This is a genomic window from Sabulicella flocculans (assembly GCF_045449635.1).
GTDB lineage: Bacteria > Pseudomonadota > Alphaproteobacteria > Acetobacterales > Acetobacteraceae > Roseococcus.
The window spans coordinates 55,811-107,463 of the sequence record NZ_JBJJBR010000006.1 but is presented as its reverse complement, the minus strand read 5'-3'; the positions used below and the strand labels follow the sequence as shown (position 1 = coordinate 107,463).

59 protein-coding genes and 1 tRNA gene (2 of these 60 running past the window's edge) are annotated in these 51,653 nt (G+C 74.7%); 32 read left to right on the top strand and 28 right to left on the bottom strand.

Features of this window, described 5'->3' with window-relative positions:
- The 3 genes in view from ppdK to ACI6QG_RS08905 are tightly spaced (each overlapping or abutting the next) and all read left to right on the top strand, a layout consistent with a single transcriptional unit that may run on beyond the window.
- Positions 1 to 1,743 carry the 3' portion of a pyruvate, phosphate dikinase gene (ppdK, locus tag ACI6QG_RS08915; protein WP_407024238.1) on the top strand. Its footprint begins 930 nt before the window's first position, so 1,743 of the gene's 2,673 nt are visible here — the last part of the coding sequence; its start codon lies off the left edge, out of view; its stop codon occupies positions 1,741 to 1,743.
- Positions 1,743 to 2,201: a GNAT family N-acetyltransferase gene (locus ACI6QG_RS08910; RefSeq protein WP_407024237.1), complete on the top strand. Its 459-nt coding sequence runs from the start codon at positions 1,743 to 1,745 to the stop codon at positions 2,199 to 2,201. The genes ppdK and ACI6QG_RS08910 overlap by 1 nt, the downstream gene beginning before the upstream one ends.
- Complete coding sequence (locus ACI6QG_RS08905) at positions 2,201 to 2,344, top strand: hypothetical protein (protein ID WP_407024236.1); 144 nt, start codon at positions 2,201 to 2,203, stop codon at positions 2,342 to 2,344. The genes ACI6QG_RS08910 and ACI6QG_RS08905 overlap by 1 nt, the downstream gene beginning before the upstream one ends.
- On the opposite strand, the gene ACI6QG_RS08900 is transcribed toward ACI6QG_RS08905, so the two are convergent.
- Positions 2,341 to 3,063, bottom strand: coding sequence for a hypothetical protein (locus tag ACI6QG_RS08900; RefSeq protein WP_407024235.1), 723 nt, complete (start codon positions 3,061 to 3,063; stop codon positions 2,341 to 2,343). The two genes, ACI6QG_RS08905 and ACI6QG_RS08900, sit on opposite strands and share 4 nt — an antisense overlap.
- 81 nt (positions 3,064 to 3,144) lie before the next feature.
- Between ACI6QG_RS08900 and ACI6QG_RS08895 the strand changes: the two genes are divergently transcribed.
- Complete coding sequence (locus ACI6QG_RS08895; protein ID WP_407024234.1) at positions 3,145 to 3,429, top strand: hypothetical protein; 285 nt, start codon at positions 3,145 to 3,147, stop codon at positions 3,427 to 3,429.
- 30 nt (positions 3,430 to 3,459) lie between these two features.
- A complete protein-coding gene (locus tag ACI6QG_RS08890; RefSeq protein ID WP_407024233.1) occupies positions 3,460 to 4,317 on the top strand; it encodes an SDR family oxidoreductase in 858 nt (285 codons plus the stop codon).
- On the opposite strand, the gene ACI6QG_RS08885 is transcribed toward ACI6QG_RS08890, so the two are convergent.
- The 5 genes from ACI6QG_RS08885 to ACI6QG_RS08865 form a co-directional block, all read right to left on the bottom strand.
- Positions 4,307 to 4,507, bottom strand: coding sequence for a heavy metal transporter (locus ACI6QG_RS08885; protein ID WP_407024232.1), 201 nt, complete (start codon positions 4,505 to 4,507; stop codon positions 4,307 to 4,309). The genes ACI6QG_RS08890 and ACI6QG_RS08885 overlap by 11 nt on opposite strands.
- Before the next feature lie 59 nt (positions 4,508 to 4,566).
- Positions 4,567 to 4,785, bottom strand: coding sequence for a hypothetical protein (locus tag ACI6QG_RS08880; RefSeq protein WP_407024231.1), 219 nt, complete (start codon positions 4,783 to 4,785; stop codon positions 4,567 to 4,569).
- A gap of 52 nt (positions 4,786 to 4,837) precedes the next feature.
- Complete coding sequence (locus ACI6QG_RS08875) at positions 4,838 to 5,044, bottom strand: cold-shock protein (RefSeq protein ID WP_407024230.1); 207 nt, start codon at positions 5,042 to 5,044, stop codon at positions 4,838 to 4,840.
- Between the two features lie 180 nt (positions 5,045 to 5,224).
- Positions 5,225 to 6,127: a PfkB family carbohydrate kinase gene (locus ACI6QG_RS08870; RefSeq protein ID WP_407024229.1), complete on the bottom strand. Its 903-nt coding sequence runs from the start codon at positions 6,125 to 6,127 to the stop codon at positions 5,225 to 5,227.
- 23 nt (positions 6,128 to 6,150) lie between these two features.
- The gene (locus ACI6QG_RS08865) at positions 6,151 to 6,930 is read right to left on the bottom strand and encodes an SDR family NAD(P)-dependent oxidoreductase (protein ID WP_407024228.1); all 780 of its coding nucleotides are present in this window, start codon (positions 6,928 to 6,930) and stop codon (positions 6,151 to 6,153) included.
- Between the two features lie 91 nt (positions 6,931 to 7,021).
- On the opposite strand from ACI6QG_RS08865, the gene ACI6QG_RS08860 reads away from it, so the two are divergent.
- A complete protein-coding gene (locus ACI6QG_RS08860) occupies positions 7,022 to 8,191 on the top strand; it encodes a zinc-dependent alcohol dehydrogenase (protein WP_407024227.1) in 1,170 nt (389 codons plus the stop codon).
- Between the two features lie 70 nt (positions 8,192 to 8,261).
- Here the strand turns inward: ACI6QG_RS08860 and ACI6QG_RS08855 are convergent, their stop codons facing one another.
- A complete protein-coding gene (locus ACI6QG_RS08855; protein WP_407024226.1) occupies positions 8,262 to 9,638 on the bottom strand; it encodes a hypothetical protein in 1,377 nt (458 codons plus the stop codon).
- 149 nt (positions 9,639 to 9,787) lie between these two features.
- On the opposite strand from ACI6QG_RS08855, the gene ACI6QG_RS08850 reads away from it, so the two are divergent.
- The 8 genes from ACI6QG_RS08850 (at position 9,788) to ACI6QG_RS08815 (ending at position 17,035) form a co-directional block, all read left to right on the top strand.
- The gene (locus tag ACI6QG_RS08850; RefSeq protein ID WP_407024225.1) at positions 9,788 to 11,392 is read left to right on the top strand and encodes a DEAD/DEAH box helicase; all 1,605 of its coding nucleotides are present in this window, start codon (positions 9,788 to 9,790) and stop codon (positions 11,390 to 11,392) included.
- A 61-nt stretch (positions 11,393 to 11,453) separates the two neighbouring features.
- Positions 11,454 to 12,503 carry a CMD domain-containing protein gene (locus ACI6QG_RS08845; RefSeq protein WP_407024224.1) on the top strand — a complete coding sequence of 350 codons (1,050 nt, stop codon included), beginning with the start codon at positions 11,454 to 11,456 and terminating at the stop codon, positions 12,501 to 12,503.
- A gap of 203 nt (positions 12,504 to 12,706) precedes the next feature.
- Positions 12,707 to 12,919 carry a hypothetical protein gene (locus ACI6QG_RS08840; RefSeq protein WP_407024223.1) on the top strand — a complete coding sequence of 71 codons (213 nt, stop codon included), beginning with the start codon at positions 12,707 to 12,709 and terminating at the stop codon, positions 12,917 to 12,919.
- A gap of 41 nt (positions 12,920 to 12,960) precedes the next feature.
- Positions 12,961 to 13,542 (top strand): anthranilate synthase component II, encoded by a 582-nt coding sequence (locus ACI6QG_RS08835; RefSeq protein ID WP_407024222.1) that lies wholly within the window; start codon positions 12,961 to 12,963, stop codon positions 13,540 to 13,542.
- The gene (gene trpD, locus ACI6QG_RS08830; protein ID WP_407024221.1) at positions 13,539 to 14,570 is read left to right on the top strand and encodes an anthranilate phosphoribosyltransferase; all 1,032 of its coding nucleotides are present in this window, start codon (positions 13,539 to 13,541) and stop codon (positions 14,568 to 14,570) included. Before ACI6QG_RS08835 ends, trpD begins: the two co-directional genes overlap by 4 nt.
- A complete protein-coding gene (gene trpC / locus ACI6QG_RS08825; RefSeq protein WP_491630725.1) occupies positions 14,563 to 15,366 on the top strand; it encodes an indole-3-glycerol phosphate synthase TrpC in 804 nt (267 codons plus the stop codon). The genes trpD and trpC overlap by 8 nt, the downstream gene beginning before the upstream one ends.
- Positions 15,363 to 15,836 carry a cyclic pyranopterin monophosphate synthase MoaC gene (gene moaC, locus ACI6QG_RS08820; RefSeq protein WP_407024220.1) on the top strand — a complete coding sequence of 158 codons (474 nt, stop codon included), beginning with the start codon at positions 15,363 to 15,365 and terminating at the stop codon, positions 15,834 to 15,836. The genes trpC and moaC overlap by 4 nt, the downstream gene beginning before the upstream one ends.
- Positions 15,833 to 17,035, top strand: coding sequence for a molybdopterin molybdotransferase MoeA (locus ACI6QG_RS08815; protein ID WP_407024219.1), 1,203 nt, complete (start codon positions 15,833 to 15,835; stop codon positions 17,033 to 17,035). Before moaC ends, ACI6QG_RS08815 begins: the two co-directional genes overlap by 4 nt.
- A gap of 766 nt (positions 17,036 to 17,801) precedes the next feature.
- Here the strand turns inward: ACI6QG_RS08815 and ACI6QG_RS08810 are convergent.
- From ACI6QG_RS08810 to ACI6QG_RS08800, 3 genes are all read right to left on the bottom strand, one after another.
- The gene (locus tag ACI6QG_RS08810; RefSeq protein WP_407024218.1) at positions 17,802 to 18,347 is read right to left on the bottom strand and encodes a DUF3576 domain-containing protein; all 546 of its coding nucleotides are present in this window, start codon (positions 18,345 to 18,347) and stop codon (positions 17,802 to 17,804) included.
- Between the two features lie 94 nt (positions 18,348 to 18,441).
- Complete coding sequence (locus tag ACI6QG_RS08805) at positions 18,442 to 19,890, bottom strand: porin (RefSeq protein ID WP_407024217.1); 1,449 nt, start codon at positions 19,888 to 19,890, stop codon at positions 18,442 to 18,444.
- A 238-nt stretch (positions 19,891 to 20,128) separates the two neighbouring features.
- Positions 20,129 to 20,704 carry a thiamine phosphate synthase gene (locus tag ACI6QG_RS08800; protein ID WP_407024216.1) on the bottom strand — a complete coding sequence of 192 codons (576 nt, stop codon included), beginning with the start codon at positions 20,702 to 20,704 and terminating at the stop codon, positions 20,129 to 20,131.
- On the opposite strand from ACI6QG_RS08800, the gene ACI6QG_RS08795 reads away from it, so the two are divergent.
- Positions 20,691 to 21,356, top strand: coding sequence for a YggS family pyridoxal phosphate-dependent enzyme (locus ACI6QG_RS08795; RefSeq protein ID WP_407024215.1), 666 nt, complete (start codon positions 20,691 to 20,693; stop codon positions 21,354 to 21,356). The genes ACI6QG_RS08800 and ACI6QG_RS08795 overlap by 14 nt on opposite strands.
- Before the next feature lie 790 nt (positions 21,357 to 22,146).
- Here ACI6QG_RS08795 and ACI6QG_RS08790 read toward each other — a convergent pair.
- Complete coding sequence (locus ACI6QG_RS08790; protein ID WP_407024214.1) at positions 22,147 to 23,244, bottom strand: phenylacetate--CoA ligase family protein; 1,098 nt, start codon at positions 23,242 to 23,244, stop codon at positions 22,147 to 22,149.
- A gap of 174 nt (positions 23,245 to 23,418) precedes the next feature.
- Between ACI6QG_RS08790 and ACI6QG_RS08785 the strand changes: the two genes are divergently transcribed.
- Positions 23,419 to 24,384 (top strand): N-carbamoyl-D-amino-acid hydrolase, encoded by a 966-nt coding sequence (locus tag ACI6QG_RS08785; RefSeq protein ID WP_407024213.1) that lies wholly within the window; start codon positions 23,419 to 23,421, stop codon positions 24,382 to 24,384.
- On the opposite strand, the gene ACI6QG_RS08780 is transcribed toward ACI6QG_RS08785, so the two are convergent.
- From ACI6QG_RS08780 to epmA, 3 genes are read right to left on the bottom strand one after another with little or no spacing between them, the layout of a single operon-like run.
- Positions 24,367 to 24,708 carry a hypothetical protein gene (locus tag ACI6QG_RS08780; RefSeq protein WP_407024212.1) on the bottom strand — a complete coding sequence of 114 codons (342 nt, stop codon included), beginning with the start codon at positions 24,706 to 24,708 and terminating at the stop codon, positions 24,367 to 24,369. The genes ACI6QG_RS08785 and ACI6QG_RS08780 overlap by 18 nt on opposite strands.
- A complete protein-coding gene (locus tag ACI6QG_RS08775) occupies positions 24,708 to 25,001 on the bottom strand; it encodes a hypothetical protein (protein ID WP_407024211.1) in 294 nt (97 codons plus the stop codon). Before ACI6QG_RS08775 ends, ACI6QG_RS08780 begins: the two co-directional genes overlap by 1 nt.
- 25 nt (positions 25,002 to 25,026) lie before the next feature.
- The gene (epmA, locus tag ACI6QG_RS08770) at positions 25,027 to 26,010 is read right to left on the bottom strand and encodes an EF-P lysine aminoacylase EpmA (RefSeq protein WP_407024210.1); all 984 of its coding nucleotides are present in this window, start codon (positions 26,008 to 26,010) and stop codon (positions 25,027 to 25,029) included.
- 38 nt (positions 26,011 to 26,048) lie between these two features.
- On the opposite strand from epmA, the gene ACI6QG_RS08765 reads away from it, so the two are divergent.
- The 3 genes from ACI6QG_RS08765 (at position 26,049) to ACI6QG_RS08755 (ending at position 27,590) form a co-directional block, all read left to right on the top strand.
- On the top strand, positions 26,049 to 27,023 hold the full coding sequence (locus ACI6QG_RS08765) for a lysine-2,3-aminomutase-like protein (protein WP_407024209.1): 975 nt from the start codon (positions 26,049 to 26,051) through the stop codon (positions 27,021 to 27,023).
- Between the two features lie 13 nt (positions 27,024 to 27,036).
- A tRNA-Lys gene (locus tag ACI6QG_RS08760) sits at positions 27,037 to 27,112 on the top strand.
- Positions 27,113 to 27,131: 19 nt separating this feature from the next.
- Entirely contained in the window at positions 27,132 to 27,590 is a 459-nt protein-coding gene (locus tag ACI6QG_RS08755; protein WP_407024208.1) for a YaiI/YqxD family protein, read from the top strand.
- A 194-nt stretch (positions 27,591 to 27,784) separates the two neighbouring features.
- Here the strand turns inward: ACI6QG_RS08755 and ACI6QG_RS08750 are convergent, their stop codons facing one another.
- Genes ACI6QG_RS08750 through ACI6QG_RS08735 form a run of 4 tightly spaced genes read right to left on the bottom strand, consistent with a single transcriptional unit; the run spans position 27,785 to position 31,189 of the window.
- Complete coding sequence (locus ACI6QG_RS08750) at positions 27,785 to 28,591, bottom strand: MetQ/NlpA family ABC transporter substrate-binding protein (RefSeq protein WP_407024207.1); 807 nt, start codon at positions 28,589 to 28,591, stop codon at positions 27,785 to 27,787.
- 17 nt (positions 28,592 to 28,608) lie between these two features.
- A complete protein-coding gene (locus tag ACI6QG_RS08745; RefSeq protein WP_407024206.1) occupies positions 28,609 to 29,427 on the bottom strand; it encodes a MetQ/NlpA family ABC transporter substrate-binding protein in 819 nt (272 codons plus the stop codon).
- Positions 29,428 to 29,441: 14 nt separating this feature from the next.
- Positions 29,442 to 30,095: a methionine ABC transporter permease gene (locus ACI6QG_RS08740; RefSeq protein WP_491630726.1), complete on the bottom strand. Its 654-nt coding sequence runs from the start codon at positions 30,093 to 30,095 to the stop codon at positions 29,442 to 29,444.
- A 5-nt stretch (positions 30,096 to 30,100) separates the two neighbouring features.
- On the bottom strand, positions 30,101 to 31,189 hold the full coding sequence (locus ACI6QG_RS08735) for a methionine ABC transporter ATP-binding protein (RefSeq protein ID WP_491630724.1): 1,089 nt from the start codon (positions 31,187 to 31,189) through the stop codon (positions 30,101 to 30,103).
- Between the two features lie 115 nt (positions 31,190 to 31,304).
- Here ACI6QG_RS08735 and ACI6QG_RS08730 point away from each other — a divergent pair, with 115 nt between their 5' ends.
- Positions 31,305 to 31,457 carry a hypothetical protein gene (locus ACI6QG_RS08730; protein ID WP_407024204.1) on the top strand — a complete coding sequence of 51 codons (153 nt, stop codon included), beginning with the start codon at positions 31,305 to 31,307 and terminating at the stop codon, positions 31,455 to 31,457.
- Positions 31,458 to 31,490: 33 nt separating this feature from the next.
- Here the strand turns inward: ACI6QG_RS08730 and ACI6QG_RS08725 are convergent, their stop codons facing one another.
- The 3 genes from ACI6QG_RS08725 to ACI6QG_RS08715 form a co-directional block, all read right to left on the bottom strand.
- Positions 31,491 to 32,978: a hypothetical protein gene (locus ACI6QG_RS08725; protein WP_407024203.1), complete on the bottom strand. Its 1,488-nt coding sequence runs from the start codon at positions 32,976 to 32,978 to the stop codon at positions 31,491 to 31,493.
- Position 32,979: 1 nt separating this feature from the next.
- Positions 32,980 to 34,047 carry a LamG-like jellyroll fold domain-containing protein gene (locus tag ACI6QG_RS08720; protein WP_407024202.1) on the bottom strand — a complete coding sequence of 356 codons (1,068 nt, stop codon included), beginning with the start codon at positions 34,045 to 34,047 and terminating at the stop codon, positions 32,980 to 32,982.
- Positions 34,048 to 34,129: 82 nt separating this feature from the next.
- Positions 34,130 to 34,369: a DUF3297 family protein gene (locus ACI6QG_RS08715; RefSeq protein ID WP_407024201.1), complete on the bottom strand. Its 240-nt coding sequence runs from the start codon at positions 34,367 to 34,369 to the stop codon at positions 34,130 to 34,132.
- A gap of 129 nt (positions 34,370 to 34,498) precedes the next feature.
- Here ACI6QG_RS08715 and rpmE point away from each other — a divergent pair, with 129 nt between their 5' ends.
- On the top strand, positions 34,499 to 34,726 hold the full coding sequence (rpmE, locus tag ACI6QG_RS08710) for a 50S ribosomal protein L31 (protein ID WP_407024200.1): 228 nt from the start codon (positions 34,499 to 34,501) through the stop codon (positions 34,724 to 34,726).
- A gap of 161 nt (positions 34,727 to 34,887) precedes the next feature.
- Complete coding sequence (locus tag ACI6QG_RS08705) at positions 34,888 to 35,346, top strand: Hsp20 family protein (protein WP_407024199.1); 459 nt, start codon at positions 34,888 to 34,890, stop codon at positions 35,344 to 35,346.
- Between the two features lie 522 nt (positions 35,347 to 35,868).
- On the opposite strand, the gene ACI6QG_RS08700 is transcribed toward ACI6QG_RS08705, so the two are convergent.
- Positions 35,869 to 36,063, bottom strand: coding sequence for a DUF1192 family protein (locus ACI6QG_RS08700; protein WP_407024198.1), 195 nt, complete (start codon positions 36,061 to 36,063; stop codon positions 35,869 to 35,871).
- A gap of 114 nt (positions 36,064 to 36,177) precedes the next feature.
- Here ACI6QG_RS08700 and ACI6QG_RS08695 point away from each other — a divergent pair, with 114 nt between their 5' ends.
- Entirely contained in the window at positions 36,178 to 36,753 is a 576-nt protein-coding gene (locus ACI6QG_RS08695) for a DUF1013 domain-containing protein (RefSeq protein ID WP_407024197.1), read from the top strand.
- Here ACI6QG_RS08695 and ACI6QG_RS08690 read toward each other — a convergent pair.
- The gene (locus ACI6QG_RS08690; protein WP_407024196.1) at positions 36,750 to 36,926 is read right to left on the bottom strand and encodes a YdcH family protein; all 177 of its coding nucleotides are present in this window, start codon (positions 36,924 to 36,926) and stop codon (positions 36,750 to 36,752) included. The two genes, ACI6QG_RS08695 and ACI6QG_RS08690, sit on opposite strands and share 4 nt — an antisense overlap.
- 181 nt (positions 36,927 to 37,107) lie before the next feature.
- On the opposite strand from ACI6QG_RS08690, the gene ACI6QG_RS08685 reads away from it, so the two are divergent.
- From ACI6QG_RS08685 to ACI6QG_RS08670, 4 genes are all read left to right on the top strand, one after another.
- Positions 37,108 to 37,308: a YdcH family protein gene (locus tag ACI6QG_RS08685; protein WP_407024195.1), complete on the top strand. Its 201-nt coding sequence runs from the start codon at positions 37,108 to 37,110 to the stop codon at positions 37,306 to 37,308.
- A gap of 26 nt (positions 37,309 to 37,334) precedes the next feature.
- Positions 37,335 to 37,790 carry a 5-(carboxyamino)imidazole ribonucleotide mutase gene (purE, locus tag ACI6QG_RS08680; protein WP_407024279.1) on the top strand — a complete coding sequence of 152 codons (456 nt, stop codon included), beginning with the start codon at positions 37,335 to 37,337 and terminating at the stop codon, positions 37,788 to 37,790.
- Positions 37,777 to 38,859 carry a 5-(carboxyamino)imidazole ribonucleotide synthase gene (locus tag ACI6QG_RS08675; RefSeq protein ID WP_407024194.1) on the top strand — a complete coding sequence of 361 codons (1,083 nt, stop codon included), beginning with the start codon at positions 37,777 to 37,779 and terminating at the stop codon, positions 38,857 to 38,859. The genes purE and ACI6QG_RS08675 overlap by 14 nt, the downstream gene beginning before the upstream one ends.
- A 188-nt stretch (positions 38,860 to 39,047) precedes the next feature.
- Positions 39,048 to 40,169 (top strand): OmpA family protein, encoded by a 1,122-nt coding sequence (locus tag ACI6QG_RS08670; protein ID WP_407024193.1) that lies wholly within the window; start codon positions 39,048 to 39,050, stop codon positions 40,167 to 40,169.
- 144 nt (positions 40,170 to 40,313) lie between these two features.
- Here the strand turns inward: ACI6QG_RS08670 and ACI6QG_RS08665 are convergent, their stop codons facing one another.
- The 3 genes from ACI6QG_RS08665 to def form a co-directional block, all read right to left on the bottom strand.
- The gene (locus tag ACI6QG_RS08665; protein ID WP_407024192.1) at positions 40,314 to 40,814 is read right to left on the bottom strand and encodes a hypothetical protein; all 501 of its coding nucleotides are present in this window, start codon (positions 40,812 to 40,814) and stop codon (positions 40,314 to 40,316) included.
- 110 nt (positions 40,815 to 40,924) lie between these two features.
- Positions 40,925 to 41,488 (bottom strand): COQ9 family protein, encoded by a 564-nt coding sequence (locus ACI6QG_RS08660; RefSeq protein WP_407024191.1) that lies wholly within the window; start codon positions 41,486 to 41,488, stop codon positions 40,925 to 40,927.
- The gene (gene def, locus ACI6QG_RS08655) at positions 41,485 to 41,985 is read right to left on the bottom strand and encodes a peptide deformylase (protein ID WP_407024190.1); all 501 of its coding nucleotides are present in this window, start codon (positions 41,983 to 41,985) and stop codon (positions 41,485 to 41,487) included. Before def ends, ACI6QG_RS08660 begins: the two co-directional genes overlap by 4 nt.
- Positions 41,986 to 42,110: 125 nt before the next feature.
- On the opposite strand from def, the gene rpsU reads away from it, so the two are divergent.
- Positions 42,111 to 42,314, top strand: coding sequence for a 30S ribosomal protein S21 (gene rpsU / locus ACI6QG_RS08650; RefSeq protein WP_027286066.1), 204 nt, complete (start codon positions 42,111 to 42,113; stop codon positions 42,312 to 42,314).
- A 73-nt stretch (positions 42,315 to 42,387) separates the two neighbouring features.
- Complete coding sequence (locus ACI6QG_RS08645) at positions 42,388 to 43,275, top strand: hypothetical protein (protein WP_407024189.1); 888 nt, start codon at positions 42,388 to 42,390, stop codon at positions 43,273 to 43,275.
- Here the strand turns inward: ACI6QG_RS08645 and ACI6QG_RS08640 are convergent.
- Positions 43,261 to 45,237, bottom strand: a complete 1,977-nt coding sequence (locus ACI6QG_RS08640) for a protein-disulfide reductase DsbD family protein (protein WP_407024188.1) — start codon at positions 45,235 to 45,237, stop codon at positions 43,261 to 43,263. The two genes, ACI6QG_RS08645 and ACI6QG_RS08640, sit on opposite strands and share 15 nt — an antisense overlap.
- Positions 45,238 to 45,368: 131 nt before the next feature.
- On the opposite strand from ACI6QG_RS08640, the gene ACI6QG_RS08635 reads away from it, so the two are divergent.
- Entirely contained in the window at positions 45,369 to 46,541 is a 1,173-nt protein-coding gene (locus ACI6QG_RS08635; RefSeq protein WP_407024187.1) for an OmpA family protein, read from the top strand.
- A 219-nt stretch (positions 46,542 to 46,760) separates the two neighbouring features.
- Here the strand turns inward: ACI6QG_RS08635 and ACI6QG_RS08630 are convergent, their stop codons facing one another.
- The gene (locus ACI6QG_RS08630; protein ID WP_407024186.1) at positions 46,761 to 48,458 is read right to left on the bottom strand and encodes an AMP-dependent synthetase/ligase; all 1,698 of its coding nucleotides are present in this window, start codon (positions 48,456 to 48,458) and stop codon (positions 46,761 to 46,763) included.
- A gap of 57 nt (positions 48,459 to 48,515) precedes the next feature.
- On the opposite strand from ACI6QG_RS08630, the gene ACI6QG_RS08625 reads away from it, so the two are divergent.
- Both ACI6QG_RS08625 and ACI6QG_RS08620 read left to right on the top strand, forming a co-directional pair.
- Positions 48,516 to 50,345 (top strand): M3 family oligoendopeptidase, encoded by a 1,830-nt coding sequence (locus ACI6QG_RS08625; protein ID WP_407024185.1) that lies wholly within the window; start codon positions 48,516 to 48,518, stop codon positions 50,343 to 50,345.
- Positions 50,342 to 51,653, top strand: partial view of an ABC1 kinase family protein gene (locus ACI6QG_RS08620; protein ID WP_407024184.1) — the 5' portion only. It continues 38 nt past the right edge of the window; only the first 1,312 of its 1,350 coding nucleotides appear in the window; its start codon is at positions 50,342 to 50,344; its stop codon lies beyond the right edge, outside the window. Before ACI6QG_RS08625 ends, ACI6QG_RS08620 begins: the two co-directional genes overlap by 4 nt.

Genomic DNA, 51,653 nt, shown 5'->3' with positions numbered 1-51,653 from the left:
CCCGCCGCCTACGCCGAGCTGGTGCGCGTCCGCGCGGTGCTGGAGAAGCACTACAAGGACATGCAGGACATCGAGTTCACCGTGCAGCAGGACAAGCTCTACATGCTGCAGACGCGCAACGGCAAGCGCACCGCCGCCGCCAGCCTGAAGATCGCGGTGGACATGTGCCGCGAGGGGCTGATCGACGAGACGGAGGCGGTGAAGCGCGTGCACCCGCAGTCGCTCGACCAGCTGCTGCACCCCACGCTGGACCCCAAGGCCGCGCGCAAGACGCTGGCCAAGGGGCTGCCGGCCTCGCCCGGCGCGGCCTGCGGCGTGGTGGTGTTCAGCGCCGACGAGGCCGAGGCCCGCGCCGGCAAGGGCGAGAGCGTCATCCTGGTGCGCATCGAGACCAGCCCGGAGGACATCCACGGCATGCACGCCGCCCGCGGCATCCTCACCACCCGCGGCGGCATGACGTCGCACGCCGCGGTGGTGGCGCGCGGCATGGGCCGGCCCTGCGTGGCCGGCGCGGGCTCCATCACCGTGGATTACGCCGCCCAGGCGCTGATGGCCGGCGGCCACATCATCCGCGCCGGCGAGACCATCACGCTGGACGGCGCCACCGGCGAGGTCTTCATCGGCCCGGTGGCGATGATCGAGCCGCAGCTGTCGGGCGACTTCGCCACGCTGATGGAATGGGCCGACGGCAAGCGCCGCATGAAGGTGCGCGCCAACGCCGAGACGCCGCTGGACGCCGAGACCGCGCGCAAGTTCGGCGCCGAGGGCATCGGCCTGTGCCGCACCGAGCACATGTTCTTCGACCCCGCGCGCATCGGCGCCGTGCGCCAGATGATCATGAGCGAGACGGAGGAGGGCCGCCGCGCCGCCCTGGCCCGCCTGCTGCCCTTCCAGCGCGACGACTTCACGGCGCTGTTCCGCATCATGGCCGGGCTGCCGGTGACCATTCGCCTGCTGGACCCGCCGCTGCACGAGTTCCTGCCGCATTCGGAGGCCGAGATCGCCGAGGTCGCGGCGTCGCTCGGCGTGGACGCCGCGCAGATGAAGCGCCGCGCCGAGGACCTGAGCGAAGCCAACCCCATGCTGGGCCATCGCGGCTGCCGCCTGGGCATCACCTTTCCCGAGATCTACGAGATGCAGGCCCGCGCCATCTTCGAGGCCGCGGTGGCGGTGGCGAAGGAGACCGGCGCCGCCCCGGTGCCGGAGATCATGATCCCGCTGGTGATGGTGAAGAAGGAGCTCGACCTCACCCGCGCCCAGGTGGAGAAGGCCGCCGCCGAGGTCTTCGCCGCCACCGGCACCACGCTGGACTACCTGGTCGGCACCATGATCGAGTTGCCGCGCGCCGCCATCACCGCCGACCGCATCGCCGAGGCCGCCGACTTCTTCTCCTTCGGCACCAACGACCTGACGCAGACCACCTTCGGCCTGTCGCGCGACGACGCCGGCAAGTTCCTGCCGCACTACGTCGAGAAGAACATCCTGCCCAAGGACCCCTTCGTCTCGCTCGACCCCGAGGGGGTGGGCGCGCTGGTGGAGATCGCGGCGCAGAAGGGCCGCGGCGTGAAGCCCGGCCTGAAGCTGGGCATCTGCGGCGAGCACGGCGGCGACCCCTCCTCCATCCAGTTCTGCGAGGGGGTCGGGCTCGACTACGTGTCCTGCTCGCCCTACCGCGTGCCGGTGGCGCGGCTGGCGGCGGCGCAGGCGGCGCTGGCCGGCAGCACGATGGACCGCAACGCCTGATGCGGCTGCGCCCGCTGCGCCCCGCCGAGATGGCGGCGCTGCGGGCGCTGCACGACGCGTCGTTCGATGCCCTCGGCGCGGCCTACGGCGCCGCGGTGAAGGCCGCGCACGCCGCGCTGGTGGCCGAGCCGGCCTATGCGGAGGAGGTGGCGCGCTGCGACCCCTGGGTGGCGGAGGGGCCGGATGGCCGGCTGCTCGCCTCCGCCGGCTGGTGCGAGCAGGAGGGGCGCTGCCGCATCCGCAAGGTCTTCGTCCACCCGGATGCCGCGCGCCAGGGCTTCGCCACCCGGCTGGTGCGCGCGGCGGAGGAACGCTCCGGCCTCGCGCGCTTCACCCTGCGCGCCTACCTGGATGCCGTGCCGCTGTACGGGAAGCTGGGCTACCGCGCGGTGGCCCCGGCGCGCATGGCCCTGCCCGGCGGCCTGTCCATGCCGGTGCTGATGATGGAGCGCCCCTGATGCCGCGTGCCCTGGCCCTGCTGCTGCTGCTCGCCGCCTGCGCCCGCCCGGCGCCGGAGCCGCCGCCGCAAGCCTGGGCCGGCGAGGCGCCGCGCGTCAGCCTGGGCGGGGCGATGTCCGCCACCTGGGGCGTCGTGCGCTAGCTCTGGTTCAGCAGCAGGAAGGGGGCCACCGGCACGCGCGGCGGCGCGCGCAGGCTGGCGTAGTCCACCTGGGCGAAGTCGCGCAGGCGGCGCTCCACCGCCTCGAAGGCGCGGCGCTGGGCGGGGCGCAGCGGGGCGTCGGGCGTCTCGGTGCGGTGCTGCAGCCAGCGCGCCAGCAGCCCGGCGCCGCGCCGGTGCGCGGCGGCCACCAGCCCGCCCTCCGTCAGCGGCACCTCCTGCCCGTCCAGCCCGCGCAGCGTGCCGCCCTGCCGGGCCAGGGCGCCGTTGCGGTCCAGCTGCGTCTCCACCCGGCGCAGGAAGGCGGTGAAGGCGGCCTCCTGTGCCAAGGGGCTGCGGAGGAACTCCTCGTCGCTGCGCACGCCCGCGCGCGCGGTCCAGGCGCCGGAGGCGTCCTTCCAGCCCAAATCCACCAGGGTGGAGGGCAGGAACTGGTAGCGCCCCAGCGCGCCGGAGCGCGGGTTCACCTGGCCGTAGCCGTGGTTGGGGTGCTCGGCGCTGCGCTCGGCGGCGGCGATGCGGGCGCGGAAGGCGGGGTTGGGCGCCGCTTCCCACGGCGCGGCCAGGCTGCCGGGCCGCGCGGCGGCGGGCGCGCGCTCCGCCCCGGCCAGGGCGAGCTGGAAGCCGCCCCCGGCGCGGCGCGGCGGGGGCGGGGCGGCGGGGGCTTCGGCGCGGCGCACGGCGTCCATGCGGCGCAGCATCGCGCCAACAGGTGAACGGCGGATTGACGCCCGCCCCGGCCTTCCGCCATGCAGCGGGGCGAACCGCCCGGAACCCCCAGGATGCGCCTGCCCCTGCTCGCCGCCCTTGCCCTGCTTCCCGCCTGCGGCGACCCGCCGCCCCCCGTTTCCACCGCCTCCACCGGCCGGGCGCCGGCGCCGGCGAACTACGAGCGCGCGCCCACCTCCCGCCTGCCGGATTCGACGCAGCGGCTGCAGTATTTCGGCCAGGGCGCCTTCGGGGTGGAGAACCCGACCAGCCCGCGCCAGCCCGCCGGCACCCTGCCCGGCCGCGGCGGCACCGGCCGCGCCGGCATGACCTACCAGGACGTGCAATCGGTGCGCTGAACGAAGCCGCGGCTGCGGCGTTGGGCGCGCATGACCCAGCCCCCGCAGCACCAGGACCGCCAGCCCGGCCTGGAATCCGAGATGACGCCCGCCCCGCGCTCGCGCATGGAAGGGTGGAAGGCCGCCGGCAAGCTCCAGGGCCAGCGCGCCCTGGTGACCGGCGGCGACAGCGGCATCGGCCGTGCCGTGGCCATCGGCTTCGCCAAGGAGGGCGCGGATGTCTGCATCCTCCACACCGCCGAGGAGGAGGAGGACGCGCGCGAGACGCTGCGCCTGATCGCCGCCGAGGGGCGGCGCGGCCTGGCCATCAGCGGCGACATCGGCGACCCGGCCTTCTGCGCCCGCGCGGTGGAGGAGGCGACCGCCCATCTGGAGGGCCCGCTGGACATCCTGGTCAACAACGCCGCCGAGCAGCACGAGACGGAGGATTTCGCGCAGATCCCGACGGAGCAGGTGGAGCGCACCTTCCGCACCAACATCCTGGGGATGTTCTGGCTGATCCGCGCCGCGCTGCCGCGCATGCCCGACGGGGCGCGCATCATCAACACCACCTCCATCACCGCCTATCGCGGCTCGGCGGAGCTGCCGGACTACGCGGCCACCAAGGGCGCCATCGTGGCGCTGACGCGCTCGCTGTCGCAGTCCTTGTGGAAGGCGCGCGGGATCCGGGTGAACGCGGTGGCGCCGGGGCCGATCTGGACCCCGCTGATCCCCGCCTCCTTCGACGAGGAGCGCACGGCCAGGCACGGCGACAGCAGCGAGATGGGCCGCGCCGGCCAGCCGGACGAGGTGGCGCCTTGCTACATCTTCCTGGCCAGCGAGCAGGACAGCTCCTACGTCAACGGCCAGGTGCTGCACCCCAACGGGGGCACCGTCATCAACGGCTGAGGGCCTCGGCCTCCCAGCCATCGGCGCGCAGGGCGGCCAGGATGGCGGCGGCGTCCGCCGCCTCCAGCCGCACCTCGCGCTTCTCCAGGTCGAATTGCGGGGCGGCGCCGGGCGCGGCCTTGGCCAGGGTGGCGGCGACGCCCTTGGCGCAGCCGCCGCATTCCATGTTGGGGATGCGGATGGTCATCATGCGGCGCATGCTGCGGCCTTCCCCGGGGGGAAGGTCAAGCGCGCCGGGGGGTGGCGCCGCTAGCGCGGGCGGCCCAGCGGGTCGGCGCGCATCTGGCTCTCGCGGGCCACGCGCTCGTGGCCGTCGGCCAGGTGGCGCAGGCGGTACTCGCGGTCCATCTGGTCGTTGGGCAGGGTGCGCAGCACGGTGAACAGGCCGCGGGGCAGGTTGCCGTCCATCTTGCCCGGGACCAGCTCGACATGCTCCCCGGCGCGGAAACGGTGCAGCGGCGTCGCCATCGGTGGTCCTCCTGAACGGAAGAAGGCGGGCCGGGGCCCGCCTTCCGTTGCATCACGCCTTGCGGATGTTGCCGGCGGAGGACTTGCCGTCCCGCCCGCCGAGCACCTCGAACTCCAGGCGCTCGCCCTCGCGCAGGTCGCGCAGGCCGGCCTTCTGGACCTCGGAGATGTGCACGAAGACGTCCTTGGAGCCGTCCTCGGGCTGGATGAAGCCGAAGCCCTTGGTGGCGTTGAACCACTTCACGGTGCCGGTGGTCATGGTGTCTGTTCCCTTTCGGAACGGAGGGTGCCGCCGCGCGAAGGGCCGCGTGGCGCATCAGCGTCGAAGGGAAGGCGGTCGCGAGGCTCGGTGCCCCCTCCGGGGAGGGGACGCAGGCTGGGCCGAACCAAACGAGGTTGACCCCCCCAATATCAGGCTTCGTGACGGGGAATACAACCTCTATCGCAGCATGGCCGCCACCGCCTCCCGGCGGGGGGTCGCGCCGTCGCGCGCGCGCAGCGCCCCGGCGGCGGCGGCGAAGCGCAGCGCGTCGGGCACCGGCTGCCCCTCGGCCAGGGCCAGGGCGTAGGCGCCGTGGAACACGTCGCCCGCGCCGGTGGTGTTGGCGGCCTCCACCGGGAAGGCGGGCACCTCCCCCGCGCGCTCCATGCCCGCGGCCAGCCACAGCACGCCGCGCTCGCCGCGCGTCACCGCCGCCACCTCGGTGCGGCCGGCGGCCAGGGCGCGGCGCAGCGCCTCGGCGGCGCGCTGGCCCGGGGCGAAATTGGCCAGCCCGCCCTCGCTGAACACGGCGTGACGGGCGCGCGGCACCAGCTCCAGCAGGATGCGCGCCTCGCCCTTCTCGGCGTCCAGCACGGTGGGCAGGTGGCGGGCGGCCTCCAGCGCCGCCGCCGCGCCCTCGGGCCAGCGCGGGTCGCAGTGGAAGCCGGCGGCGCCGCGCAGCCGCTCCAGCGGCAGCCAGCCGGGGTCGGCGGGCAGCGCCTCGCCGCGCCAGCCGAAGGTCACGCGCTCCCCCCGCTTGTCCACCACCACGGCCGAGACCGGGGTGCGCGCGCCGGGGAAGCCGCGCAGCCCGGCGCAGTCCACCCCTTCGGCCTCCAGCTCGGCGCGGGCGGCGGCGCCGTTGGCGTCCTCGCCCAGGCGGCCCCACAGGGCGGCGCGCCCGCCCAGCCGCGCCACCGCGATGGCGGCGTTGGCCGCCATGCCGCCCACCATGGCGCGGTAGGCGGTGGCGCGCTCCTTGGCCGGCGGCGACGGGATCTCGCCCACGCGGAACAGGTGGTCCAGCACGGCGGACCCCAGGCCGATGACCAGGGGGTGGGTGACTTCCGCCGCCGCCATGCCTGCTCCCCCTCCGCCGCGCGTCAGGAGGCGGAGCCGGGCTCCGCCGTCTTCCGGTGCTGCTCCGCCAGCATGGCGGCGGGGGTGACGTTGGCAATGGTGGTCTGCACCTTGTTCTTGATGCCGTGCACCACCTGGCCGTCGCCGGCCCGCATCGCCTCCCAGCCGGTGCGCGCCACCTCGGCCGGGTCGTCCTTGGCGGCGGCACCCACGGCGGTGTCCTCCATGCCGGCGCGGCGGAAGAATTCCGTCTCGGTCGGGCCGGGCATCAGGCAGGTGACGGTGATGCCCGTCTCCTTCAGCTCGTTGCCCAGGGCGGCGCAGAAGCTGTCGATGAAGGCCTTGGTGCCGTTGTAGGCCGCCTGGAAGGAGCCGGGGATGTAGCCGGCCACCGAGCCGGTGACGAGGATGCGCCCGCCGCCCTGCGCCCGCATGGCCCGTCCCACCTGCTGCACCAGCAGCAGGGTGCCGGTCACGTTGGTGTCCACCACGCGGCGCACCTCCGCCCAGTCCTGGTCCAGGAAGCCGTGGCCCAGGCCGCGGCCGGCATTGGCGCACAGCACCTCCACCCGCGCCGCGCCGATGGCGTCCAGCAGCGCGCCCACACCTTCCTCCGTCGCCAGGTCGGCCTGCACGGCGCGCACCCGCGCGCCCATGCCGCGCAGCTGGCGCGCCGCCTCCTCGATGGCCGGCTCGTCGGCGCAGATCACCAGCTCGTGCCCCTCCTGCGCCGCGATGCGCGCCAGCTCCTTGCCGATGCCGGTGCTGGCGCCGGTCACGACCACGAGGCCTTTGCCGTCCATGGGATTCTCCTGCCTTCGCATGTTCCCGCCGGCAACGCGGGGCAGGTGGCGGCGTTGCCCCGGGGTTGCGGAACACAGCGGAGGCGCGGCGATGCGGGCGATCACCTGGCACGGCAAGGGCGACATGCGGTGCGACACCGTGCCCGACCCGCGGATCGAGCAGGACACGGACTGCATCATCCGCGTCACCGCCTGCGCCATCTGCGGCAGCGACCTGCACCTGCTGGACGGCGTCATCCCCACCATGAAGTCCGGCGACGTGGTGGGCCACGAGGCGATGGGCGAGGTGATGGAGGTCGGCCGCGGCTGCAAGCGCCTGAAGCCCGGCGACCGCGTGGTGGTGCCCTTCACCATCGCCTGCGGGCAGTGCTTCTTCTGCCAGAAGGGCTTCTTCTCGGGCTGCGAGCGCACCAACCCCAACTTCGCCATGGCGAAGGAGCTGTGGGGCAACAGCCCGGCCGCCCTGTTCGGCTATTCGCACCTGCTGGGCGGCATCCCCGGCGGGCAGGCGGAATACCTGCGGGTGCCGCACGCCGATGTCGGCCCCATCAAGGTGCCGGACGGGCTGAGCGACGAGCAGGTGCTGTTCCTGAGCGACATCTTCCCCACCGGCTTCATGGCCGCCGAGTTCTGCGACATCAAGGGCGGCGAGACCATCGCCATCTGGGGATGCGGCCCGGTGGGGCAGTTCGCCATCCGCTCCGCCTTCCTGCTGGGCGCCGGGCGCGTCATCGCCATCGACGAGGTGCCCGAGCGGCTGGAGATGGCGCGCAAGGCCGGCGCCGAGGTGCTGAACTTCCGCGAGGTGGACGTCTACGAAGCCATCATGGAGGCCACCAAGGGCCGCGGCGCGGATGCCTGCATCGACGCCGTGGGCACCGAGCCCTCGCCCACCTCCTCGGCCATGGCGATGCTGGACCGCGCCAAGGTGGCGCTGTTCGCCGGCACCGACCAGCCGCACGTGCTGCGCCAGGCCATCCATTGCTGCCGCAACTTCGGCACCGTCTCCATCGTCGGCGTCTATGGCGGCTTCCTGGACAAGGTGCCCTTCGGCTCGGCCATCAACCGCGGCATCACCTTCCGCATGGCGCAGACGCCGGTGCAGCGCTACCTGCCGCGGCTGCTGGCGCTGATCGAGGGCGGGCAGATCGACCCCTCCTTCGTCATCACCCACCGCGCGACGCTGGAGGAGGCGCCGGGCCTCTACAAGACCTTCCGCGACAAGCAGGATGGCTGCATCAAGGTGGTGCTGAAGCCCTGAGGGGGCCGCCGAACGCTTGGTGCCATCACGATATCGGGGAACGTCTTGCGTCGCCCCGTCTGGCGACCATTCAGCCGGGAGCGATGCAAGCCGGAAACACCCGCTGGTGATAGCGACCGACGAAAGATAGGTAGGGGCCGCGGTACTGAAATCGCGCCAAGATGAGCCGAACCGCGAGTTCTCGGAACACCATCGCGTGGCTCCATGTCCCCGCGCGGCCGGAGGCCGCTTGCACCGTGTTGACGCCGCGATGGGTAATCTGATTGCGCGCGGTGATGGCGTCCCGCAGCGCGTGGGGCGGCAGATGGTCAGCCGAGGTGCCCCATTTGCGGAGCAAGCACTCCAGTTTTTCTCGCAGACCTTTCTCGTTGCGGGGAAGCAGGCGGCCCAGCACTTCTGGTTGATAGTGAGGCAACTCGTTTTTCAGCACTTCCTGAATGGCAGACTTCGCTTTTTGATAGATATCTTTGGAGAGAAGACCTCCGTCGCCAGAACTTAGTCCTCGGGCGATGAGATTCTCAATTGCGGTTACCGCACAGAACAGACGTACCTCGGCAAAGTGGGACGGCGCGACCAACCAGGAAAGCGCATCCTGGAGACAGGAAAGCGTTCCGATTTCTTCCGTCTCCCGCAAAATGACGGCATGCAGGAAAGCTTGCAAGCTCCAGTCCGGAATGACCTGCAACGCGGTCTCTTCGCCTCGTGTCGGCAATTCTGTAGTCCTGCGCACGGTGATAATGTTTGTTCCGTTCCGCCGATACTCGCCAATGACGCGTGGCGCCAGTTGAGTGCCGCATGCAAAGGACAGCGCCAGCAATAGTTCTTCCCCTGCCACCTTGGCGCGTTCACACCATTCAGCGTCGGTTTCCTCGATGGCGACCTCGCCGTTGGCTTGAGATATGACGAGCATACCAGACACGTCGTGCCATGAGGCTTCATCGGCGAACTGCCGCCGACAAGAGATTATCAGCGACCCAATCCCGGCAATGCGTGCTTTCAGCGGAGCGCCTGAGCATTCGAGGCCGCGGAGCCAGAACCGCACGGACCGTAACGGTGTCCGCTCGGGCCGATGCTGAGGAGGCGCCAGCGTCAGTTCGGCGTGCGCGCACGAGCCTCCGAACGCCACCGTCAAGCCATCCGGACCCGCTGAGTGGGAGAGGTCCCGGACTTCAAAGTGACTGGACCTGAGACGGGTGCCGTCTTCCGCATGCGCGTCGAGTTGAAGCCACTCAAGGTGCTCGCCGCGCTGCGTCTCGCGCAGCCGCATGTAGAGGCCATCATCCGCGTGCGGGCCCTCGAAACGCATCACGAGGACACCTTGCCGATTGACCGAGGCCGAAAAGACGACCTCCGCGATGACGGCGGCGGCATCGCGAATGATGCCAGTGAAGCGCCGCTCCTCAAACATTGGCGCTGACGGCGGCAGCGGCTTTGCGGCCTCGTTCATGACGACACCATCAGTGATTTCTGGCGCGAGGCAAGCAACCCCTCTCAAAGTCTGCTGTCGCCGCGCGCCATCACTGCCGTCCGTCATGGCAGTCCAGCGCCCACGCCGCTGGCGCCACCGGGCACAACCCGCGTAAACCCCGCCCCACCATGTCCTTCCCCCCGCTTCCCGCCTCCCTCGCCAGCGCCCTGGCCGCGCGCGGCTACGCCGAGCCGACGCCCGTGCAGCAGGCCGTGCTGGAGGAAGGGCTGGCCGGGCAGGACCTGCTTGTTTCCGCCCAGACCGGCTCGGGCAAGACCGTCGCCTACGGCCTGGCCCTGGCCGCCGACCTGATGGGCGAGGCGCCGCGCCTGCCGCCCGCCGGCGCCCCGCTGGCCCTGGTGGTGGCCCCCACGCGTGAGCTGGCGCTGCAGGTGAAGGCGGAGCTGGCCTGGCTCTACGCCGCCGCCGGGGGCGTGGTCGGCGCCGCCGTGGGCGGCATGGACCCCATCGCCGAGCGCCGGGTGCTGCAGCGCGGCACCCACATCGTCGTCGGCACGCCGGGCCGCATGAGGGACCACATCGAGCGCGGCAACCTCGACGCCTCGGCGCTCAAGGCCGTGGTGCTGGACGAGGCGGACGAGATGCTCGACCTCGGCTTCCGCGAGGAGCTGGAGGCCATCCTCGACGCCGCGCCCGAGGCGCGCCGCACCCTGCTGTTCAGCGCCACCGTGCCGAAGGAGATCGCCGCCCTCGCCCGGCAGTACCAGCGCGAGGCGAAGCGCATCGCCGTGGGCAGCGAGGCGCGCCGACACAACGACATCGAGTACCGCGGCTCCCTCGTCGCGCCGCACGAGGTGGAGCGCGCGGTGGTGAACATCCTGCGGCTGGAGGACCCGCGGCTGGCCATGGTGTTCTGCGCCACCCGCGCCGCGGTGAACCGCCTGCACGCCAACCTGACGGAGCGCGGCTTCGCCACCGTGGCGCTGTCGGGCGAGCTGTCCCAGGCCGAGCGCACCCGCGCCCTGCAATCCCTGCGCGACGGCCGCGCGCGGGTCTGCGTGGCGACCGACGTGGCGGCGCGCGGCATCGACCTGCCGGACCTCGCGCTGGTCATCCACGCCGAGCTGCCGCGCGATTCCGAGACGCTGCTGCACCGTTCGGGCCGCACCGGGCGCGCCGGGCGCAAGGGCGTGTCCTGGCTGGTGGTGCCGCACAACCGCCGCCGCACCGCCGAGCGCCTGTTCGGGGGCGCCAAGCTGGACGTCGCCGTGGTGCCCGCCCCGGGCGCCGATGCGGTGCGCGCCAGGGACGCCGAGCGGCTGCGCGAATCCGCCGCCGCCCTGCTGGCCGAGGAGCCGGAGGAGGCCGATGCCGCCATCGGCGCCACCCTGGTGGCCGGCCACGCGCCCGAGGCGCTGGCCGCCGCGCTGGTGAAGCTGCTGCGCGCCCCCCTGCCCGCCCCCGAGGAGCTGGCCGAGGCCCCCGAGCGCCAAGCGCCGCCCCCGCGCGAGCGCCGCGACCCGGCGGCGGCGGCGGCCGGCAACTGGTTCCGCGCCGATGTGGGCCGCGAGGACGGGGCCGACCCCAAGTGGCTGCTGCCCTTCCTGTGCCGCCGCGGCCACGTGACGCGCGAGGCCATCGGGCGCATCCGCATCCTGGGCCGCGAGACCCAGTTCGAGGTGGACCCCCGCGTGGCCGCGCGCTTCGCCGCCGCCATCCGCCGCCCGGTGGGCGGGCAGGACGGCCGCGTGCGCATCGAGGCGCTGCGCTGAGCTTGCGCCCCCCGCCCGCCGGGGCGAAGGTGCCGCGGTTGAGGGCAGGGGAAGGGCGCGCATGCGCGACGTGATCGACGACATCGCCGGCATCGGGGCGGGCAGCGACCTGGATGCGCTGCGCGCCCTGCGCCCGGACGTGCGCGCCGCCACCGCGGGCAGCGAGGACGCCATCTTCGCCGGCCCCTCCGGCCTTTCGCCCGGCGAGCGCCACGCCGTGGCCGCCCACGTCGCCCGCCTGCACGACGACCCGCGGCTGCAGGCCCGCCACGCCGCCCTGGCCGACACCACCAGCCCGCGCCTGCCCGTGCTGTACCCCTTCGCCGAGCTGCTGACGCTGCACACCGACCAGGCCAGCCCCGCCGCCATCCGCGCCCTGACCGAAGCCGGGCTGGCGCCGCGCGACATCGTGATGCTGGCGCAGCTGGTCGCCTACGTCGCCTACGTCAGCCGCATGGGCGTGGCGCTCGACCTGCTGGCCGGCCGGGACGGCGCGGGCGGGACGGCGGTGCCGCTGCACCCGCGCTCCCCCGGCACGGCGGATTTCGGCTTCACCGCCGACAGCCTGGACTGGGAGGCCTGGGCGCCCATCCTGGACATCGCCCAGGCCACGCCCGAGCAGCTCGCCATCCTCGACGCCTCGCACGCCTCGGCCCGCATCTCGCCCTACTACCTGCTGCTGGTGCAGGAGCCCGCGGTGCTGCGCGAGCGCTCGAAGCTGTTCAACACCATCATGTACGGCCCGCGCGGCGCCTCGCGCGCCGAGCGCGAGTTCGCCTCCGTCATCGAGAGCCGCATCAACGGCTGCCCCTACTGCGCCAGCGTGCACGCGCAGCGCTGGGCGCAGCTGAAGGGCGACCCGGCGCTGATGGCGCGCATCCTGGCCGAGGGCGTGGAGGTGGAGATGCCGCCGCGGCTGCGCGCCATCGCCGACTTCGCCGCGCGCCTGTCCGCCACGCCGCCGGCCGCGGCGGCGAGCGACGTGGCCCACCTGCGTGCCCAGGGGATGAACGACGCCGAGATCCTGGACATCGCCGCCGCGGTGGCGATGTTCGCCTGGGCCAACCGGCTGATGCAGACGCTGGGCGAACCCAGGCGCAAGCCGGCCTGAGGGCTGGTTCTCCGTGCCCGCACCGCCGTGGCCGATCGTCGCGGCTGCGCCGGGCGGCGGCCATCCGGCCGCCTGGGCTTCGCGCCCCGGAAGGGACGCGGCGCTGGGTTCTGCGGGGCACGCCTGATGGCCGGCCTCGCCCGCGGCGCTGGCCTCCCGCGCCAGGCGGCGCAACGGGGCATCGGGACGGGCGTTGCCGGGCCATGCGTCCGCTCCTCCTGCTCGCCCCGCTGCTGCTGGCCGGCTGCGCCACCGGCCTGTCCTACCAGGGGCAGCCGATCGAGCCCTCGATCACCGGCGAGGCGCGGCGGCTGAACGACGGCGCCTATTCCGCCGGGGCGCGGCTGGGGCAGCGGCTGGGGCTTTCCCCGCCCGCCGACACGCCCGCGGCGGGGGTCTGGCAGGAGCGGCGGTAGCTTGACCCCGGCGGCGCCGCCCGTCAGGTTCGGCCGCTGCCATGCTCCTGCTCATCGACAACTACGACAGCTTCACCTGGAACCTCGTGCATTTCCTGGGCGACCTGGGGGCGGAGGTGGAGGTGGTGCGCAACGACGCGCTCTCGCCCGCCGAGGCGCTGGCGCGGCGCCCCTCGGGCATCGTGCTCTCGCCCGGCCCCTGCACGCCCAACGAGGCCGGCATCTGCCTGGACCTGATCGCCGCCGCCGCCGAGGCGCGGATGCCGCTGCTGGGGGTCTGCCTGGGCCACCAGGCCATCGGCCAGGCCTTCGGCGGCGAGGTGGTGCGCGCCCCCGCCCCGGTGCACGGCAAGGTGTGGGAGGTGACGCACGGCGATGGCGGCGTCTTCGCCGGCCTGCCCTCGCCGTTCCGGGCCACGCGCTACCACTCGCTGGTGGTGCGGCGCGACACCCTGCCCAACTCCCTCCGGGTCACGGCCGAGACGGCGGACGGCCTCGTCATGGGCCTGTCCCACGCCGAACTGCCCATCCATGGCGTGCAGTTCCACCCGGAAAGCATCGCCTCCGAGCACGGGCACCGCATCCTGGGCAATTTCCTCGCCTGCACGAAGCAGCCGGCATGAGCGCCGGCCTGAAGCCCGTCCTCGCCCGCCTCGCCGAGGGCGAGACGCTGGCGGAAACCGAGGCCGAGGCCGCCTTCGCCGTCATCATGGCCGGCGAGGCGACGCCGGCGCAGATCGCCGGCCTGCTGATGGCCATGCGCGTGCGCGGCGAGACGGTGGCGGAGATGACCGGCGCGGTGCGCGCCATGCGCGCGCGCATGACCGCGGTGGAAGCGCCGCCGGGCGCGGTGGACATCGTCGGCACCGGCGGCGACGCCTCAGGCAGCCTCAACATCTCCACCGCCGCGGCGCTGGTGGTGGCGGGCTGCGGCGTGCCGGTGGCCAAGCACGGCAACCGCGCCCTGTCCTCGAAATCCGGCGCCGCCGACGCGCTGGCGGCGCTGGGCGTCAACCTGGACCTGCCGCTGGAGCGCATCCCCGAGGTGCTGCGCGAGGCCGGCATCTGCTTCCTGCTGGCGCCGCGCCACCACGCCGCCCTGCGCCATGCCGGCGGCGCGCGCGTCGAGCTGGGCACGCGCACCATCTTCAACCTGCTGGGCCCGATGGCGAGCCCCGCCCGCGTCACCCGCCAGATGACCGGCGCCTTCCACCCGCGCTGGCTGCGCCCGATGGCCGAGGCGCTGGGCCGCCTGGGCACCGAGCGCGCCTGGCTGGTGCACGGCCAGGGCCTGGACGAGCTGGCGCTGTCCGGCCCCTCGCACGTGGTGGAGCTGGACGGCGGCCGCCTGCGCGAGTTCACCGTGACGCCGGAGGAAGCCGGCCTCGCCCCCGCCCCGCCCGAGGCCATCAAGGGCGGCGACCCGCAGGAGAACGCCGCCGCCCTGCTCGCCCTGCTGGACGGCGCCCCCGGCCCCTACCGCGAGGTGGTGCGGCTCAACGCCGCCGCCGCCCTGATCGTCGCCGGCCGCGCCGCCAGCCTGCGCGAAGGGGCGGCGATGGCGGCGGAATCGCTCGACACCGGCCGCGCCCGCGCCGCCCTGGACGCGCTGCGCCGCCTTTCCCAGCCCCAGGACGCCCCCGATGCCTGACATCCCCCTGCCGGACGCGCTCCAGGCCATCATCGGCGCCAAGTACGTCGAGGTGGAGGAGGGCCTGCGCGAGACCCCCCTGGCCGAGATGGAGCGCCTGGCCCTGGCCGCGCCCAGGCCGCGCGACTTCCAGGGCGCGCTCTGCGCCACCGTCGCCGCCGGGCGCACCGGGCTGATCGCCGAGATGAAGCGCCGCTCGCCCTCGGGCGGCGAGATCCGCCCGGGCTTCGACCCGGCGGAACTGGCCCGCACCTACGAGGAAGCGGGCGCCACCTGCCTGTCCGTGCTGACGGATGCGCGCTGGTTCGGCGGCAGCCCCGACGACCTGCGCGCCGCCCGCGCCGCCTGCGCCCTGCCGGCGCTGCGCAAGGACTTCCTGGTGCATCCGTGGCAGGTGTTCCAGTCCCGCGCCATGGGCGCCGACTGCATCCTGCTGATCATGGCCGCGCTGGGCGACGAGCAGGCGGTGGAGCTGGAGGAGGTGGCCCGCGCCCTGGACATGGCCGTGCTGGCCGAGGTCCATGACGAGCGGGAGATGGAGCGCGCCCTGGGCCTGCAGACCCGCCTGATCGGCGTGAACAACCGCAACCTCAAGACGCTGGCCACCGACCTCGCCACCTCCGAGCGGCTGGTGCCGATGATCCCCGCCGACCGCATCCCGGTGGCGGAATCGGGCATCCGCACCGCCGCCGACGTCCGCCGCATGGCCGCCGCCGGCGCCTTCTGCATCCTGGTGGGCGAGCACCTGCTGCGCCAGCCCGCCCTGGGCGACGCCACTCGGGCGCTGCTGGCGTGACCTCCCTCACCCACTTCGACGAGGCCGGCCGGGCGGTGATGGTGGACGTGGGCCCCAAGGCCGTCACCCAGCGCCGCGCCGTGGCCGAGGCGCGGGTGGTCATGCTGCCCGCCACCCTGGCGCTCATCCGCTCCGGCACCGCCAGCAAGGGCGACGTGCTGGGGGTGGCGCGGCTGGCCGGCATCATGGCCGCCAAGCGCACCGCCGACCTGATCCCCCTGTGCCACCCGCTGGCGCTCGACAGCGTGACGCTGGAACTGGCGCCGGAGGGGGCGGACACCGTGCGCATCCAGGCCACCGTCGCCTGCACCGGCCGCACGGGGGTGGAGATGGAGGCGCTGACCGCCGCCTCCGTCGCCGCGCTGACGGTCTACGACATGTGCAAGGCGGCCGACCGCGGCATGCGGGTGGAGGGGCTGCGGCTGCTGGCCAAGGAAGGCGGCAAGTCCGGCGCCTGGGCCGCCCCGTGATCACCGTCGCCGAGGCGCGGGAGCGCATCCTCCGCGCCCTGGCGCCCGTGGGGGCCGAGACGGTGTCGGTGGCCGAGGCCGCCGGGCGGGTGCTCGCCGCCCCGGTTGCCGCGCGCCTCACCCAGCCGCCGGCCGACGTCTCCGCCATGGATGGCTACGCCCTGCGCGCCGCCGAGGCCCCGCTGGGCGCCGTGCTGCCGCTGGCGGGCGAATCCGCCGCCGGGCGCCCCTTCGGCGGCGTCCTGCCGGCGGGCGCCTGCCTGCGCATCTCCACCGGCGCCGTGGTGCCGGCGGGCGCCGACGCCATCCTGCTGCAGGAGGACGCCGGCCGCGCCGGCGACGCCGTGACGGTGAACGAGGCGCCCCGACCCGGCCGCTGGATCCGCCGCCGCGGCCTGGACTTCGCCGAGGGCGAGGCGCTGCTGCCCCCCGGCCGGCGGCTGACCCCGCGCGAGGCCGGGCTGGCCGCCGCCGCCGGCCACCCCTGGCTGTCGGTGCATCGCCGTCCGCGCGTCGCCATCCTGGCCACCGGCGACGAGGTGGCGCTGCCCGGCGACCCGCTGGCGGCGGGGGGCATCGTGTCCTCCAACGCCTTCGTGCTGGCGGCCCTGGTGCGCGCGGCGGGGGGCGAGGCCACCCTGCTGCCCGTCGCGCCCGACGAGCCGGACGCCCTGCTGGCGGTGGCGCGCGGGGCGCGCGGGGCCGACCTGCTGCTGACCAGCGGCGGCGCCAGCGTGGGCGACCACGACCAGACCGTGCCCGCCCTGGCGCGCGCCGGCTTCCGGCTGGACTTCTGGAAGATCGCCATGCGGCCGGGCAAGCCGCTGGTGTTCGGCGACTGGGACGGTCTGCCGGTGCTGGGGCTGCCGGGCAACCCTGTGTCCGCCTTCGTCTGCGCCGTGGTGTTCGCGCTGCCGGCGCTGGCCCGGCTGGGCGGGCTGGCCGAGGCCGCGCCGCCGCTGGTGACGGCGCGGCTGGCCGCCCCGCTTCCGGCCAACGACCACCGCGCCGACCACCTGCGCGCCACCCTGCACCGCGACGGCGCCGCCTGGCGCGTCACCCCCGCGCCGATGCAGGACAGCTCCATGCTGCGCATCCTGGCCGCCAGCGACGCCCTGATCCTGCGCGCCCCCCACGCCCCCGCCCTGCCCCCCGGCGCCGAGGTGGACTGCCTGGACCTTCAGGCCCTGCGGGCCTGAAGTTTTTTGTGCCCTCACCGCCGCCGCCCATGGCGGCGGCTACGCCGGGCGCCCGCCTCCGGCGGGCTTGGCTGCGGCCCCCTGAAGGGGGCCGGCGCGCGCTGTGCGCGCGCATCCTCGGGAGGTGGTGCTTGGCTTGGCCGGCAGCGCGGGCTGGCCGGCCTCGCCTGCGGCGTCGGCCTCTGGGGTTGGGGGTGCGCTGACCTCCTGCGGGTCGGTGCGCGCGGGCCGGCCTCGCCTGCGGCGTTGGCCTCGGGCACGGGGCGTGCGCTGACCTTGCACGGTGCGGCACGGGTGGGCCGGCCGCGCCTGCGGCGTCGGCCTCCGGCGCGGGGCGTGCGCTGACCTTGCACGGTGCGGCACGGGTGGGCCGGCCGCGCCTGCGGCGTCGGCCTCCGGGGTTGGGAGTGCGCTGGTCTTTCGCGCGACGGCGTGGGCGGGCCGGCCTCGCCTGCGGCGTCGGCCTCTGCGGCGGGGCACTGACTTCCCGAAAACGCGTGCGGGCGGGCCGGCCGCGCCTTCGGCATCGGCCTCGGTCGCAGGGCGCTCCTTCCCCGTCCGCGCACCCCCCACCTTGCGGTCGCGCCGGGGCTTCGCCCTGGCGCGGAGCAGGCTTCCCAGGATCAGGCACGGCCCGGAGCGCGCGAAGCCGCGCGGCCGCCCTCCAGCCGGCGGCCACCCTCAACCGAAACGCGCGCCCCCCACCCGGGGCCCCCGCCGCGGTTTTCCGCCGCCGCACAGCGGCGGCGGAAAACTGCGGTGGGGACTATCGGACTCCCGCGGATTGCGAGCGGAGTTCGCGCGCGCGCGCCAGCACGCGGTCCTCCATCTCGCCATTGGTGGCGGTGCTGGTCGGCGCATCCACCCAGGCGCCGCGCTGCGCCACCTGGCGGAACACCTGCACCCGCACGCCGTCGGAGCGGAGCTGGCGGGAGGTGATGTAGGCGGTGGCCTTGAAGCGCTCGCCCTCCGCCTGCGGCGGGGAATACCAGTCGGTGATGATGACGCCGCCGAAGGGGTCGGCCGAGGCGAGCGGCATGAAGGAAAGGGTGTCGAGCGCCGCGCGCCACAGGAAGGCGTTGACCGTCATCCCCGCGCCGCCGCCGGCCGCGGCCGCCGCGGCGGCCTGCTGCGCCTCGCGCGAGCGGTCCACGCCGAACACCACGATGCCGTCGCCCGCGCCGCCCAGCCGGCCCTGCACGCGCGCGCGCTGGCTGTCGCTGCCGTATTCGTCATTGCCGACGAGGCGCCCGGAGGTGCACCCGGCGAGCAGGGGAAGGGCGGCGAGCGCGACGAGGTGGATGTGCTTCATGGCGCCGGATGTCTAGGCCGCGCCTTCGCATGTGAAAAGGGGGCGGCAGGTTGCCCTGCCACCCCCCGTATCGGTTCCGCTCGCGCGGCCTGGCTCAGAAGGCCAGGCGCGTGCCCAGCAGGAACACGTTGGCCGTCGCGCGGCTCTGCGTGCCGGCGCGGAACGGGTCGAAGTCCTGGCCCTGCTCGCGGCGGCTGAAGTAGACGTACTCCGCGATCAGGTCCATGCCCGGGGCGAGGCGGTAGTTGGCACCGACGCCGAGGCCCCAGCGACGCTCACGCGCGCGGTTGGCCTGGTTGGTGATGGCGGTGAAGCCGCCCGCCGTGTTGGGCGAGAAGCCCGTCGCCTGCGCGCCCTCGAAGATGCCCGAGAACATGTTGGCGCCGATGGTGAACGGACCGGCCGCATACTGGCCGCCGACCGCGAGCTGGCCGGCGGAACGACCGCCGCGCAGCACGTTGCCGTAGAACCAGTTGAAGTCGCCCCACATGTAGTTGGCGCCGACCGTGAAGCCCATGTATGAGGCCTGCGCACCCACTTGGAAGATGTTCAGGTCATTGAACACGCGGGCCTGGGTGGCGGTGACCGGGTGCAGCTCACGCCGGGCGGAGGAGCCGATGTAGCCGGCGGTGGCCGCCAGGCCGACGCCCGCCAGGTTGCCGCGCCAGCGCGCCGCCAGCTGGTACTCGTTGCGGCGCGCGGCGTAGTCGGGGATCGCCGACGGGATGCCGACGGCCGAGGCGCCGGTGAAGGCGTAGGCGCGGTCGCAGAAGCCGGACGGGCCGTTGTTCGGGCAGCCCGTGTCCTCGCCGCCATTGTAGTTCGGGGCGAAGGAGGCGCCGAAGTCGAAGCCGAAGAACTGCGGCGACATGTAGATGATCTTGGAGCTGTCGCCCAGGCCGCCCGGGGCGGTCAGGGTGCGCGCGCCGCCGGAGCGGACCACGAAGCTCTCCCACTCGCCGAAGATGCCGCCGGTGCCGAAGCCGGTGACCCAGCCGGAGTTCATGAGGCCGCCCATCGGGCCGTCCTCGTCACCGAAGCGGACCTGGCCGAAGCGCGGGTGCGCGACGAAGGCGTAGGCCTCGTCCAGGCCGGCCGTCGTCTTCGGCGAGGAAGCGCGCTCCTGCAGGGTCTGGCGACCCTCGAGGTTGTTGAAGTTGACCTCGATCACGGCGCCGTAGGTGATGCCGTTGGCGAGCTTGCCGTTCACGAACACATGGATCTCGGTGTCGGTCGAGATGTCATGCTTGCCCAGGCGGGCCTGCTGGCCGGTGGCCGGGCTGGTCAGCGTGCCGCCGGGAACCGCCAGCAGCGCGGTGGACTGCGGCGCCGTGCCCAGGAAGCCGTTGCCGCCGCCGCCGGCGGCCGGAACGCCCAGGTTCAGGCCCTGCTGGCCGCTCTGCTGCGTGTAGCCGTAGTAGGCCCGGAAGAAGCCACCGATGCGGACGGTCGGCGCCTCCTGGGCGGAGGCCTGCGGCGCCATCACGGCGGCGCCGACGACCGCCGAGACGACCGCCGTCGTGCCCAGCAAAATCTTGCGCATGTTAAACTCTCCTCACGCGCCGGGCACGCCCGGCTTGTTCCCCTGACCCCCCCCTCCCCCGAAAGGCAGGCGGTGCGTTCCCAGGCCAGATGCCCCGCCCCGAAGGCCGGATTGCATGAAGGCAAGGGAACCCTCACCTGGGTCCACGCCGACTATGCGTTGGCTGGGCGCGGCCCGGCAACGGGCTTCGGGCGATCCGCGCGGTTTCCGGCACACACTGTGGCGCAGGAACCACAGGTCACCGCCACGCCCCGATGGCCGCCCAGCCCCAGGCCAGCCGCCGCGGCAGCCGGCGCCATCGCCGCGCGTCCATGCCACCCAGCGCCACCGCCGCGCAGGGCAGCGCCCGCGCCAGCGCCGCCCAGCGCAGCGGCCCCAGCGCCGGGGCGCCCGGGTGGCTGGCGGTGGGAAAGGCCGGCGAGGCCAGCGCGGCGTCCGCCCGCAGCCGGCGCGCCCGCGCCACCCCGGCCCGCCCGTGCACCGCCACCGACAGCAGCCCGCCCCCGCGCAGGAAAGGCAGCAGGTGGCGCGCCGGCCGGCGGCCGGGCAGGTGCAGCCCGGCCCGCAGCGCCAGCGCCAGCCGGCCGTCGCCCGCCACCACCGGCAGCAGGCCGCGCGCCCGCGCCGCCCGGGCGGCCCGCCGCGCCGCCCCGGCCTCCATGTCCCGCAGCAGCACGGCCGCGCCACGCGGCAGCCTGGGCAGCAGGGGCAGCGGGTCGGGCAGGCGGCGGGCGTCCGTCACCAGCCACAGGCGCGGCACCGCCCTGGCCGCGCCGGGCCGATTCCCTATCCTGTGCGGCATGACCGACTCCATCGCCTCCAGGCTGGCAGCCATCCGCGCGCGAATCGAGGCCGCCACCGCAGCAGCGGGGCGCCCCGCCGGCAGCGTCGCCCTGGTCGCCGTCTCCAAGACGCACGGCGCCGCGGCGGTGGAGGAAGCCCTGGCCGCCGGCCAGCACCTGTTCGGCGAGAACCGGGTGCAGGAGGCTCAGGGCAAGTTCCCCGCCCTGCGCCCCGCCCACCCGGCGCTGCGCCTGCACCTGATCGGCGCCTTGCAGACCAACAAGGCGCGCGACGCCGTGCGCGCCGCCGACGTCATCGAGAGCCTGGACCGCCCGAAGCTGGCCCTGGCCCTGAAGGACGCCATGGACAAGGAAGGCCGCCGCCCTGGCCTGCTGGTGCAGGTCAACACCGGCGACGAGCCGCAGAAGGCCGGCGTGCCCCGCGCCGCCGCCGAGGCCTTCATCGCCGCCTGCCTGGAGGAATGGGCGCTGCCGGTGCGCGGGCTGATGTGCATCCCCCCGGCCGAGGGCGACCCCCGCCCCCACTTCGCCGCCCTGCGCGGCCTGGCGCAGCGCTTCGCCCTGCCCGTGCTGTCCATGGGCATGAGCAACGACTTCGAAGCCGCCATCGCCGAGGGCGCCACCCACGTGCGAGTCGGCACCGCCATCTTCGGGGGCCGCTGAAGGCGGCCGCCGAAGATGGCGTTTTCTTGATGCCCTCACCGCCGCCGCCCATGGCGGCGGCTACGCCGGGCGCCCGCCTCCGGCGGGCTTGGCTGCGGCCCCCTGAAGGGGGCCGGCGCGCGCCGTGCGCGCGCATCCTCGGGAGGCGGTGCTTGGCTTGGCCGGTAGCGTGGGCTGGCCGGCCTCGCCTTCGGCGTTGGCCTCGGGCGCGGGGCGTGCGCTGACCTTGCACGGTGCGGCACGGGTGGGCCGGCCTCGCCTGCGGCGGCGGCCTCCGGCGCGGGGCGTGCGCTGGACCTTGCACGGTGCGGCACGGGTGGGCCGGCCTCGCCTGCGGCGGCGGCCTCCGGCGCGGGGCGTGCGCTGGACCTTGCACGGTGCGGCACGGGTGGGCCGGCCTCGCCTGCGGCGTTGGCCTCTGGGGCTGGGGTGCGCTGGCCTTTCGCGCGACGGCGCCGGTGGGCCGGCCTCGCCTGCGGCGTCGGCCTCTGCGGCGGGGCACTGACTTTCCAAGCAGCGCCGCAGGTGGGCCGGCCGCGCCTTCGGCCTCGGCCTCGGTCGCCGGGCGCTCCCTCCCCGTCCGCGCACCCCCCACCCTGCGGTCGCGCCGGGGCTTCGCCCTGGCGCGGAGCAGGCCCCCCAGGACCAGGCACGGCCCGGAGCGCGCGAAGCCGCGCGGCCGCCTCCCAGCCGGCGGCCACCCTCACCCGAAACGCGCGCCCCCCACCCGGGGCCCCCGCCGCGGCTTTCCGCCGCCGCACAGCGGCGACGGAAAACCGCGGCGGGGAACTCACCGCATATCCCCGATCACCACGCCATCGCGCGGCAGGGATCCCGCGGGCACCACGCGCACCGTGCCGCGCAGCCGCGTCTCCTCGCGCAGCGCGGCCTCCAGCGCCGCCGCGTCGCCTCCCTCCGCCAGCAGTTCCATCGCGTCCTGCTCCTCCGCGCGGGTCACCACCAGGCGCAGCCGCCCGGCCTCGGGGTGGCGGCGGAGGATGGCGGCCACCTGCTCCGGCCGCACGAACAGGCCCTTCACCTTGCAGGTCTGGTCCGCCCGGCCCAGCCAGCCCCCCATCCGCCCCCCCGGCAGCAGCCGCGACATGTCGCCGGGCGAGAAGCGCAGCAGCGGATGCGCGGGGTCGGGCACCGTCACCGCCACCTCGCCCACCTCGCCTTCCGGCAGCGCCTCGTTGGTGCCGGGGCGCAGGATCTCCAGGATGATGCCGGGCGCGATGGCCATGCCCGGCGCGCCATCCGCGGTGCCGTGCGCCACCAGGCCCAGTTCGGCGGTGCCATAGGCCTCGATGGCCCGCACGCCGCGCCCCGCCACCCATTCGCGCAGGCTGGGCGGGAAGGCGGCGGCGGTCACCACCGCCTTGGTGATGCTGCGTCCGTCCTCGCCCGCCGCTTCCAGCAGGATCTTCAGGAAGTCCGGCGTGCCGGCATAGGCGGTGGGGCGGTAGGCGCGCATCACCTCCACCAGCGCGGCGGTGTTGCCCGGCCCGGCGGGAATCACCGCAGCGCCCGCGGCGCGGGCCCCGCCATCCAGGATGAAGCCGCCGGGCGTCAGGTGATAGCTCAGGCAGTTCAGCACCACGTCGCCGGGGCCGACGCCCGCCGCGCGGAAGGCCGGGGCGAAGCGCCAGGGGTCGGGCCGGTCGGGCACGCCCTCGAAGATGGGCCCGGGCGAGGCGAACAGGCGCGCGAATCCCGCCGCCGGCCCGGCCAGGGCGGCGAAGGGGGGCGCGGCCGCCTGCATGGCCGGCAGGTTCGCCTTGCGCAGCACCGGCAGCGCGCCCAGCGGCGTGTCCGGCCCGCAGCCGGCGAGCAGCGCCCGCCAGCCCGGCAGCTCCAGGGCGGCGGCGATGGTGGCGCGCAGGTCCATGATGCGGTGTCCTCCCGCCCGCCATCGCAGCACGGCGCGGCCCGGCGCGCCACCGGCCGCGGCCCGCCTGGCCCGGCCGCATGCCCGGCACGGGCGGCGGCCCCGCAGGAAGCGCCCCGCGCGCCGCGCGGTGCCCCCGTGCAAGGCTTCCGATGCCGGTGCAGCATGCGCCCGATGAACCGCACCACCATCCTCGCCGCCTGCCAGATGGGCCCCCTGCAACGCGCCGAGGGGCGCGGCATCGCCGTCGCGCGCATGGTGGCGCTGCTGGAGAAGGCGGCGCGCATGGGCGCCTCCGTCGCCGTCTTCCCCGAGCTGGCGCTGACCACCTTCTTCCCGCGCTGGTTCCACGAGGACCTGCGCGAGGCCGACCACTGGTACGAGACGGCCCTGCCCTCCAACGAGACGGCGCCGCTGTGGGAGGCGGCGCGGCGCCTCGACATCGGCTTCCACCTGGGTTTCGCGGAGAAGACGCCCGAGGGCCGCCGCTTCAACACCGCCATCTATGTGCACCCGAGCGGCGAGACGGTGCTGAAGTACCGCAAGGTCCACCTGCCCGGCCACGCCGAGCACGACCCCATCCGCAAGGTCCAGCACCTAGAGAAGCGCTACTTCGAGCCGGGCGACCTCGGCTTCCCGGTGGTGCGCGCGCCGCTGGGGGGAACGGAGGCCAATCTCGGCCTGCTGATCTGCAACGACCGGCGCTGGCCCGAGGCCTGGCGCGTGCTTGGGCTGCAGCAGGTCGAGCTGGTCATGCTGGGCTACAACACGCCCTCCCTGAACATGGAGAACCGCGGCTTCGAGGCGCACCACCTGCGCGTGGAGCATTCGGTGCTGAGCGTGCGCGCGGGCTGCTACCAGAACGCCTGCTACGCCGTGGCGGTGGCCAAGGCCGGCACGGAGGACGGGCACGAGCTGTTCGGCCACTCCGTCATCGTCAACCCGCAGGGCGAGGTGGTGGCCCAGGCCACCACCTGGGACGACGAGGTGGTGGTGGCCGAGGCCGACTTCGCGCGCTGCGAGCTCGGCCGCACCACCATCTTCGACTTCGCCCGCCACCGCCGGCCGGAGCACTACGGGCGCATCGTGGAGCAGGTGGGCAGCGTGGCGCCGCCCCGCTGGTCACCGCCCGAGGGGTAGCGTCAGCGAGACGCCGGGTTCCGGCCGCAGGGCGCCGGCGCCGCGCTGCGCCTCCGGCGCGGCGTCGCGGTCGGTGAAGGAGGCGCCGCGGGTGGGCACCGGGGCGGTGGGCACCACCGGGCGCAGCCGCGCCTCCGGCGGCGCAGCCTGGTTCAGGGTGGGGAAGCGGCGGTCGGGCACCGGGGCCAGGCCGGGGCGCGGCGCCGGGTCCACCACCGGCTGCGGCCGGGCGGGCGCCGGGCGCGGGGCGGCGCGCCGCCGCCGCCCCTGCGCCAGGGCCGGCCCCGGCAGCAGCAGGCCCAGCAGCAGCAGCCGGCGGCGCATCAGCGGCCCAGCGGCAGGGTGAGCGACAGGCCGGGCTCCGCCCGCGGGGCGTCGCCGCGCAGCCGGCCATCGGGGTCGGCCACCGCGTCGGTCACGGCGGCGCCGCGGGCGGGCGCCTGCTCGGTGGCCACGGCGGCGTCCAGCCGCGGGCCGGGCGGCGGGGTGGGCGCGGCGTCGAAGCGCCGGTCGGGCACCGGGGCCAGGCCGGGGCGCGGCGCGGGGTCCACCGGCGGGGCGTTGGCGGGCTGCGCCAGGGCCAGGCCGGGCAGCAGCAGCAAGGAAAGGGCGCGCATCATGCCCTCCCAACGCGCGGCGGCGTCATCCGTAGGGGAAGGGCCCCAGCCACAGCACGTCCTCGATGCGGCGCGCCCCGGTGGCCAGCATCACCAGCCGGTCCCAGCCCAGGGCGATGCCGCTGCCGGCCGGCATGGCGCCCACCGCCCGCAGGAAGTCCTCGTCGGCCGGCCAGGCCTCGTCCGCGCCATGCAGGCGCAGGCGCTCGGCCACGTCCTGGGCGAAGCGCCGGCGCTGCTCGGCCTCGTCGGTCAGCTCGTCGAAGGCGTTGGCCAGCTCCATGCCGCCGGCATACAGCTCGAAGCGCAGCGCCACCCGCGCGTCGCCGGGGTCGCGGCGGGCCAGCGCGGCCTGGGGGGTGGGCCAGTGGGTCAGGAAGGTCGCGGCGCCCTCGGCCATGCGCGGCTCCACATGGTCCAGCAGCAGGCGGAAGAAGGCGTCCTCCCAGCCCTCGCCATCCTTCGCGCCCAGGGCGGCGGGGTCGCCGGTGCCGTCGGGACGGATGCTGGCCAGCAGATCCAGCCCGGCCCAGCGTTCGAACGCCTCGGCGCAGGTGATGCGGCGGAACGGGCCGGCGCAGGCGGGGTGCGGGCACAGGGCGCGCACCAGCGCCTCCGTCTCGTCCATCAGCGCCTCCAGCGTCCAGCCGGGGCGGTACCATTCCAGCAGGGTGAATTCGGGGGCGTGGGTGCGCCCGGCCTCGCCGTTGCGCCAGACGCGGGCGAACTCGAACACCGGGCCGCTGCCGCCGGCCAGCAGGCGCTTCAGCGCCATCTCGGGGCTGGTGCGCAGCCACAGCGGCCGCGCCGCGCCGCCGTCCAGGGGCCGGTAGTCGCTGCGGAAGCCGCGCAGGTGCACCTCCATGCCCGGGGCGGGCACCAGGCAGGGCGTCTCCACCTCGCGCAGGCCGCGTCCGGCGAGCCAGGCGCGGGCCTGCGCCGTCATCCGCGCGCGGGCGTCCAGGAAGGGCATGCGCGCGGCGAGGCGCTCGGGCGACCAATGGGGCATTGCGCGCGGCGCGTTAGCAGGGCAAGGCCCGCCCCGCCATGGCCCGCACCCTCCGCAGCGCCGACGACCTCATCGCCGCCGGGCTGGCGGAGGAGGCCGCGCGCCCGGCGCTGGAGGCGGTGGCGGCGCGCTACGCCATCGCCCTGACGCCGGCGATGGCCGCGCTGGCGGCGCGCGAGCCCGCGGTGGCCCGCCAATACCTGCCCGACGCCGCGGAGCTGCGCACCGCCCCGCACGAGCTGGACGACCCCACGGCGGACGCCCCCTTCACCCCCGTGCCCGGCGTGGTCCACCGCTACCCCGACCGCGCCCTGCTGAAGCCGCTGCTGGCCTGCCCGGTGTATTGCCGCTTCTGCTTCCGGCGCGAGCATGTGGGCCCCGATGGCGGCCTGCTGGACGAGGCGGCGCTGGAAAGGGCGCTGGGCTGGTTCGCCGCCAGCCCGGGGGTGCGGGAGGCCATCCTGACCGGCGGCGACCCGCTGATCCTGTCGCCGCGCCGGCTGGCGCACATCCTGTCCCGCCTGGCTGCCCTGCCCCATATCGAGGTGCTGCGCATCCACACCCGCGTGCCGGTGGCCGACCCGGCGCGGGTGACGCCGGCGCTGCTGGAGGCGCTGGCGCTGGACAAGCCGCTCTTCCTCTGCGTTCACGCCAACCACGCGGGCGAGTTCACGCCCGAGGCCGCCGCAGCCCTGCGCGCCCTGCATGGCGCCGGCGCGGTGCTGCTGGGGCAGAGCGTGCTGCTGCGCGGGGTGAACGACACGCCCGAGGCGCTGGAGGCACTGCTGCGCGCCATGCTGCGCCACCGCGTGAAGCCCTACTACCTGCACGCGCTGGACCCCGCGCCGGGCACCGCGCGCTTCGCGGTGCCGGACGCCGAGGGGCTGGCGCTGCTGGAGGCCCTGCGCGGCCGCCTCAGCGGCACCGCCCTGCCGCATTTCGTGCGCGAGCGGCCGCTGGGCGGCGGAAAGCGGCCGGTGGGGTTTGACATGCCGGTGGATGGCGCTAGATAGCGCCCCCACGGATGGGCGTTTAGCTCAGTTGGTAGAGCAGCTGACTCTTAATCAGCGGGTCGTAGGTTCGAGCCCTACAACGCCCACCATCCCCACCGCGGACACGCCATGACCCACCGCCTGCTCGTGGATGCCGATGCCTGCCCGGTGCGCGAGGAAGTGCTGCGCGTCGCCGGGCGGCTGGGCTTCGGCGTGGTCTTCGTCACCAACGGCGCCCGCCCGATCCGCCCGCCCGAGGCGCCCTTCGCCCGGCTGCACATCGTCCCCGACGGCGCCGACCAGGCCGATGACTGGATCGCCGCCGAGGCCACCCCGCGCGACATCTGCCTGACCAACGACATCCCGCTGGCGGCGCGCTGCCTGGCCAAGGGCGCCGCCTGCCTGTCCTTCAAGGGCCATGCCTGGACGGCGTCCAACATCGGCAGCGCCCTGGCCGGGCGCGAGCTGGCGCGCCACCTGCGCGAGATGGGCCAGGGCGGCGGCCAGGCGCCGATGGCCAAGGCCGACCGCGCCCGCTTCCTGGTGGCGCTGGACACGATGGCCCAGGCGGTGCGGCGCGCGCCCTGAACGGGCGGGACCGCCCCCGGCCCCGCCTGCCGCGGGCAAGGGCGGCCAGGACCGCCCGGCCGGCCCGCTGCGCGCCGCCGACCGGGGCGCGAAACAGGGAACGCCGCCCTGGCAAAGCCAGGGCGGCGCGTGAAGTCTCGAACGAGTTTGGTAGTCGGTAGTGTGGGGCCAACGCGCGTGCCGTTGGGGCGGTTTCAGGCGCCGGGGATCACCGCGCCCTGGAACTGGCGCTCCACGAACTCGCGCACCTCCGGATGGGCGTAGCCGGCGGCCAGGCGGCGCGCCCAGGGCGCGGACTCGTCGCGGCGGCGGACCACCACCAGCACGGTGTAGACGCTGCGCTGGTCCTCGCGCGCCAGGGCGTCGCGCAGCGGGTTCAGCCCGGCCGGCACGGCGAAGTTGCCGGTGATGGCGCCGGCATCCACGTCCTCCAGCGCGCGGACGATGCTGGCGGCCTCCAGCTCCACGAAGCGCAGGCGCCTGGGGTTCTCCGTCACGTCCGCCACCGTGGCGCGGAAGTCGGCGCCGGGGCGCAACCTGATGACGCCGGCCTCGGCCAGGATCAGCAGGGCGCGGCCGCCATTGGTGGGGTCGTTGGGGATGGCGATGCGCCCGCCCTGCGGCAGCGCCTCCAGCGTGCGGTGGCGGCGGCTGAACACCCCCATCAGCGTCAGCACCGTCTTGCCCACCGGAACGAAGTCGTAGCCGCGCTGGGCGCGCTGCGCCTCCAGGAAGGGCAGGTGCTGGTAGGCGTTGGCGTCCAGGTCGCCCCCCGCCAGGGCGGCGTTGGGCTGGATGAAGTCGCCGAACTCCACCGCGCGGGTGTGCAGGCCGTCGCGCCGCAGCACCTCGGCCACCTTCTCGAAGGTCTGGGCATGCACGCCCTGGGTGACGCCGACGCGCACCGGGCGGGCGGCGGTGCCGATCTCCGGCGCGCCTTGCGCCGCGGCGGCCAGCGGCAGGGCGAAGGGCAGCAGCAGGGCGGAACGTCGCAGCATCATGGGGGCTCTCCTGCGCGTCAGAAGCCGGGCACCACGGCGCCCTGGAAGGTGGCCTGGACGAAGTCGCGCAGCTCGGGCGTGTGGTAGGCGGCCAGCAGGCGCGCCACCCAGGGCGCCCCGCGGTCGGGCTGCCGCACAACGAGGAGGTTGGTGTAGGGCGTGTCCCGCCCTTCCAGCGCGATGGCGTCGCGCACCGGGTTCAGCCCGGCGGGGATGGCGAAGTTGGTGTTGATGGCCGCGGCCTCCACCTCGTCCAGCGCGCGGGGCAGCTGCGCCGCCTCCAGCTCCAGGATGCGCAGGCGGCGCGGGTTCTCGGCGATGTCGGCCACGGTGGCGCGGAAATCGGCGCCGTCGCGCAGGCGGAACAGCCCGGCCTTGGCCAGCAGCACCAGGGCGCGGCCGCCATTGGTGGGGTCGTTGGGGATGGCGATGCGCGCGCCCTGGGGCACGTCGGCCAGGTTGCGGTGGCGCCGCGAATACACCGCCATGGGGAAGAGCAGCGTGGGCCCGACGCTGACCAGCGGCAGGCGGCGGTCGCGCACCTGCTGGTCCAGGAAGGGCTGGTGCTGGTAGGAATTGGCGTCCAGGTCGCCGGCGGCCAGGGCGGCGTTGGGCTGGATGAAGTCGGTGAACTCCACCACCCGCAGCGCCAGCCCGTTGGCCGGCCCATCGGCGCGGGCCGCCACCTCGCGCACCTTCTCCATCACCTGGGCATGCGGGCCGGCGGTGACGCCGACGCGCACCGGGCGGGCGGCGGTGCCGATGGCGGCGCCTTGGGCGGCGGCGGCCAGGGGCGTGGCGAAGGGCAGCAGCAGGGCGGAACGTCGCAGCAGCATGAGGGGAACTCCGGTCACGAGTGGGACAGCCGGCGCACGAGCCAGTCCCCGAAGGACTGCACCCCCTGCACCAGCAGGATGAGGACGAGGACGACGGTGGCCATCACCTCGGGCATGAAGCGCTGGTAGCCGAAGCGGATGCCCAGGTCCCCCAGGCCGCCGCCCCCCACCGCCCCCGCCATGGCCGAGAAGCCGACCAGCGAGACCAGCGCCACGGTGGTGGCGGCCACCAGGCCGGGCAGCGCCTCGGGCACCAGCACCTTCAGCACGATCTGCATCCGCGTGGCGCCCATGGCGCGCGCGGCCTCCACCACGCCCTTGTCCACCTCGCGCAGCGCGTTCTCGAACAGGCGGGCCAGGAAGGCGGTGGCAGCCAGGGCCAGCGGCACGATCGCCGCCCCGGTGCCGATGGAGGTGCCGGCGACCAGCCGGGTGAAGGGGATGATGGCCACCATCAGGATGATGAAGGGAGTGGAGCGCAGCGCGTTCACCGCCAGCCCCAGCGGCCGGTTCAGCCAGGCATTGGGCGACAGCCCGTCGCGGCCCGTGACGTGCAGCAGCAGCGCCAGCGGCAGCCCCAGCGCCACCGCGATGGCGGCGGCGGCGCCGACCATCAGCAGCGTCTCGGCGAAGGCTTCCAGCAGAAGGTCCTGCATGGTGGGCGTCAGCCAGCTCATGGCGCGATCTCCTGCACGTCCAGGCCCAGGCCGCGCATCCAGGCGAAGGCGCCGTCCAGCTTCTCCTCCGGGCCATAGGCGGCCAGCGCCATGACGCCGAAGGGCTCGCCGGCGATCTCGTCCACGCGGCCGCTCACGATGTTCATGTCCAGCCCCCAGTCGCGGCTGGCCTCGCTCACCACAGCGCGGGTGGAATGCGGTCCGGCGAAGAGCACCTGCACCAGCCGCCGCGCCTCGCCGGGGCGCGGTCCGGGCAGGCGGGCCAGGGTGCCGGGCGGCACGGCGTGGCCGATCACCTCGGCCACGAAGCGGCGCGTGGTCTCCGCCTGCGGGCGGGTGAAGACGTCGAAGACGCGACCCTGCTCGATCACGCGCCCGGCCTCCATCACCGCCACGCGGTCGCACACCGCCTTCACCACCGCCATCTCATGGGTGATGAGCAGCACGGTCAGGTCCAGCCTGGCGCGCAGGTCGCGGATCAGGGCCAGGATCTCGCCCGTCGTCTCGGGGTCCAGCGCGCTGGTGGCCTCGTCGCACAGCAGGATGCGGGGGTTGGAGGCCAGGGCGCGGGCGATGCCCACCCGCTGCTTCTGCCCGCCGGAGAGCTGCGCCGGGAAGGCGTCGCGCCGCGCCTCCAGCCCCACCAGGGGCAGGATGGCGCGCACCCGCGCCTCGCGCTCGGCGCGCGGCATGCCGGCGATCTCCAGCGGGAAGGCGATGTTCTCCGCCGCGGTGCGCCGGGCATGCAGGTTGAAGTGCTGGAACACTATGCCCATGCCGCGGCGGGCCTGGCGCAACGCCGCCTCGTCCAGCGTGTCCAGGCGCTGGCCCAGCACCTCCACCGTGCCGGCATCCGGGCGCTCCAGCAGGTTCACGCAGCGGATCAGCGTGGATTTCCCCGCCCCCGACCGGCCGATGATGCCGAAGACCTCGCCCGGCGCGACGTCGAGCGAGACGCCGTCCAGCGCGGGCGGGGCATCGGGGGCGAAGCGGCGGGACAGGCCGGACAGGCGGATGGCGGACATGGGCGCCCCATGCCCCAGGATGGGCGCGCCGGAAAGCGCGGCGGGATGGATGTCGGGCATGCGGTCTCCGGCCGGCCGGTTCCACGCCGGCCGCCTTCGCATCATGCGCGAATATCACGTTTTTCGTAAGCGCATTTGGGTTGACCAACGCGCATGGCGCGTTGAATCTGGGTGCATGGCGATGCTGCACCTCCTTCCCGTCCTCCCGCCGGCCGTGGCGCTGGCTTGGTGCGCGGCGCTGATCGGGGCGTGGCTGCACACCTGCGCGCCCGCCTTGCCCCCGCAGCTGGAGGCGGCGGTGCTGGCCGCCACCGGCCACGGCGCGTGACGCAACCGGTGCGGGGCCCGCCCCGCGCCGGCGTCAGGCGATGGCGACGGCCACCGCCTCCATCATCAGCAGGGCGAAGTCGGGGCAGCGCATGCCGCAACGGCGGCCGTTGGGGTCACTGGAAACGCGCGGCCCCCAGCGCACCGCCCAGCCCTCCGCGCCCGGCAGGTCCTGGGTGTTGGGGCGCGGGGCCGGGCGGGGCGGCCACCAGCGCTGCGTCCCGCGGTCCACCACGAAGGGGTAGAAGCGCGAATCCGGCGGCGGCGCCTGGAACCGGCGCACGTTCCAGTCCAGCACCTGCGCCGCCTGCGCCGCTTCGGGCAGCGGCAGGCCGGCCGGGCGCAGGATGCGGCCGTAGGCGGGGCCGCCCAGCACGTCGCGCACCTCCGGCGCCGGGGTGGCCAGGACCTCCGGCTGGGCATAGCTGCCGAAGCGGCCGAAGGCTCCCTCCAGGCCGGCAAACAGAAGGCCAAGGCCGGGTGGCGGAATCAGCAGGATTTTGGCGACGATCAGCGCCGTGTCCTGCTCCTCGCCAGGGTCGGCCGGCACGGCGGGCACCAGCACCCGCTCCCCACCCAGCAGGCCGTCCAGCGTCTCCACCGCGCCGCAGGACTGGCGCGCGGGGTCCGGCGCGCCGGGCGAAGCCGGCACCAGCGGCGCCGCCGCCGCCGAGAGGTGGTGGCCATGCGTGCCGCGCGCGACGTGGATGCGCGGGTGCAGCCCGCCATCCGGCCCGGCCACCGCATCCACCTGCGCCCAGGGAAAGGCGCGCAGGCTCACCCGCCGCTCGCCGCCCGGCGCGGTGGCGGGGTTGGCCGGGTTGCGCGTCGTCAGCCCGATCATCAGCGGCGCGTCCGCCTGGTCCAGCAGCAGCGCCACCGCCCCCCATTCACCGGAGAAGCGGCCGAACAAGTCGCCCTCTCCCGCGCCCTCGCAGCCTTCCAGCGCCTCCTCCCGCACCGGGTACAGGAAGTGGAAAACCAGCAGCTGCGGTGCCCGCAGCGCCGGGTTGGTGGCGATGGCGGTGAACAGGTCCAGCCCGCCATCGCGCAGCAGCGGGTGCGGCGTCAGCCGGCGCAGGTCCACGTTGTCCAGGTACTCGACGGAATACCAGGGCTCGGTGCCGGCGAAGGGCTGCAGGTAGGCGGCGGGGTCCAGCGCGGCGTGCCGGTCGGGCAGCGCGGGCGGGATGGCCGGCTCCCACCCAGCCAGTTCCAGGAAGAACTCGGGCGCGGCCGCCGGCTCCTCCAGCGGCTGGGCGCCGGTGCCGAAGGCCGGGTCGGCGCCGATCCAGGCCCGGCCGCCGGCCTTGTCCTGTACCGTGTCCAGCGCCGCCAGGCTGCCCCGCGGCCGCAGCTGCGCCCAGCCGGCGCGGTCGGTGAAGGGCGGGTCGGCGCGCCACAGCGCGCAGGCCTCGATCCAGCGCTTGGGGTCCAGCGGCAGGAAGCGCTCCTCCGGGTGGAACAGCAGGATCGGCTCGAAGCGCTTGGCCAGCGCGGCGGCCTTGGCCGGGTTGCCCATGTCACGTCCCCCCCGGCGCGGCGGCGCGCGCCATGATGCGCAGGAAGCGCAGCAACTGCGGGTCGCACCCCGCGTCGAGCGTCGGCGGGGGCGGGCGCACCACCCAGGGCGCGGGGTCCGCCAGCGCCACCTCCGGCAGCGCCGAGGAGAAACCCTGCTCCGCCAGGGCGGCGCGCCAGGCGCCATAGGCCTGCTCCATGCGGCGACCGCCGATCTCGCCGGCGAACCAGGCGGCCAGCACCTCCGCCAGGGCGTGGCGCAGGCGGTCCTGCGCCGGCTCCGGCCGCAGGCGCAGCGCGCGCAGGAAGGCGTCCGTCTCGGCGCGGACCGCGTCCAGCAACGCGGCCGCTCCTGCGGGGTCGGCCGCCATCCAGGCGCGCACGCGGCGGATGATCTCCTCCCAGCAGGCCGCCAGTTCCGGGGTCATCGGCCGGGCGAGGAACTCGCGCCGCATCGCCGCCGGGTCATGCCGCCACAGGCGCAGGCGGGCCAGCGCGCCGCCCAGCGGCATGCCGCCCCCCACCGCATTGCCGATGGTGACGCCCCGGCCGCGCACCGCCGCCACATGGCCCGGGCCGGTCACCTTCGCCGCCACCAGGGCGCCGTCCATGAACAGGCGCAGGTGCGCGGCGCCGTCATGCTCCGCCACCAGTTCCACCCACCGGCCGAGCGGCAGCGGGTGCAGGCGGCCATCGGGCGCGGAGGCGGGGTCGGCGCGCACCTGTTCCAGCCCGCCACCCGCATTCAGCACGGCGACGGTGGGCGCGCCGTCATCCACCGCCAGCCGGAAGGCGGAATCCCCGTCCACCACCACGCCGTAGCGCGCGGCGGCGGCATCGGGCAGCCGCACCAGCGCCTCCACGCGCAGCGCGACCAGGGGCGCGAAGGGACGCGCCGGCCCGCCCAGCCCCAGCGCCACCGCGCTGCCGGCCATCGGGAAGGACAGCGCCCCGCCGCCCGGCCCGGCCACCCCGGGGGCGTCCACCGCCCGGCCGTGGTTGCGGTAGGGGGAGCGGTCCACCGGCACCCCGTTGGCGCCGTAGCCCTGGTCGCAGACGAGTTCGAGCATCCCGCTCCCCTCCGTTCGCACCCACGCCCCAGTGTGGGAAGGATGCGCCGGACGGAGGGCGGGCCGCAAGCGCGGCCTGCGCTCAGTCCGCGGTGCGCAGGTAGGGCTCCACCGGGCCCATCAGCTTCATGGTCAGCGGCTTGCCGCGGCGGTCCACCTTGTTGCCCAGGCCGACGCGCACCCAGCCCTCGCTGACGCAGTATTCCTCCACGTTGGTGCGCTCCTCGCCGCGGAAGCGGATGCCCACGCCCTGCTTCAGCAGCTCGGCGTCGTGGAAGGGGCTGTCGGGGTCGTTGCTCAGGCGGTCGGGCAGGTCGGTCATGGCGGGGCGCGATAGGCCATGCGCCGGGCGCGGGCAAGCCGCGCCTTGCCCTGCCGCCCCGATGGGTCTATGCGGCGCGCTTCACGGCCGGGCCGCCATCGCGGCCTGCCGCATCCCCGAGAGCCCGCCATGAAGCCCGACACCCACCCCGCCTACCATGAGCTGAACGTCATCATGACCGACGGCACCACCTTCAAGACGCGCACGGCGGGCGGCAAGCCGGGGGACACCCTGCGCCTGGACATCGACCCCAAGTCCCACCCGGCCTGGACCGGCGTGCAGCGCATCATCGACACCGGCGGCCAGGTGGCGAAGTTCAACAAGAAGTTCGGCGGGCTGGGCGTCAAGAAGGGCTGACGCCGGCCCCTTGAACGGGCGGCGCGCGCCGCCCAGATCACCCTGCGTCGCGGCGCCCTCGTGGGCCGCGGCGCGAGGCATCCGCGGCCCCGCCCGATCGGGGGGGCCGTGACGGACATCCTCGCTGTTCCGAACCTTGCTCCGCATGAAGGAGGTTCCTCGTGAACGCGATTGATTTCTCCCCCCTGTTCCGCACCGCCATCGGCTTCGACCGCTTCGCCCGCCTGCTCGACGGCGCGCGCACGGCGCCCGAGGCGCAGTCCTACCCACCCTACAACATCGAGGTGACGGGCGAGGACACCTACGCCCTGACGCTCGCCGTCGCCGGCTTCGGCCCGGACGACATCGAGCTGGTGGCCAAGGACGACACGCTGACCGTCACCGGCAAGCTGCCTGCGCAGCCCGAGGGCGAGGGGCGCAAGTTCCTCCATCGCGGCATCGCCGGCCGCGCCTTCGAGCGCCGCTTCGTGCTGGCCGACCACCTGGTGGTGGAAGGCGCGCGCATGGAGAACGGGCTGCTGCACGTCTCCCTGCGGCGCGAGGTGCCCGAGGCGCTGAAGCCCCGCCGCATCGAGATCGCGGCCCCGCGCCAGCCGGTGCTGACCCAGCAGGCGGCGTGATCGGAAAGGCGGCCCTGGCGGGCCGCCTTTCTTTTTGTGCCCTCGTCTTTTTGTGCCCTCACCGCCGCCGCCCATGGCGGCGGCTACGCCGGGCGGCGGGCATCCGCCCGCCTTGGCTTCGGCCCCCTGAAGGGGGCCGGCGCGCGCTGTGCGCGCGCATCCTCCGTGCGCGGTGTTGACCTTGGAGGGGCGGCTCCCGCTGGCCGGCCCCGCCTGCGGCGTTGGCCTCTGGGGTTGGGGGTTGCGCTGACCTTGCACGGTGCTGCGCGGGCTGGCCGGCCTCGCCTTGCGGCGTCGGCCTCTGGATTTTGGGGGGCGTATTGACCTCTGGCTGGACGACGCGGGCGGGCCGGCCTCGCCGATGGCGTCGGCCTCTGGGGGTGGGGTGCGCTGGCCTTGCGTTGTGTGGTGTCGGTGGGCCGGCCTCGCCCGTGGCGTCGGCCTCGGTCGCGGCGTGCGCGCTCACCTTCGACGGGACTGGACGGGGCCGACCGGCCTCGCCCGCTGCCCCGCGCCACGACGCTACGACTTGCGGAAGAAGGCCTCGGCGGCCGCCTTCTGGTGGTCCTTCGCGGCCAGGGCGGCCTCGGCGCGCCGCATCTCCGTCGCCAGATCCTCCAGGTAGGCGCGCAGCGCCTCGGCGCTCCAGCCTTCCAGCTTCGCGGGCTGGAACCCGTCCTTCGGCCTGGGCCGCGGCTCCTCCTCGAACATGTCCATCCTCCGGGCGTTGGGGCTTGGCCCCCTGTGCGCCTGCCATTATAGGGCAGGCGAAGCCGGGCGCGCGCGCCCATCCGGCGCGATCCCGTTCGCCCCTTTGACGCAGAGACACGCATGGCCCAGCCCCTGATGCCCAAGGCAACCGCCGTGTGGCTGATCGAGAAGACCTCCCTCTCCTTCGACCAGATCGCCGATTTCGTGCAGATGCACCCGCTGGAGGTGCAGGCCATCGCGGATGGCGAGGTCGCGCAGGGCATCATCGGCTACGACCCGGTCCAGAACGGCCAGGTCACGCGCGAGGAGATCGCCAAGGCGGAGGCCAGCCCGGAATACCGCCTCAAGCTGGCGGCCAACGCCATCCCCGTCGCCAAGGGGCGCGGCAAGGGCGCGCGCTACACCCCGGTCTCCAAGCGGCAGGACAAGCCGGACGGCATCATGTGGCTGCTGCGCAACCACCCCGAGCTGTCCATCGCCACCATCGGCAAGCTCCTCGGCACCACCAAGGAGACCATCGAGAAGGTGCGCGACAAGACGCACATCAACAGCGCCAACATCAAGCCGCGCGACCCCGTCATCCTCGGCCTGTGCACGCAGAGCGCGCTGAACGCCGCCGTCGCCGCCGCGCGGGAGAAGCTGCCCCCCGCCCCCGCCGAGGCGGCGGAGGACGAGGGGCAGCCCGAAGGGAACTAGTGCGCGCGGCGCAGCCGCAGCCTCTCCATCTCCTCCTTCAGGGCCAGTTTCTCGCGCTTCAGCTTCAGCAGCACGGCGTCGTCCGGGCGGGGGCGCTGGCCCTCGGCGGTGATCTGCGCCTCCAGCGCCTGGTGGCGCGTCTCGAGGCTCCGGAAACGGGGAGCATGCATCATGCGGCGTCGTCCTCCATCTGCTGGACCGGCCGGCTGCCAGCCGTGGAATGGTGCGGTGCCTGGGCGCCGTGGCTGTTGCAGCCGGGGCAGCCATGCTATCCCTCTCCGGCGACGAAAGTGAACTTTTTCCTTCGGGGCGCCCCCGGGGGAGGTTCCCGCGCCGGGAGTGCCTGCACGGACCATGCTGGAAGACCGCGAATCGCTGCTGCGACGCCTCCATGAGTTGCGCTCCGAGCACCGGGACCTCGACACGGTGATCGCCCGCCTGACCGACAGCCCGGCGGACGCGCTGCAGATCCAGCGCCTGAAGAAGCGCAAGCTGAAGCTGAAGGACGAGATCTCCTGGCTGGAAGGCCGCATCGTCCCGGACATCATCGCGTGAGCGCGCCGCCCCTCGTCGGCCTCATCATGGGCAGCCGCTCCGACTGGGAGACGATGCGCCACGCCGCGGAGGCGCTGGCCGCGCTGGAAGTGCCGCACGAGGCGCGCGTGGTGTCCGCCCACCGCACGCCGCAGCGCCTGGTGGACTACGCCACCACCGCGCGCGGCCGGGGGCTGAAGGTCATCATCGCCGGGGCCGGCGGCGCCGCCCACCTGCCCGGCATGGCCGCCAGCATGACGCCCCTGCCCGTGCTGGGCGTGCCGGTGGAAAGCCACGCCCTGAAGGGCATGGATTCGCTGCTGTCCATCGTGCAGATGCCCGGCGGGGTGCCGGTGGGCACGCTGGCCATCGGCAAGGCCGGCGCCATCAACGCCGCGCTGCTGGCCGCGGCCATCCTGGCCCTGGGCGACGCCGCCCTGGCCGCCCGCCTGGACGCTTGGCGCGCCGCCCAGACCGAGGGGGTGGCGCTTGACCCGGCCTGAGCCGCTGCCCCTGGGCGCGCGGCTGGGCATCCTGGGCTCCGGCCAATTGGGGCGGATGTCGGCCATGGCGGCGGCCCGGCTGGGCCTGCGGCCGCACGTCTTCGGCCCGGAGGGCGACGGGCCGGGCATGCAGGTGGCCGCCGCCCGCACCGTCGCCGCCTACGAGGACGCGGCGGCGCTGCGCGCCTTCGCCGCCGCGGTGGACGTCGTCACCTTCGAGTTCGAGAACGTCCCCGCCGCCACCCTGGCGGCGCTGGAGGGGCGGGTGGAATGCCGCCCCGGGCTGAAGGCGCTGGCCACCTGCCAGGACCGCGTGCGGGAGAAGCGCTTCCTGGAGGGCGCCGGCGTGCCCGTCGCCCCCTGGCGGGAGGTGAGGGACCTGGACGGGCTGCGCGCCGCCGTGGCCGAGCTGGGCCTGCCGGCGGTGCTGAAGACCACCCGCATGGGCTATGACGGCCGCGGGCAGGCCGTCATCCGCGCGCCCGCGGAGGCGGAGGCCGCCTTCGCGCGCCTGGCGCCGCACCCGCTGGTGCTGGAGGCCTTCGTGCCCTTCACCCACGAGCTGTCCGCCGTGGCCGCCCGCGGGGCGGACGGCGCGCTGGCGGTCTACGAGGCGTCGGAGAACCGCCATGTCGGCGGCATCCTCGACGTCTCGCTAGTGCCGGCCGACATTCCCCCGGCAGCGGCTGCCGAGGCGCGCCGCCTGGTCGGCCGCGTGGCCGAGGGGCTGGAGCTGGTGGGGGTGGTGGCGCTGGAGATGTTCCTGCTGCCCGATGGCCGCCTGCTGGCGAACGAGATCGCGCCCCGGCCGCACAATTCCGGCCACTGGACCATGGACGCCTGCGCGTGCTCGCAGTTCGAGCAGCACGTGCGCGCGGTGGCCGGCTGGCCGCTGGGCCCGGTGGCGCGCCACGCCGCGGCGGTGGAGATGCGCAACCTCATCGGCCCCGAAGGTCTGGCGGCCTGGCCGGGCTTCCTCGGCCGGGCGGATGCGGCCTGCCACTGGTACGGCAAGGCGGAGGCGCGGCCGGGCCGCAAGCTGGGCCACGTGAACCTCCTGCGGGGCTGATTCCGGCCTGTGGCAAAACTGCCCAGGGGGCCTGTGGCGATTCGGCCACATCCCCCGGGAAATCCCGGAGCAGGTGGTGCAACCCCTTCGGCCTTGGTGTTAGGGTCCCCCCACGCAGCGAGGAATCGCCCGTCCCGGGCGTCCCACGCAGCGACCGAACGAACGAGTTTGGATTAAGGAGAACGAGGATGAGCCTCAAGAAGGCCCTTCTGGCCGCGACCGTTCTGTCGCTGCCCGTGGCTGCGCAGGCGCAGCCGATCACCGGCCTGTACATCGGCGCCGGCGCCGGCGCCAACTATCGCGTCGAGAACGACAACAACCTGCCCGCCGGCCCGCGCCAGCTGGCGGCCAATGCCGGCCTGCAGCAGAACGGCAAGGTCGAGACCAACTGGGGCTACGTCGGCGTCGGCAGCATCGGCTGGGGCTTCGGCAACGGCATCCGCGCCGAGATCGAGGGCAACTACCGCAACAACTCCGTTGACACGGTGACGCTGTCCGGCCGCCAGGCCTTCTCCGCCGGTGGCACCATCCACCAGTACGGCGTGATGGCCAACGCCCTGTACGACTTCAACCAGTTCAACCTGGCTGGCTTCGTGCCGTATGTCGGCGTCGGCGCCGGCTACGTCTGGACGGACTTCCGCAACGTGCGCGGCGCCTCGGCCTTCCCGGGCCGCACCGGCTCCATCCGCATCGACGACCGTGACGGCCGCTTCGCCTACCAGGGCATCGCCGGTGTCGCCTACAACCTGTCCTCCGTGGCGCCCGGCCTGGCCGTGACCGCCGAGTACCGGTTCCTCGGCACGCTGGAGAACAAGCTGGACGGCCGCGGCACCCTGACGGGCGCCGGCGGTGGCACCGGCCCGATCCGCGCCGAGGGCGAGAGCTACAACCACAGCATCCTGCTGGGCCTGCGCTACGCGTTCAACGCGCCGCGTCCCGCCCCGGTGGTTGCCGTGGCCCCCGCGGCCGCCCCGGCCCCGGCCCGCACCTACCTGGTGTTCTTCGACTGGGATCGCGCCGACCTGACGGACCGCGCCCGCCAGATCATCGCCGAGGCCGCCCAGAACGCCCAGCGCGTCGGCAGCACCCGGATCGAGGTCTCTGGCCACGCCGACCGCACCGGCACCGCGCAGTACAACCAGCGCCTGTCGGTGCGCCGCGCCGAGGCCGTGGCCGCCGAGCTGGGCCGCCGCGGGATCGCCCGGAACCAGATCACGGTGCAGGGCTTCGGCTTCGACCGTCCGCTGGTCCCGACGGCCCAGGGCGTGCGCGAGCCGCAGAACCGCCGCGTCGAGATCGTCCTGCGCTAATCCCGCACGACGCCCTCACTGGCAAAGCGGGAGGCGGCCTTTGGGCCGCCTCCTTTTTTTGTGCCCGCGCGCCGGCTGGCGGCCATGAAAAAGGGCGGCGCCCGGTTGCCCGGGGCCGCCCCTGTCGGTCCGGGGAAGGACGCCTCAGCGGCCCTGGGCGCGCTGCTGGCGCGGCGCCGGCGCCGTGCAGGTCGGCAGGGAGTAGGTCTGCGGCACCTCCCGCGCCACGGAGATCTGCGCCAGCGCGGCGACGTTCGGCGCCGCCAGCGCCTCGGCGAACAGGCCCTGCTGGTTGCGGCAGAAGAAGGTGCCCTGGCTGATGCCCACCTGCGACTGCCCGTTGGCCAGGTTGGTGATGTACTGGTCGGTCTGGCGCTGGTGCTGGGAGCCGGCGACGCGGCGGAAATGCCCCTGCACGCCGCGGAAGGCGGCGGCCAGCTGCGGCTGGAACTGCGTCACGAAGCGGTTGTAGTCGTCGTGCCGCTCGCAGGAGATGGCGAGCACCATCAGCTGGCTCTGCAGCGCGCGCACCTGGAAATGCTGCTGCTCGGCCGGCTGCAGGCACTGCTGGGACTGCGCCGCGGCGAGGTTCGGGGTCAGGGCCAGCAGCGCCGCGCCGGCGAGAAGGCTACGCAGAGGCGTCATTCCGCCCGTTCTCCTGTTGCGGGCCCTGCCCGGACGATCCGGCCAGAATGGTGCAGGGCCAAAGGGGTGCGGGGGGTTCTACACGCCCCGCCTGAAAACGCGAAGCCCGTTCATGCCGCCTTGGGGTTTCTGCGGGGGGCCAGCTCGGCCAGGCGGCGGTCCAGGAAGGCCATCGCCTCCTCCATCTCCGGCGCGCGGGGCGACAGCCAGAAGGCCAGCGTGGCGCCGTACACCGCCGCCAGCGTGGCCCGCCGCGTGTACCAGGAGAAATCGGCCGAGGTGTCGCCCGCCGCGTGCCACATGGCGTCCGCCGTGCGCGCGGCGGTGCGCAGGGCCAGCGGCAGGTTCCACGGCAGCGCCAGCACGCGCAGCGCGCCGCGCAGCGCCTCGCGGTGGGGCTCCACCGCGCGCAGCCGCAGCTCCACCAGCCGCCGGACCCGCACGGGGATGCGCCAGGAGGCCATCTCCTCCAGCGCGGCGGCCGCCTCCATCTCCTCGTCGGCCAGGGCGGCCCAGTCGGCCACGGCGCCGGCGACGCCGCGGGGGAAGTGGCTGTCCACCAGGGCCGGGTCCTCGCCCGTGTCCAGGCAGGCGGCGCGCAGGGTGGCGGGGCTCCAGCCCTCCCACTCGGCGCGCTCCACGGCGGCGCGGATCAGCTTGGGCTCGGAATTCATGCGCGCGTCTCCATGCTGCGGGCGATCTCCTCGACGAAGCCCAGCCGCGACAGGTCGGGCATGCGGCTGAGGTAGAACACGCCGTCCAGGTGGTCGTTCTCGTGCTGCAGCACCCGGGCGGCAAGGCCCTCGGCCTCGCCGGACACCGGCTGCCCCTCCTCGTCCAGGCCGCTCCAGCGCACGCGGGCCGGGCGCTCCACCAGGCCGCGCAGGCCGGGGATGCTCAGGCAGCCCTCCCAGGCCATGGCGCGCTCCTCGCCCAGGGGGGCGAGGACGGGGTTGAACAGGGCACGCACCGCCTCGCCGTCGTGCCACAGGAACAGGCGCAGCGGCTGGTGCACCTGCGGCGCGGCCAGGCCGATGCCGCCGGCATCGGCCAGCGTCTCGCGCATGTCGGCCACCAGGCGGCGCATCTCCGGCGCGCCGGGGCGGGCGACGGGCGCGGCGGCGCCGAGCAGGACGGGGTGGCCCATGCGGGCGATCTTGAGCAGGGCCATGGCTCCCATGCAGATGCGGGCGAAAAAGCGCTTGGCCAAGGGGGGCATCGGTGGTATCGCGCCGCTTCCGGTCCCGGGGCGGCTGTCGCACCGTGGCCTTCTGCGCACCGAGGAGATCGCGCCGCGTGCAAGTCGTCGTTCGGGACAACAATGTGGACCAGGCGCTGAAGGCGCTGAAGAAGAAGCTCCAGCGTGAGGGCGTGTTCCGGGAGATGAAGCTCCGGCGCCACTACGAGAAGCCGTCCGAGCGCCGTGCCCGCGAGGCCGCCGAGGCCGTGCGCCGCGCCCGCAAGGTGGAGCGCAAGCGCATCGAGCGCGAGGGCTTCTGAGCCCCCGCGGGGCCGCCTTCCGGCCCCGTCCATGACCCGGCATCCGGCACGGCCGCGGCACCGCCGCGGCGCCGTGCTCGCTTGTCTGGCGCTGTGCGCCGCCGGCCCGGCGCGGGCCGACGCCATCCTTCCCTTCCTCGTGCAGTCGGATTGCCTGCCCTGGGCCTGCCCGGGCGGGCCGATGCTGCGCGCCGGCGACCCCCTGCCCTGGCGCAAGCACGACTGGCCCGACGCCCGCTGGAACCCCGCCCCGCCCCTGGGCCACCAGGCCAGCGACTCGGTGCTGCTGCGCTTCCGCGGCGCCGAGGCGGTGATGCAATCCTTCGACTTCGGCGACGGCGCCCGCCGCTTCGGCCGCTTCGACGCCGGGCAGGGCGATGGCGGCCAGGTGCTGGTCCGCACGCCCGAGGGCTGGGCCATCGCGCTGACGGAGGATGGCGGCAACGGCGTGCAATGGTTCCAGCGCCCCGACTGCACCCCTGGCGGCTGGCTGGTCGCCGGCCCCGCCGCCGGGCCGGAATGGCAGGAGGCGGTGGCGCCGCTGCACCTGCGCCGCGGCCCCGCCGAGTGCCCCGCTCAGCTGGACCGCAGCCTGACCCGCTGGCGCATCCAACCGGTGGAATACCCTTGGCGCTCGCCCAGCCTGGCGGGGGGCCGCTTCACCGCCGCGACCCTGCTGTCCGAGCACTACAGCCACCCCGCCGTGCGGGAATCCGACCACCTGGAGCGCTCCTGGCACGCGCTTCACCTGGGCCTGCTGCGCTGGGAGCGGTGGGAGGCGGCGCCCAGCCCCGCCCAGCACCGACAGGCCGACGATCTCGCCGCCTCCGGCCGCTGCCCCCCGGTGGCGGGGGACGAGGCCCCGGCGCCGGGCTGGCGGCGGCTGGATTGCCGGATGTGGACGAATTTCGCCCCAGGCCCGGTCAGCCCGGCGCCCTGGCCGGCCTCACAGCGCCCGTAGTGCGGCGCGCAGCGCCCCTTCCGTCAGCAGCTGCGGCAGCACCGCGGGCTCCCCGCCCCCGGCCGGGTACAGCAGGTAGAGCGGCACGCCGTCCCGCCCGTGCTGGCGCAGCAGCGCGGTGATGGCGGCGTCGCCCCGCGTCCAGTCGCCCACCAGCACCGCCACGTTGCGCTCGGCGAAGGCGGCGCGCGCGCCCTCGGTCTCCAGCGCCACGCGCTCGTTCACCTTGCAGGTGATGCACCAGGCGGCGGTGAGGTTGACGAAGACCGGCCGCCCCTCGGCCTGCAGCGCGGCCACGCGGGCGGCGGACCACGCCTCGCCCGCGGCGGCGCGGGCGGGGGCGGCGGCGGGCGCGGCTTCCAGCGCCGGCAGCAGGGCCAGCGCCCCGCCCAGGGCCAGCGGCGCCAGCACGCGGCCGGGCCGCGCCCCCAGGCCCCACGCCCAGGCGGCCAGCGCCACCAGCACGCCGCCGGCCAGCACCGCCGCCAGCCCGTCCGGCCCGGCCTGCTGCGCCAGCACCCAGGCCAGCCAGGCCGCGGCGCCGTACATGGGGAAGGCCAGGAACTGCCGCAGCCGCTCCATCCAGGGGCCGGGGCGCGGCACCGCGCGCGCCAGGGCGGGGAAGGCGGCGAGCAGGGCGTAGGGCAGCGCCAGCCCGGCGCCCAGCGCGGCGAAGACGCCCAGCGCCCAGCCGGGCGGCAGCACCAGCGCCGCCCCCAGCGCCGGGGCCATGAAGGGGGCGGTGCAGGGCGTGGCCACCAGCACCGCCAGCAGCCCGGTGGCGAAGGCGCCGCGCGTGCCCGCCAGCGCCGGCCCGCGCAGGGCGAAGACGCCCGACAGGTTCAGCCCCACCGCCAGCATCACCCAGGCCATCGCGGCGACGAAGGCCGGGTGGGTGAACTGGAAGCCCCAGCCTGCCGCCTGCCCGCCCAAGCGCAGCGCCAGCAGCCCCGCGCCCAGCCCCAGGAACCCCGCCACCACCCCGGCCACGTAGCCCGCGGCATCGCGCCGCACCGCGGCCGCCCCGGCGCCGCCCAGCCGGGCCAGCGCCATGGCCTTCATCGCCAGCACGGGGAACACGCAGGGCATCAGGTTCAGCACCAGCCCGCCCAGCAGCGCCAGCGCCAGCGCCTGCCACGGCGCCGGCCCGGCGGCTTCCGGCGGGCCCGGCGGCGCGGACAGGGTGAAGCCCGCCCGCTGCCCGCCGGCATCGGTCAGCACCAGCACCCCCTCCAGCGGGCCGGCCGGCGCGCCGGGCGCCAGGGGCAGCGCCAGGGTCAGCGCGCCCTCGCGCACCGACAGGCGCTGCGGCGGCGGGTTCAGCAGCCGGTCCTGCGCGAAGGGGAAGAAGGCGGCCTCGCGCACCCGGCCGGGGCCGATGGCGTCCCCCTCCACCCGCAGCACCCCTTCGGGCGACAGGCGCGCGGCGAAGGGCGCGGGGCGGGGCAGCGCGGCTTCGGCGGCGGCGAAGCGCACCGCCTCGGCCGGGCGGGCGGCCGCCTCCACCGGCAGGTCGAGGACGAAGCGGCCTTCCTCGGGGATGCAGACATCGGCGCAGGCCAGCCAGGTGGCCTCGGCCACCAGCCGGGCGCGGCTGCCGGGGCGCAGCGTCGCCGGCGCGGTGGCGGCCAGCGGCAGCACCACCTCGCCGGTGTAGCCGAAGTTCATCAGCGGCCCGAAGGCGATGCGCCCGGGCAGCGGGAAGCGCAGCGGCCCGGCCTGCCAGGCGGGGTCCAGCGCCACTTCCGGCGCGGCGCCGGCATCGCCGGGGTTGGACCAGTAGGTGTGCCAGCCCGGCGCCATGCGCAGCCGCAGCGCCAGCCGGAACTCCTCGCCCGGGGCAAGGGCGGCGCGGTCGGCCAGCAGGGTGGCGGTGACGCGCGGCGTCGCCACCGCGGGGGATTCCGCCCCCAGGGCCGGGGCGGCGAGGGACAACGCCAGCAGGAGGGGGATCGCGCGCATCACGGCTGCGGTGATGGGGCGGGTGTGGCTTTCTTGCAACCACGAAGATTCATGTGCAACCATTCCGAAACCGCCGTTCAGACCAGCGGTTGTGCCCGCATCCATTGGCAACTTCCCCGGGGGAACCTGACATGCCTCGCCTCAAGCACGCCCTGCTCGCCGGTGCCGCCGTCCTCGGCCTCCCGGCCGCGGCCTCGGCCCAGTCCAGCTACTTCAGCATGGACCGCTGGCGCGTCGCGCCGCACAACACCGTCACCGGCTTCTACATCGGCGCCGGCGCCGGCGTGAACCTGCACGAGAACACCCGCCTCTCGCCCAACAACACGCTGGCCGGCGGGCTGGCCCCGCTGGGCGTGGGCGGCCGCGGCACCGCCATCTTCACCCCGGGCTTCGTCGGCGTCGGCTCCGTCGGCTACGGGCTGGGCAACGGCCTGCGCTTCGAGGTCGAGGGCTCCTACCGCGAGAACGAGGTGGAGAAGGTGCGCGGCTTCACCGGGCTGCCGCTGCGCAACCGCGCCGACGGCACCCAGCGCACCTACGGCGTGATGGGCAACATCCTGTACGACTTCGCCATCCCGGGCGTGCCCTGGTTCACGCCCTACATCGGCGGCGGCGCCGGCTACATGTGGCGCGAATGGGACGGCGTGCAGGCGGTGAACGTGCCCGGCACGGCGGCCCTGCGCTCCCGCGCGGTCGAGGGCGCCTTCGCCTGGCAGGCCATCGGCGGCTTCGCGGTTCCCTTCACCTCGGTGCCCGGCCTCGCCCTGACGGCGGAGTACCGCTACCTCGGCACCATGCACGAGGACTTCAACACCCGTGCGGTGGCGCTGCCCTCCGGCGCCGGGCTGGCCGGCGGCACGATCAAGGCCACCAGCGCCAACCACTCGGTGCTGCTGGGCCTGCGCTACGCCTTCAACCAGCCGCGCCCGGCGCCCGTCGCCGCCGTGGCCCCGGCCCCGGCCGCCCCGGCCCCGGCCCGCACCTACCTGGTCTTCTTCGACTGGGACCGCGCCGACCTGACCGACCGCGCCCGGCAGATCATCGCCGACGCGGCGCAGAACGCGCGCCGGGTGCAGACCACGCGCATCGAGGTGAGCGGCCACGCCGACCGCACCGGCACCGCGCAGTACAACCAGCGCCTGTCCGTGCGCCGCGGCGAGGCGGTGGCGGGCGAGCTGGTCCGCAACGGCATCAGCCGCAGCGAGATCAGCGTGCAGGGCTTCGGCTTCGAGCGCCCGCTGGTGCCGACCGCCCAGGGCGTGCGCGAGCCGCAGAACCGCCGCGTGGAGATCGTCCTGCGCTGATCGCGCGGAACGGAATGGAAGGGGGCGCGGCAGCGATGCCGCGCCCCTTTCGCGTGCCGGGCGTCCGGCCCTCGCAGGCCCGGGCGCGCGAGGCGCGCCCCGCCGCCAGACCGCGCTTCCGGCACGCGCATGGGTGGCGCGGCGCCAGCCCAGCCGCCGGAAGCTGCGCCCGTCGCCTGAGGGCGGAACATCCGGCACCGGCGGCTGGACGCCGCGCCTTCAGCCCGGCTCGGCGAGGAGGCGCCGGTGCGCCTCCAGCACCTGCCGGCGCTTCACCTTCATGGTGGGCGTCATCAGCCCGTTCTCCACCGTGAAGGGCTCCTCCAGCACCACCGTGCGGCGGATGCGCTCCACCGGCGAGAGCTGGGCGTTCACCCGCTTCACCGCCGCCGCCACGTCATTCCCCCCTGGGCGCCCCTCGGCGGGGACGACGAGGGCCACCACGCCCGACTGCCCCTCGCCGCCCACCACCGCCTGGGCCACCTCCGGCTCGCCGGCCAGCAGCGCCTCCAGCTTGGCCGGCGCCACCATGTCCCCGCCCTTGAGCTTGATGAAGTCGCGCTTGCGGTCGGTGATGTGGATGCGCCCGTCGCGGATCTCGGCCACGTCGCCGGTGTGCAGCCAGCCGTCGCGCATGGCGCCCAGCGTCGCCGTCTCGGCGTTCCAGTAGCCCAGCATCACCAGCTCGCCGCGCACCAGCAGCTCCCCGTCCTCGGCCACCATCACCTCCACCCCGTCCAGCGGGCGGCCGACGGAGCGGCGGTCATTGTCCCAGGGGCGGTTGACGCTGATCACCGGCCCGGCCTCCGTCTGGCCGTAGCCCTGCACCACCGGCACGCCCAGCGCCAGGAAGAAGCCCGACAGCGCCGGGTCCAGCCGCGCGCCGCCGCAGACCATGGCGAGCACCCGGCCGCCGAAGCGCTCCGCCACCTTGCGGCGCACCAGCCGGTCCAGCACGCGGTCCTCCAGCCGTTCCAGCAGGCCCAGCGGCGGGCCGTCCAGCCGGCGCATCCCCAGCGCCAGGGCGCGGTGGAACAGCCGGGCCTTGAGGCCGCCGGCCTTCTCCACCCCCTGGGCGATGCGCTCGCGCAGCACTTCATACAGGCGCGGCACGGTGGTCATGATGTGGGGGCGGATCTCGGTGAACTCGGCCGAGAGCTTGTCCGCCCCGCGGGAGAAGACGACTTCCGCCCCCGCCGCCGGCATGGCGAAGCCGCCCACCGTGTGCTCGTAGGAATGCGACATCGGCAGGAAGGAGAGGTAGACCGGCTGCTCGACGCCCGCGAACAGCTGCGCCAGCAGCACGCCCAGCCCGCGGCAATTGGCCAGCAGGGCGCGGTGCGGCAGCATCACCCCGCGCGGCAGCCCCCCGGTGCCGGAGGTGTAGACCAGGCAGGCCAGCCGCCCGTCGGGGATCTGCTCCACCTCGGCCATCAGCATCGCCGCGTCGGCCGGGGTGGCGGTCAGCGTGGCCCAGGGCAGGGTGCCCTCGGGCGGGTCGTCCATGCAGACCACCAGCTCCAGTTCCGGCACGGCCTGGCGCAGCCGCGCCGCCAGCGCGGGGGTGGAGACGATGGCCGCCCGCGCGCCGCTGTCCATCAGGATGTGGGCGTGGTCGTTCACCGTGTTGGTGACGTAGGTCGGCACGGTGATGGCGCCGATGCTCATGATGGCGTTGTCGGCGATGAGGAACTCGGGCCGGTTCTCCGCCACCAGCACCACGCGGTCGCCGGGCATCACGCCCTGCGCGCGCAGCCCGGCGGCGCAGTCGGCCACCGCCTGCACGAAGGCGCCGCGCGGCATGGAGCGCCACGCGCCGCCGCGGTGGAAGCGCAGCATCGGCCGGTCCGGCGCCTTCCGCGCCAGGGCCATCAGCAGCCCCGGCAGGCTGGTGGCGTCCTCGATCTCGCGTCCCATCCGGTTCCCCCGCTTCCTGGCGCTTGGCCGCGCCGTGCGCCCGCTTATATGGAAGCCATGCCCGACCGCCAAAGCCGCCCCGCCCCCGTCTTCGCCCCCCTGGACGCCGCCGGCGGCGCCGGCGCCGCCCTGCCCGCGTGGGACCTGGCGGACCTCTACGCCGGCACGGAGGACCCGCGCATCGCCGCCGACCTGGACCGCGCCGAGGCGGAGGCGCGCGCCTTCGCCGAGCGCCTGGCCGGCCGGCTGGAGGGCCTCTCGGGCGACGCCATGGCCCAGGCGCTGCTGGACTACGAGCGCATCGAGGAGGTGCTGGGCCGGGTGATGAGCTTCGCCCAGCTGCTGTTCGCTTCCGATGCGCAGGCGCCGGAGCACGGCCGCTTCCAGCAGACGATGAGCGAGCGCGTCACCGCCATCTCCTCCCACCTCGTGTTCTTCACGCTGGAGCTGAACCGGGTGCCGGAGGCGGTGCTGGAGGCCAAGCTGGCCGCCTCGCCCGCGCTGGCCGCCTGGCGTCCCTGGCTGCGCGACCTGCGCGTGTGGCTGCCGCACCAGCTGCCCGACGAGATGGAGAAGCTGCTGCACGAGAAGGAGGTGACCGGCCGCGCCGCCTGGAACCGCCTGTTCGACGAGACGATGGCGAACATGCAGGTGAAGGTGGGCGAGGAGGAGCTGTCCGTCTCCGCCGCGCTCAACAAGCTCAGCGACGCCGACCGCGCGGTGCGCGAGGCCGCGGCGCGCGGCGTCTCCGCCGCCTTCGGCGAGCGCGTGCGCCTGTTCGCGCTGATCACCAACACGCTGGCCAAGGACAAGGAGGTGATGGACAAGTGGCGCCGCCACCCCCGCCCCGGCTCCTCCCGCAACCGCGCCAACATGGTCGAGGACGAGGTGGTGGACGCGCTGGTGACGGCGGTGCGCGAGAGCTACGGCCGCCTGTCCCACCGCTACTACGCCATGAAGGCGCGGTGGCTGGGCCTGCCCAGGCTCCAGCACTGGGACCGCAACGCGCCGCTGCCGCGCGACGCCGACGCCACCATCCCCTGGCCGGAGGCGGTGCGCCAGGTGCGCGAGGCCTACCGCGCCTTCTCGCCGGAGCTGGAGCGCGTGGCCGCGCCCTTCTTCGACCGGCCCTGGATCGACGCCGCGCTGCGCCCGGGCAAGGCCTCGGGCGCCTTCGCCCACCCCACCGTGCCCAGCGCGCACCCCTACCTGCTGCTGAACTACCACGGCAAGGCGCGCGACGTGATGACCCTGGCGCATGAGCTGGGCCACGGCGTGCACCAGCGCCTGGCGGCGGACCAGGGCTACCTGCGCTCCTCCACCCCGCTGACCCTGGCCGAGACCGCGAGCGTGTTCGGCGAGATGCTGACCTTCCGCGCCATGCTGGACGCGGAAGCCGACCCGGCGCGGCGCCGCCTGCTGCTGGCCTCCAAGGTGGAGGACATGCTGAACACCGTGGTGCGCCAGGTCGCCTTCTACCGCTTCGAGACGCTGCTGCACGAGGAGCGCCGCCAGGGCGAGCTGAGCGCGGAGCGCATCGGCGAGATCTGGATGGAGGTGCAGCGCGAGAGCCTGGGCCCGGCCTTCGAGTTCACGCCGGACTACGCGGTGTACTGGTCCTACATCCCGCACTTCGTCCACACGCCCTTCTACGTCTACGCCTACGCCTTCGGGGACTGCCTGGTGAACGCCCTGTACGGCGTGTTCCGCGAGGGCTCGGTGCCCGACTTCGAGCGCAAGTACATCGAGATGCTGCGCGCCGGCGGCACCCTGCGCCACGGCGAGCTGCTGGCGCCCTTCGGCCTGGACGCCTCCAAGCCCGACTTCTGGAAGCGCGGGCTGGACGTCATCGCGGGCTTCATCGACGAGCTGGAGGCGGCGGCATGAGCGAGCGCGACAACTCGCTGTTCGGCGAGGTGCGGCGCATGGTCCGCACCTCCGGCGCCGTCACCGGCATCGCCGCCCGCGTGGCGGGCGAGCGCTTCCTGGGCATCAAGACCGACAAGGGCGCCCATGCCGAGGACCTGAAGAAGATCCTGGGCGGGCTGAAGGGCCCGATGATGAAGGTGGCGCAGTTCCTGTCCACCGTGCCCGACGCCCTGCCCGAGGAATACGCGCGCGAGCTTGCGACGCTGCAGGCCAACGCGCCCGCCATGGGCTGGGCCTTCGTGAAGCGCCGCATGTCCACCGAGCTGGGCCCGGACTGGCAGGGCCGCTTCGCCTCCTTCGGGCAGGAGGCCGCGGCCGCCGCCTCGCTGGGCCAGGTGCACCGCGCCCGCCTGCCCGACGGCACCGAGGTCGCCTGCAAGCTGCAATACCCCGACATGCCCTCGGTGGTGGAGGCCGACCTGCGCCAGCTCAAGCTGGCGATGCAGCTCTACCGCCGCATGGACTCCTCGCTGGACAACGAGGAAGCCTACGAGGAGCTGAAGACCCGCCTGCGCGAGGAGCTGGACTACGAGCGCGAGGCGGCGCAGCAGCGCCTCTACGGCCTGATGCTGGCCGACGAGCCCGCCATCCGGGTGCCGCAGCCGGTGCAGTCGCTGACCACCAAGCGCCTGCTGACCATGACCTGGCTCGACGGCAGCTCCATCCTCCGCCGCATCGAGGAGGAGCCCGACCTGGAGGAGCGCAACGCCTACGCCCGCGCGCTGTTCGCCGCCTGGTACAAGCCGCTCTACCGCTACGGCGTCATCCACGGCGACCCGCACCTGGGCAACTACCAGGTGCGCGTGCCCGACCGCGGCATCAACCTGCTGGACTTCGGCACCATCCGCGTCTTCCCGCCCTCCTTCGTCGGCGGCGTCATCTCGCTCTACGAGGCGGTGCGCGACGGCGACGAGGAGAAGGCCGCCCACGCCTTCGAGACCTGGGGCTTCCGCAACCTGCCGCGCGAGACCATGCGCGTGCTCTACAAGTGGGCGGAGTTCCTCTACGAGCCGCTGCTGCAGGACCGCGTGCGCCGCATCCAGGAGACGGACGACCCCACCTTCGGCCGCAAGGTGGCGGAGGAGGTGCACAAGGGCCTCAAGCGCACCGGCGGGGTGCGGGTGCCGCGGGAGTTCCCCCTGATGGACCGCGCCGCCATCGGCCTGGGCTCCGTCTTCTTCCGCCTGAAGGCCGAGCTGAACTGGCACCGCCTGTTCATGGAGCTGACGGAGGGCTTCGAGGAAGGCAAGCTGGCCGAACGGCAGG

What these genes read in the sequence shown, in the direction of transcription:
- ACI6QG_RS08910 (WP_407024237.1), top strand. Translation starts at nt 1,743, where the DNA reads ATGCGGCTGCGCCCGCTGCGCCCCGCCGAGATGGCGGCGCTGCGGGCG.
- ACI6QG_RS08905 (WP_407024236.1), top strand. Translation starts at nt 2,201, where the DNA reads ATGCCGCGTGCCCTGGCCCTGCTGCTGCTGCTCGCCGCCTGCGCCCGC.
- ACI6QG_RS08900 (WP_407024235.1), bottom strand. Translation starts at nt 3,063, where the DNA reads ATGCTGCGCCGCATGGACGCCGTGCGCCGCGCCGAAGCCCCCGCCGCC.
- ACI6QG_RS08895 (WP_407024234.1), top strand. Translation starts at nt 3,145, where the DNA reads ATGCGCCTGCCCCTGCTCGCCGCCCTTGCCCTGCTTCCCGCCTGCGGC.
- ACI6QG_RS08890 (WP_407024233.1), top strand. Translation starts at nt 3,460, where the DNA reads ATGACCCAGCCCCCGCAGCACCAGGACCGCCAGCCCGGCCTGGAATCC.
- ACI6QG_RS08885 (WP_407024232.1), bottom strand. Translation starts at nt 4,507, where the DNA reads ATGATGACCATCCGCATCCCCAACATGGAATGCGGCGGCTGCGCCAAG.
- ACI6QG_RS08880 (WP_407024231.1), bottom strand. Translation starts at nt 4,785, where the DNA reads ATGGCGACGCCGCTGCACCGTTTCCGCGCCGGGGAGCATGTCGAGCTG.
- ACI6QG_RS08875 (WP_407024230.1), bottom strand. Translation starts at nt 5,044, where the DNA reads ATGACCACCGGCACCGTGAAGTGGTTCAACGCCACCAAGGGCTTCGGC.
- ACI6QG_RS08870 (WP_407024229.1), bottom strand. Translation starts at nt 6,127, where the DNA reads ATGGCGGCGGCGGAAGTCACCCACCCCCTGGTCATCGGCCTGGGGTCC.
- ACI6QG_RS08865 (WP_407024228.1), bottom strand. Translation starts at nt 6,930, where the DNA reads ATGGACGGCAAAGGCCTCGTGGTCGTGACCGGCGCCAGCACCGGCATC.
- ACI6QG_RS08860 (WP_407024227.1), top strand. Translation starts at nt 7,022, where the DNA reads ATGCGGGCGATCACCTGGCACGGCAAGGGCGACATGCGGTGCGACACC.
- ACI6QG_RS08855 (WP_407024226.1), bottom strand. Translation starts at nt 9,638, where the DNA reads ATGAACGAGGCCGCAAAGCCGCTGCCGCCGTCAGCGCCAATGTTTGAG.
- ACI6QG_RS08850 (WP_407024225.1), top strand. Translation starts at nt 9,788, where the DNA reads ATGTCCTTCCCCCCGCTTCCCGCCTCCCTCGCCAGCGCCCTGGCCGCG.
- ACI6QG_RS08845 (WP_407024224.1), top strand. Translation starts at nt 11,454, where the DNA reads ATGCGCGACGTGATCGACGACATCGCCGGCATCGGGGCGGGCAGCGAC.
- ACI6QG_RS08840 (WP_407024223.1), top strand. Translation starts at nt 12,707, where the DNA reads ATGCGTCCGCTCCTCCTGCTCGCCCCGCTGCTGCTGGCCGGCTGCGCC.
- ACI6QG_RS08835 (WP_407024222.1), top strand. Translation starts at nt 12,961, where the DNA reads ATGCTCCTGCTCATCGACAACTACGACAGCTTCACCTGGAACCTCGTG.
- trpD (WP_407024221.1), top strand. Translation starts at nt 13,539, where the DNA reads ATGAGCGCCGGCCTGAAGCCCGTCCTCGCCCGCCTCGCCGAGGGCGAG.
- trpC (WP_491630725.1), top strand. Translation starts at nt 14,563, where the DNA reads ATGCCTGACATCCCCCTGCCGGACGCGCTCCAGGCCATCATCGGCGCC.
- ACI6QG_RS08810 (WP_407024218.1), bottom strand. Translation starts at nt 18,347, where the DNA reads ATGAAGCACATCCACCTCGTCGCGCTCGCCGCCCTTCCCCTGCTCGCC.
- ACI6QG_RS08805 (WP_407024217.1), bottom strand. Translation starts at nt 19,890, where the DNA reads ATGCGCAAGATTTTGCTGGGCACGACGGCGGTCGTCTCGGCGGTCGTC.
- ACI6QG_RS08795 (WP_407024215.1), top strand. Translation starts at nt 20,691, where the DNA reads ATGACCGACTCCATCGCCTCCAGGCTGGCAGCCATCCGCGCGCGAATC.
- ACI6QG_RS08800 (WP_407024216.1), bottom strand. Translation starts at nt 20,704, where the DNA reads ATGGAGTCGGTCATGCCGCACAGGATAGGGAATCGGCCCGGCGCGGCC.
- ACI6QG_RS08790 (WP_407024214.1), bottom strand. Translation starts at nt 23,244, where the DNA reads ATGGACCTGCGCGCCACCATCGCCGCCGCCCTGGAGCTGCCGGGCTGG.
- ACI6QG_RS08785 (WP_407024213.1), top strand. Translation starts at nt 23,419, where the DNA reads ATGAACCGCACCACCATCCTCGCCGCCTGCCAGATGGGCCCCCTGCAA.
- ACI6QG_RS08780 (WP_407024212.1), bottom strand. Translation starts at nt 24,708, where the DNA reads ATGCGCCGCCGGCTGCTGCTGCTGGGCCTGCTGCTGCCGGGGCCGGCC.
- ACI6QG_RS08775 (WP_407024211.1), bottom strand. Translation starts at nt 25,001, where the DNA reads ATGCGCGCCCTTTCCTTGCTGCTGCTGCCCGGCCTGGCCCTGGCGCAG.
- epmA (WP_407024210.1), bottom strand. Translation starts at nt 26,010, where the DNA reads ATGCCCCATTGGTCGCCCGAGCGCCTCGCCGCGCGCATGCCCTTCCTG.
- ACI6QG_RS08765 (WP_407024209.1), top strand. Translation starts at nt 26,049, where the DNA reads ATGGCCCGCACCCTCCGCAGCGCCGACGACCTCATCGCCGCCGGGCTG.
- ACI6QG_RS08755 (WP_407024208.1), top strand. Translation starts at nt 27,132, where the DNA reads ATGACCCACCGCCTGCTCGTGGATGCCGATGCCTGCCCGGTGCGCGAG.
- ACI6QG_RS08750 (WP_407024207.1), bottom strand. Translation starts at nt 28,591, where the DNA reads ATGATGCTGCGACGTTCCGCCCTGCTGCTGCCCTTCGCCCTGCCGCTG.
- ACI6QG_RS08745 (WP_407024206.1), bottom strand. Translation starts at nt 29,427, where the DNA reads ATGCTGCTGCGACGTTCCGCCCTGCTGCTGCCCTTCGCCACGCCCCTG.
- ACI6QG_RS08735 (WP_491630724.1), bottom strand. Translation starts at nt 31,189, where the DNA reads ATGCCCGACATCCATCCCGCCGCGCTTTCCGGCGCGCCCATCCTGGGG.
- ACI6QG_RS08730 (WP_407024204.1), top strand. Translation starts at nt 31,305, where the DNA reads ATGGCGATGCTGCACCTCCTTCCCGTCCTCCCGCCGGCCGTGGCGCTG.
- ACI6QG_RS08725 (WP_407024203.1), bottom strand. Translation starts at nt 32,978, where the DNA reads ATGGGCAACCCGGCCAAGGCCGCCGCGCTGGCCAAGCGCTTCGAGCCG.
- ACI6QG_RS08720 (WP_407024202.1), bottom strand. Translation starts at nt 34,047, where the DNA reads ATGCTCGAACTCGTCTGCGACCAGGGCTACGGCGCCAACGGGGTGCCG.
- ACI6QG_RS08715 (WP_407024201.1), bottom strand. Translation starts at nt 34,369, where the DNA reads ATGACCGACCTGCCCGACCGCCTGAGCAACGACCCCGACAGCCCCTTC.
- rpmE (WP_407024200.1), top strand. Translation starts at nt 34,499, where the DNA reads ATGAAGCCCGACACCCACCCCGCCTACCATGAGCTGAACGTCATCATG.
- ACI6QG_RS08700 (WP_407024198.1), bottom strand. Translation starts at nt 36,063, where the DNA reads ATGGACATGTTCGAGGAGGAGCCGCGGCCCAGGCCGAAGGACGGGTTC.
- ACI6QG_RS08695 (WP_407024197.1), top strand. Translation starts at nt 36,178, where the DNA reads ATGGCCCAGCCCCTGATGCCCAAGGCAACCGCCGTGTGGCTGATCGAG.
- ACI6QG_RS08690 (WP_407024196.1), bottom strand. Translation starts at nt 36,926, where the DNA reads ATGATGCATGCTCCCCGTTTCCGGAGCCTCGAGACGCGCCACCAGGCG.
- ACI6QG_RS08685 (WP_407024195.1), top strand. Translation starts at nt 37,108, where the DNA reads ATGCTGGAAGACCGCGAATCGCTGCTGCGACGCCTCCATGAGTTGCGC.
- purE (WP_407024279.1), top strand. Translation starts at nt 37,335, where the DNA reads ATGGGCAGCCGCTCCGACTGGGAGACGATGCGCCACGCCGCGGAGGCG.
- ACI6QG_RS08670 (WP_407024193.1), top strand. Translation starts at nt 39,048, where the DNA reads ATGAGCCTCAAGAAGGCCCTTCTGGCCGCGACCGTTCTGTCGCTGCCC.
- ACI6QG_RS08665 (WP_407024192.1), bottom strand. Translation starts at nt 40,814, where the DNA reads ATGACGCCTCTGCGTAGCCTTCTCGCCGGCGCGGCGCTGCTGGCCCTG.
- ACI6QG_RS08660 (WP_407024191.1), bottom strand. Translation starts at nt 41,488, where the DNA reads ATGAATTCCGAGCCCAAGCTGATCCGCGCCGCCGTGGAGCGCGCCGAG.
- def (WP_407024190.1), bottom strand. Translation starts at nt 41,985, where the DNA reads ATGGCCCTGCTCAAGATCGCCCGCATGGGCCACCCCGTCCTGCTCGGC.
- ACI6QG_RS08640 (WP_407024188.1), bottom strand. Translation starts at nt 45,237, where the DNA reads ATGCGCGCGATCCCCCTCCTGCTGGCGTTGTCCCTCGCCGCCCCGGCC.
- ACI6QG_RS08635 (WP_407024187.1), top strand. Translation starts at nt 45,369, where the DNA reads ATGCCTCGCCTCAAGCACGCCCTGCTCGCCGGTGCCGCCGTCCTCGGC.
- ACI6QG_RS08630 (WP_407024186.1), bottom strand. Translation starts at nt 48,458, where the DNA reads ATGGGACGCGAGATCGAGGACGCCACCAGCCTGCCGGGGCTGCTGATG.
- ACI6QG_RS08625 (WP_407024185.1), top strand. Translation starts at nt 48,516, where the DNA reads ATGCCCGACCGCCAAAGCCGCCCCGCCCCCGTCTTCGCCCCCCTGGAC.